The sequence below is a fragment of the Breznakiella homolactica genome (assembly GCF_016616095.2).
Taxonomy (GTDB): Bacteria; Spirochaetota; Spirochaetia; order Treponematales; family Breznakiellaceae; genus Breznakiella; species Breznakiella homolactica.
Map to the genome: position 1 here is coordinate 1,034,862 of NZ_CP067089.2, position 57,671 is coordinate 1,092,532.

Sequence of the window (57,671 nt, forward strand, 5' to 3'; positions counted from 1 at the left end):
AGATGACCGCCGGAATCCTGAATACCCCCCACTACTCCCGGGTACGGCCGCCCATCCAGGTTCCCGAGCGGGTAAAACTGATAAAACTGCTCGCACAGATGGGCTCCCGGGAAACCGTTCCGTTTCTGACGAACCTGTTTTACCGGGACGCAGAACCCTCAATCAAGGCTGCCTGCTGCGAAGCCATCGGCCGCATCGGGGTGGACCCCAACGGAGACGCCTACCGGGCGTATTCGGTGCTGCTGTCCCCGGATAACGCGAACCGGGACCCCATGACCCTGATGGCGGCTATCTCATCGATTGCCGCCCTGTGCCGGTTTTCCGGACCGCCCCTGGCCGATTCCGGGATACGTCTGCTCTACGCGTTTTCCCACATGGACTATCCGCCGGCGGTTAAACGGCAGGTCCAGAAGGAACTGGACGGCCTGCGCCGGGAAGGCCTGGACAAGCCCCTGCGGTAGCCGCCAGGATACCCGCATATAATTACTGTTCAACCCCGGAAGCATGATAAAACAGGTCCGGGGGTCCCGTCGAATGAAAGAAACTCCGCAGGGCGGAATTTCTTTTCATACGACACCCCGTGTTACCGTTTGTGTACCATGCTTCCGGGTTTATGCTCTCCATATCATGCGGGCCCCCTGTCTTTGAAGGGTGCTGTGTATGGAGACGCTTCCGGGAAATGCGGCTGCTCATCCGCGCGGCTTTTCTCCGGCGGCCGTTTTGTAGTAGGATACGGCCATGACTATCTGGCTTGCCACGGGAAACACCCACAAAAAACAGGAACTCCAGGCCATCCTCAAAGGCCATACCGTTAAGGTCCCGGCGGACGCCGGAATCTCTGATTTCGACCCCGAAGAAACGGGAAGCACCTTTCTGGACAATGCCTTTATCAAAGCCAGGGCCTTGTATGAACTCATAAAGGAACCGGTAATTTCCGATGATTCGGGGATCTGTGTCGACGCTCTCGGAGGCAGGCCCGGGATTTATTCCGCCCGGTACGGGAGTGAGGACGGCAGAAAATTGTCCTCCCCGGAACGGAACGCCCTGCTTATCCGTGAAGCCGGGGACAGCCCCCTGCGGACCGCGCGGTTTGTCTGCGCCATGGTGCTTTTTGTCACGGAGGACCGGTTCTTCGCTGTCCAGGAAACCCTGGAGGGGGAGCTGATCCGGGAAGAACGGGGTACCGGCGGGTTCGGCTACGACCCGATCCTGTACATTCCGGAAAGGGGCTGCACCGTGGCCGAGCTTCCGGAGGATGAAAAAAACAGCCTCAGCCACCGCGCCAAGGCCGGAAAGGCCATTGCCGCGATTCTCGAAAGGCTGTAGCATTCCATAAAAGAAAATAGTACAAAAAAGAGACATACCCATGCCGGATTTTTTTATGCAGACCCTTCGTGAATCCGCTGTTTACCTGGTCATCCTCATTTCTCTCTTCGGGATTGCGGTAGGCAGGATACCCCGGCTCAGAATGAACCGCGCGACCATCGCGTTCTCCGGGGCGGCGTTTCTCGTTGCCCTGGGGGCCCTGACCATGGAAGAGGCGGTCGCCGCGGTCGATCTGGGCACCCTCATACTCATCCTCTCCATGATGATTCTGACGGCCAACCTGAAGCTTTCCGGTTTTTTTGAACTCGCCGGAACCCGTATACTGAAAGCCGCCGGGACCCCCAGAAGGCTGCTGGCGCTCATAATGGCGTTTTCCGCGGTTCTGTCGGCGCTGTTCCTCAATGATACGATATGCATCATGCTGACGCCCCTGGCGGCGGTGCTGTGCGTCAGGGCGAAACGGAACCCGGTCCCCTACCTTATCGGCCTGGCGCTGTCCGCCAATATCGGTTCCGCGGCCACCATCATCGGCAATCCCCAGAACATGCTCATCGGCGCTTCCAGCGGCATCCCCTTCCTGCGGTTTCTGTCCCGGATGGCCGTGCCCTCAATACTGGGTACCGCCGCCGCCTACGGTATTGTGCTGATGAGTTTCCGGGGGGAATTTTCCGGGAAGGAAAAGATCGCGGTCCTGCCGGCCGCTGCCGCCGGTACCGGATACAGCCCGGGCATGGCTCCCTCAACGGCAAAACCCGCGGTGTACAAACCGCTGCTGTACAAATGCCTTTTTGCCATGGCGGCTATGACCGCCGCTTTTCTGCTGAACGCTCCGGTCGCCGCCGCGGCCATGGCGGGAGCGGCCATCGTGCTTACCACCCGCCGGATACACCCGGAAAAGGTATTCGCCGAACTCGACTGGTCCGTGATCGCCTTTTTCGGCGGACTTTTCATCATAACCGAAGGGGTTGCCCATACCCGGGTATTTTCATCCCTCATGGCCTGGGGGCTTCCCCTGATCGGCCAGAACATGGCCCGGTTTTCACTTTTTACCGTGGTACTGTCAAATTTAGTATCAAATGTGCCGGCGGTCATGCTCCTCAAACCGGCGGTGGATTGGTTTGCCGACAAGGAACAGGTCTGGCTCATCATGGCAATGGCAAGCACCTACGCGGGCAATCTGACGCTGCTTGGTTCCGTGGCGAACCTCATCGTCGCGGAAATCGCGAAAAAATACGGTATAGAAATACGGTTCCGGGACTATCTCAAAGCAGGCCTGCCCGTTACCGTTATTACCGTAATTATGGGAACCCTATGGCTGGTCCTGATTTGATTTTTCTGGTATAAATTGAATATGAATACCGTTACGGTTTTCCTGTGGACCGCGCTGCTGTCATTCCTGCCGATTTCGGAACTCCGGGGGGGTATCCCCTTTGCCATAGCCAACGGAATCCCCTGGTACTGGGCGTATCCCTTCGCGGCGGCGGTTAACGCCCTGGTGGCGCCCGCCTGCTGGATATTCCTGTCCACGTTCCATAAACTGTTCCTCCGCATGGGGTGGTATCAGCGGTTCTTCGACCGGTTTGTCGAACGGGCCAGAAACAAACTCCATAAGGGTGTCGAAAAATGGGGCTGGTTTGGGGTGGCCCTGTTCGTGGCGATCCCCCTGCCGGTGACCGGCGCCTGGACCGGAACCCTGGGGGCCTGGGTCCTGGGACTCCAGAAACGGAAAACCCTTCCGGCGGTGATTATCGGGGTAATTATTGCGGGGGCAATTGTCACTGCGGTGGTCACCCTGGGGGTACAGGCCTTCAACATTTTTATAAAACAGGTTTGAATCCGCGGCGCTTTACCGCGGCTGCCGGTTCCGGCGTTTATTAGGAAATACGCATGTCCAAACTCAAATTTGAAGCTGAATTAAACGACCGCCAGGTCCATGCCGTCAAAACAATCGAAGGCCCGGTGCTCATCATTGCCGGGGCCGGTTCCGGGAAAACCCGGGTAATAACCTACCGCATCGCCCATATGCTGGAAAAAGGCATTCCCCAGTCGGCCATCCTGGCCCTGACCTTTACCAACAAGGCCGCCCGGGAAATGGAAGAGCGGGTCAAGGAACTCACGGGCAAAAAACTTCAGAACCTTACGGTAAGTACCTTCCACGCCTTCGGAGTAAAGGTCCTCCGGGAGGAAATCGAACGCCTTGGGTACCGCAAAAACTTTTCAATCTATGACGAAACCGACCGGACCCAGCTCATCAAGGACTGTGTCCGGGAATGCCGGATGTCCACCGAGGGGGTCGACCTCTACGCGCTGGGCCAGCTTTTTTCAAATGTCAAAATCGGCCGCTTTGCCTGGGGAGACGGGGCCAACGACGCCTTCGAGCCGGTATACCGGGAATACCAGAGCAGCCTTAAAATATACAACGCCCTGGATTTCGACGACCTTCTGGTGCTTCCGATCAAGCTCTTTGAGGAAAACCCCGATGTGCTGGAACGGTACCGCAAACGGTACCGGTACATCATGGTGGATGAATTCCAGGATACGAGTTTTACCCAGTACCGGGTCATGCATCTCCTGTCGGACCGCAACGTCTGTGTGGTGGGCGACGACGACCAGTCCATCTATTCCTGGCGGGGGGCAAACTACGAAAACATCCTCATGTTCGAACGGGATTTTCCGGGAACCGAGGAGATCAAGCTGGAACAGAACTACCGTTCCACCACCACCATCCTGGAGGCCGCCAACGGGGTAATTTCCAACAACACCAACCGGAAGGACAAGAAACTGTGGTCCGGCAACGGCGGCGGCAAAGCCATTGAGATTTTTAATCCCCGGAACGAAAGCGAAGAGGCGGATTTTATCGCCTCCCAGATAAAAAAACTGCTGATGCAGGAAAAGATGAAGTACGACGATTTCGGTGTTCTCATCCGGGCCAATTCCATGACCCGGCATATTGAGGAAGCCTTCCTCGCGGAAAACATTCCCTACCGGGTTTCCGGGGGAACGAGTTTTTTCCAGCGCAAGGAAATCAAGGATGTGCTCAGTTACCTCCGGGTAATCGCCAACACCGACGACGACGTAAATCTCCTGCGGATCATCAACACCCCCCGGCGGGGAATCGGGAAAAACACCATCGCCCATATTACCGAGCTGGCGAAGAAAAACCATTCCTCCCTCTGGGATGCCATGTCCCGGATGCGGTACGCAAAGGATACGCTCTTCAAGGAAAAGGGAAAATCAGAAATTGACGAGTTCATGAACCTCATCGAATTCTTCAGGAATGAAATTCTGGGGAAAAAAGGACTCTCCCAGAAGGTCCGCTCTTTGGTTGACCATATCGACTACTGGGCATACCTGGTGACGGAATACAACAAAAACGAAAAAGCCGCCCGGTGGAAATTTCTCAACATCGAAAGCCTTATCCAGTCCATCGAGACCTGGGAAAAAAACCCTGACAACATGGACCCCACCCTGTATCCCTACCTGAACCGGATCAGCCTCATAACCCGTGACGACGGGGACGACGAGGCGGGGAAAGGCAAGGTCAATCTCATGACGATCCACGCCTCCAAGGGGCTCGAATTCCCCGTGGTTTTTATCGCCGGCGCCGAAGACGGAATCATTCCCCACGCGAAAAGCCTGGAGGAAGGGGATGGCAACATCGAAGAGGAACGGCGCCTCTTTTACGTGGCCATCACCCGGGCCCGGGAAAAGCTGTACATCACCAGCTGCATCCAGCGGCGGCGTATGCAGAATATTGTCGACTGCGTTCCTTCGCCGTTCCTCACGGAAATTCCCCAGCACCTGGTGGAATACCACGAAGGGGACAAAGCGGTGGAAACCGCCGCCGAAGCCGAAGATTACTTTGCCATGATAAAAAGCAAATTCGGCTGACCGCGGACCGGCGGAGGTTAGAGAAGAATCTCATTTCCGGCAATACTTATTTATTCTCAGGGTTTATGCTTTTGTTGCGGTAGACCAGGTCGGTCCGTTCGGAATAACCGCGGGCATCCCAGAACCGGTTGCCCAGATCATTGGATGCGAAGCATACCAGGGCAATCTTATGGATTCCCTCTTGCCCCATGGCCTCTTCCACCGCGGCGGCCAGCGCGCTCCCGATCCCGCGGTTTCTGAAAGCGTCATCCACCGCGGCATGGTAAATGTACCCCCGGCGGCCGTCGTGGCCGCCCATGATCACCCCGGCAAGGGCGGAACCTTCTTCGGCTACAAAACAGGTATTGGGATTCCTGGTAAGAAATTTCCGGATGCCCTCCTCGGAATCGTCGAGGCTCCGCATACCAACGCCGTCCAGAGATGTCCAGAGGGAAAAAACAGCGGGATAATCATGGGAGGTCATCGGTCTGATGGTCATGGTTTCGTTCCTTTTTCTTCGAGATATTTGAGGAGCCGGTCCCGCCGGAAGGACAGCTCCGACCGGAGCCGGCCGTTTAACCCTTCCAGGGCCAAAGCCCTATCCGTATAGGCCAGCGCCCGGGGACGGTCCTTCAAACGCCATTCCGCGTCCACCGCCAGGTCCCGCAGGGCCAGAGCCCTGACTCCCGGAGGGTGGCCGCTTTCCGCCAGGCTTTCAAGCATGTCCCGCCCTTCTCCGGAATCCCCGTTTTTCAGCGCCGTCCGTCCGAGAATATGCAGCGCCCGGGGACGGTTCCGCGCCGCGGCGCTTTCCAGGATCCGCGTTCCCAGGTCCGCCGCAGCCGGAGGCATCTGTCCTTTTGGAAATACCCTGGAAAGGGTCCGCCGCCAGTGGATGGCCAGGGATTCGGCATCGTACCGGAACCGCGGCTCCCGGTCCAGAGGGTTTTCGGCGATGCTTACCAGGGCCGCGAATATCGAAGCCAGCCCCCGGATGTCATGGATATTGTGGTCGCAGATCCCCGAGAGCGCCTGGGTCTCGCCGGTTCTGAGAAAATCAAACCAGATTTCCGGCGCCATGGCTCCGGGCATATCGTCCTTCCGCTCGATGCCAAGAACGAAGCGTTCTATTTCACCCTGGGAACAGCTGGCCAGAACCGGACGCCAAAGCCGGCGAACAGGGTGCAGCAGGTCCGCGTGGAGACACACCGGCTGCCGCATACCGTTCATGAGGCAGCGGGTCCTGAGGATCTGGGAATCAAAGGTTTTCCCGTTGTAGCTTACCATCAGGGGAAGTTCCGGAGAAGCGGTGAATTCCCCGAGGACAACCTCAAGAAAGTCGCATTCCCCGGGATAATCCAGAAGCAGGTACTGGTCGATCCTGAGCCGGTATTCCCCGGCGGAACTCCCCCGGCGGCTTGCCCGGGATTTCGGCCGTTCAAAACGGCCGAAGGCCGCGAGAAACGCCATGGTCCCCGCCCCGCCGGAAAGTCCGGTGGTTTCCAGATCGAAAAACAGCAGCGATTCCGGCGCTATGTCCGCGGCGGGACGCCCGGTCCCGAAAAAGTCAGGAACAAGGATCGGAAGATTATCCGGGAAGGGATGGATAAGCGCAATGGGAAGTTCCGCCGTTACGGTGCGCTTGAGGGTTTTGAAGCCCGCCGGCTCCCACCCCTCATCCCTGAGAGGCCCCGGTACCTCGGGGGACGAGTCCCCGGTACAGCGGGGTTCATCCGGCGGTTCTCCGCCGGGCGCCGGAGCGGCGGGCCGGGGTTTCCGGTCCTGTTCCCGGATACGCTGGAGCCGGGATCGCAGATTCTTCGCCATGGACCGTCACACCAGAGTCCGGAGGAACGCCGCGGTTCCCGTCTTGTTTCCCCCGGCGCCGACACAGGATGGGCAGCCCTCCGAACAGGGGCAGCCTTCGATGGTCCGCAGGATTGCCCGGAACAGCGGCTCCGCCTGCCGGGAAAGGGCTTCCGAAAGGCCCGTGCCGCCGGGGTATTTGTCGTAAATATACAGCGCCGGTACCCCGAAATGGGGATCCCTGACCCGCTCAGCCACTCCGAGGTCCCGGGGATCGCAGAGCAGGAACACCGGCGCCATGGTTCTGATCAGCGCACCGGCCCCGCCCAAAACCGAACCGATGTTCTCCTCGTCGAATTCCCCCAGGACCTTTCCGCCGGCGGTCTCCGGCCCGAAGACCAGCATCAGGGAACGGCTCTGCATTTCCTCCTCCGGCAGGTCTATGTCTCCGTACCCGATATTCTCATTGGTCCTGAACCGCAGTTTTTTGAATTTCGAAACCTGGGAACGGACCAGCACATCCCCGACCACACCCTCCGCGGCTGCCTCTGCCGGAACAGCCTCACCGTTTTCACCGGCGGTTACGGCGGATACTCCGTAGGTAATATTCTCGTCCTCGGTGAGAACCTTGATATCCGTCTTTACCAGGGCGTCGGTGTAGTAATTGACATCCGCTTCCCGGACGAGGCATTTCCGGTTTTCGATATCCAGGGATTCCACGATATACTGCCGTCCCCGGTGGATATAAACCGCGTTTTCGAAAATGAGTTCTTTTGCGCTGGGCCGGTCCATTTCACCGATAACCGTGTTCCGGCCTTTGGTGGTATCCACGATAACCACATTGTCCGCCGTGGCGGACCGGAGGCTTATGCCCTCCGCCGGGAAGGAACGGTCCGCCCAGTGCCACCGCGATCCCGTGTGCCGGAGGATGCCTTCCTCCTCAAGGAAGGCCAGAACTTCCTCCGAATCCTCACCGAAGGGTTCCTCCCCGGAAGCGATCTGCTCATCCCGGAAGGGGAGCTCGAAGGCGGCGCATTTTACGTGGTCGGTGAGGATATAGGGATTGTCCGGGTCCAGCCGGGCTTCCTCGGAACTTTTTCTGAAGAACCATTCGGGATCGTTCATGATGAATTGGTCCAGGGGCGCGGCGGAGGCGACAAATACCGAAACCGAGGAGCCGCCCCGGCGGCCGGCCCGGCCGGACTGCTGCCAGAATGAGTTAAAGGACCCCGGGAAACCCGCCACCACCGAAGCGTCCAGGCCGCCGATATCGATGCCCAGTTCCAGGGCGTTGGTGGAAACCACCCCCTGGATACTGCCGTCCCGGAGCCCCTTTTCAATTTCCCGCCGCTCGTTGGGAAGCAGGCCGCCCCGGTAGGCTTCCACCCGTATACGGCTGTTGTCGGTATAGATATTTTTAAGGTCCTCGTTCACATAGGACGCGGCGACTTCGGTTTTGACCCGGGAATGGGCAAAGAGAATGGTCTTGATCCCCGCCTTGAGAAACGCCAGCATCCAGCGGCGGCTTTCGGAAACCACGCTCCGCCGTATACCCTGGACAGCATCCACCAAGGGCGGATTGTACAGGATAACCTGCTTTTCCCCGCGGGGAGCGCCGTTCCGGTCAACCAGGGAAACCTCTTCCCCGATGAGGGCCTCCGCCAGTTCCTTGGGGTTGGCGATGGTGGCGGAACAGAGGATAAAGACCGGCTTGGACCCGTAAAAGGCGGCGATGCGTTTAAGCCGGCGGATCACATTGGCCACGTGGCTGCCGAAGACCCCCCGGTAGGCGTGGGCTTCGTCCACCACTATGTATTTAAGGTTTGAAAAGAACTTGATCCATTTGGGATGGTTGGGCAGCACCCCGGCGTGGAGCATGTCCGGGTTTGATATGACGATCCGGCCCGTGTCCCGGGCGGCGGCCCGGAGCGAATCCGGAGTATCCCCGTCGTAGGTGCAGACCTTCACGGGAAGGCTGTTGCCGGCGGAATCCACCAGCTCGTTCAGTTCCGACTGCTGATCCTGGGACAGGGCCTTGGTGGGAAACAGATACAGCGCCCGGGAAGAATCGTCCGACAGAAGCGCCTGCAGGGCCGGCAGGTTGTAGCACAGGGTTTTACCCGAAGCCGTGGGGGTTACCACCACGGTGTTCCGGCCTTCCTGGACACGGTCCCAGACTTCCCGCTGGTGGCTGTAGATTTTCTCGATCCCCCGGGCGCGGAGCGCCGCCGCAAGCCGCGGGTCGAGGTCTTCCGGAAACCCGGCGAATTCCCCGGGAAGCGCAGGAATAACCCGGTTTTCGGCAATATACGGGGAAAAAGAAGGGTCCGTCAGGATAGAATCCAGCAATTCACGATTGTTTTTCACTTTTTTATCATACCCTTAAGAAAGATTAAACGTAAAGTATCGACAGATTAAGCTTTCGATTCTATACTTTATTCATATAAAAAAGAAAAGGAGGGCTTCGAAAAATACCTGGCGGATTTGGGTGATTTTCTTCGGAGTCGTGGGAGTTCTGCTATGATACATCTGTGTGTTACAGGAATTAAGGAGGTGCACCGTGTCTGAAGTATTGTCCATAGTGCTTGGCGGCGGCAAAGGAACGCGTTTATTCCCCCTTACTCAGGCGAGGGCAAAACCGGCGGTGCCCTTCGGCGGCAAATACCGGCTGGTGGATATTCCCATCTCAAACTGTATCAATGCCGGCCTCAGGCGGATCTATATCCTTACCCAGTTCAATTCCGCGTCCCTGCACCTGCATCTGGCCCAAACCTATGTATTCGATACCTTTACCAAAGGGTTTGCTGAAATTCTGGCGGCGGAGCAGACCTTTGAACACTCCGGGTGGTATGAAGGCACCGCCGACGCGGTACGGAAGAATTTCCCCCATTTCAGGACCCAGAATCCTTCCCATTACCTGATTCTTTCCGGGGACCAGCTGTACCGGATGAACCTCAAGGACCTTCTGGAGCAGCACAACAAATCCGGCGCCGCCATAACCATTGCCTGTACCCCGGTGCTCCGGGAGGACGCCAGCCAGCTCGGCATCCTTAAGGCCAGCAAAAACAACGAAATTACCGAATTCATGGAAAAGCCCGGGCCCACCAAGGATATTTCCGACTTCAAAGTCCCGGCGGAACTCAAAAAGGACAAGAACCAGCGGGACGATATGTACCTGGCTTCCATGGGTATTTATGTTTTTAACGCCGCGGCCATGGAGGAATGCCTCTCCAATGAGTATACCGACTTCGGCAAGGAGATTATTCCCGCGGCGATCAGCCAGCTCAAGGTCAATTCCTATATCTTTAACGGATACTGGGAGGATATCGGGACCATCAAGAATTTCTACGAAGCCAACCTCAACCTGACGACCCTGACCCCCCATTTCGATTTCTATGACGAGGCCATGCCGATCTACACCCATATTCGCAACCTGCCGCCGTCAAAAATGAATTTCAGCAGCATGAACCAGTCCATTGCCTCCGAGGGCTGTATCATCACCAACGCGAATATCACCGATTCCATTGTCGGGGTCCGGACCATTATTGAAACCGGAGCCAGTCTCAACGGGGTAATCTGTATGGGCGCGGATTTTTACGAATCCGAGGAACAGAAAGCCCGGAACGCGGAGAACCGGCTCCCCAATATCGGGATCGGCAAGGGAGCCATCATCAAAGGGGCCATCATCGACAAGAACGCCTGCATCGGCGAAGGATGCCGCATCGGCATAGATGACCTCAACCGGAGCGACGGGAACTACGGCCATTATTATATCGTGGACGGTATAATTGTGATTCCGAAAAACGCGATCCTGTATCCCGGTACGGTAATCTGATCCTTTCAGGCTCCGGTTCTTCGGAACCGGAGTTTACCGGCGCTGCTCCGCGGCCACGGGATTGCGGAGAACGCCGATTCCTTCAATCTCTATTTCCACCACATCCCCGGGTTTGATGGGGCTTATGCCGCTGGGTGTCCCGGTGGCGATAATGTCTCCCGCTTCCAGGGTCACGTTTCTGGATATATAGGCGATGAGGAACGGTATAGAAAACATCATATCCGCCGTGGAGGCGGACTGCTTCAGTTCCCCGTTGATCCGGCTGGAGATGGCGAGATTCTGGGGATCGGGCATATTCTCCCGGAGCACCACCGCGGGCCCGATGGGACCGAAGGTATCGAAGGATTTCCCCCTGAACCAGCCGGAGACATCGCTTTTCTGGATATTCCGCTGGCTTACGTCGTTGAAACAGGTATACCCGAACACGTAGTCATAGGCGTCTTCTTCCCGGATATGGCGGCCCCGTTTTCCGATTATCACCGCCAGTTCCGCCTCGGGATCGGTCCGGGGTTCGGGAAAGGCGTAGGAATCAGCGATTTCCGGAAGAACGATGGGCTCCCCGGGGCCGATAAGTACGTTCGGGGTTTTCGAAAAAAGCACCGGTTCTTTGGGAATTCCCAGCTGGTTATGGTCAAAGGAAAGGCTTTCCTTGACATGCTCCCGGTAATTAAGCCCCACGGCGATTATTTTCGCCGGGGCCACGTCCATTGTACGCTGGGTGCCGGTGATGGGAAGTGTAATCATGGCTGGTCCTTATGCTATTTCGTGGTATGTACTTTTCCGGAAGCCGCGGCGCGGCTTTCCAGGGAATCACTGTCCGCTGTTCCCGGGCCGTTCTCCTCCTGCCTGGGATTCGGTGCGGCCGGGGTTTTCTCCGGCTTGGCCAGGGATTTTATCACAATCTTCCGGTTCCGGAGCTCCGCCGTAAAGGCGCTCCCCGGGGGATATGATCCTTCCAGCAGCATCATAGACAGGGGGTCTTCAAGTTCCTTCTGAATGGTCCTGCGCATGGGTCTGGCGCCGTATTTCGGGTCCCAGCCTTTTTCCGCCAGGACCCGGCGCACCGCCGGCTTGATGTCGAGGCTGTAGCCGTGTTCAGCCAGGCGGAAGGACAGCTCGCCGATCTGGAGGTCCAGGACCGCCGCGACCTGTTTTTCATCCAAGGCGTGGAAAATGATCACGTCGTCAACCCGGTTGATAAACTCGGGATTAAAAAGCCGCCGCAGCTCGGAAAGCGCCGCGGTCTGGATTTCTTCGATCCCCATAATGCCGGACTGATCATTAAAGCCGAGCCGGGCATCCCGGGAAATCTCCCGCACCCCGGCGTTGCTGGTCATGATGATCACGGTATTCCGGAAGCTCACCGTATGGCCGAGGTTGTCCTTGAGTTCCCCTTCCTCCAAGACTTGTAGAAGCAGGTTGAACACATCCTGGTGGGCCTTTTCAATCTCATCGAAGAGTACCACCCGGTAAGGATTCCGCCGGATCCGTTCGGTAAGAACCCCGCCTTCCTCATAGCCGACGTATCCCGGGGGAGCGCCCACCAGGCGGGAGGCGTTGTGTTTTTCCATGTAATCCGACATGTCTATGCGGACCAGGGATTCCTCGGTTCCAAAGAGATACTCCGCCAGCCGTTTTGCCAGGAGAGTTTTACCCACGCCCGTGGGCCCGAGAAAGATAAAGGATCCCATGGGCCGTTTCGGTGAGGATATGCCGGCCCGGCTCCGCCGTATGGCCGAGGCGATCTGCCTGACCGCGGCGTCCTGGCCGATCACGGAGGCATGGAGTTCATCTTCGATTTTAAGGAGGCGCCGTGACTCCTTCTCCTCCAGGCGCATCAGGGGAATGCCGGTGATCTCCGAGACGACCCTGCGGATATCGCCGTCATCCACGGGGATAAAATCATCCCGGGAAGCGTGGGCCCAGGCGTCCCGGACGGTTTCAACCTGCATCCTGAGGGAACGGACCCGGTCCCGGATTTCCGCCGCCCGTTCGTAATCCTGGGCGGATACAAGCTCACCCTTTTCCCGGGTAAGCAGCTCTATCTCGTATTCCAGCTCATGGATCTCCGGGGGCTGGGCGTTGTATTCCAGCTTGCGCATGGCCCCGGCCTCATCGATGATGTCGATGACCTTGTCCGGCATAAACCGGCCGGTTACGTAGCGCTGGGCAAGCCGGGCCGCGGAGAATATGGCGTCGTCGGAGTAATGCACCCGGTGATGGCTTTCGTACCGGGCCTGGATGCCCTTGAGGATTTCAATGGTTTCGTCAAACCCGGGTTCGTCCACGAGGATGGTCTGGAAACGCCGTTCCAGGGCGGCGTCCTTTTCAAAATGCTTGCGGTATTCCGCCAGGGTTGTGGCGCCGATACACTGGATATCCCCCCTGGACAGGGCGGGTTTAAGCATGTTCGACGCGTCTATGGTTCCTTCGGCGCCGCCGGCGCCGATTATTGTATGGATTTCGTCGATGAACAGGATTACGTTCCCGGCCTGGCTGATTTCCTTCATTATTTTTTTGAGCCGTTCCTCGAATTCCCCCCGGTATTTGGTGCCCGCCACCACGGATCCGATATCCAGGGAAAGTATCCGTTTACCCGCCAGCGCGTCGGGGACATCGTCCCCCGCGAGAAGAATCGCCAGTCCTTCCACAATGGCTGTTTTACCGACTCCGGGCTCGCCGATGAGAATCGGGTTGTTTTTTGTCCTCCGGGCCAGGATCCGGACCGCCCGCTGGATTTCCCGCTTCCGCCCGATAACGGGGTCCGTGCTGCCGGTCCTCGCCATGGCGGTCAAATCCCGGGAATATTCATCCAGGGTCGGCGTATTGGCCTGGTACTGAGTCCCCCGCGCCCGGCCGGAGGAGGAGCTTTTTTTGTCTTCCTCCCCGCCTTCCTGCCGGCTGAGGAAATGGGACTGGTATTCCTCAAACGAATAGTATTCGCTTTCGTTGGGGAACGACGAATGATGGTTGAAGGTGGTCTGGATAATAACCCGGAGCATGTCCGTATCAATGGCGCGCTGGTTCAGGTAGACCTGGACCGGCGAATCCTGCTCCCGGAGGGCCGCGAAAAGCAGGTGCTCCGTGCCGATATAGTCGTTTCCGATGGCCCGGGCCTCTTCCGCGGCGTTTTCCAGGAGGTTCCGGGTGCGTTTTGAGGGAGGCACATCCCCGAAAATAAGCGCCCCCGACATGCGGGGGATTTCCTTTTCGATGGTGTGGCGGAATTCCACCAGATCTATCCGGAGGAACATCAGGGCCTTGCAGGCGGTCCCCGCGCCTTCCTTAAGGAGCGAAATTATTATATGTTCAGGAAGGAGCTGGTCGGAATTGAATCTCCGGGCCTCTTCCTGGGCATCAACGGTCAAAATCCGCTGGGCCCGCTGTGTCAAGCCTTTAAACAAACTGGGGCCCTCCCGTCACGGCAGATACAGAAATCTTCTGGTTCATTAAACTTCCTGTATAAACGTAATGCGAAACACACGCCAATACAAGAATTATACCACAAAATTAGTATTTCCGCAGTAATTCCACCGGAGGAATTTTACCCGCCCGCCGGGCGGGAAGCCATGACGCGGCCACGGAACAGACCACCGTAAAGATCCCGATGGCCGTTATGGCCGACCAGTCCACAATAATGGGTATCTGCTCCAGGTAATAGCCGGGGTCGAGGATCTTAACATCGGTTCCGCTGAACAGCCGGGAAAAGAAGCTCAGCACCGACTCCAGGCCGTGGACTATGGGGTTTATGAACGATCCTATGACGAGGCCCAGGGAAAGACCGATCGCCGCGCCGATTATACCGGTTAAAAGGGCTCCCCAGATAAAAATCCTGGTGGTACCCCGGGGGCTGGCGCCGAAGGCCTTCAGCACCGCGATATCCCGGCGCCGTTCGATGGCGAGCATGGCGGTGGCGGAGGATACATTTACCGCCGCGATGACGACAATCAGGGCCATGATAAGCAGAAGGATCTGCCGGGTGGATTCATAGGAACTGTACTGGGAACGCTGGAGCTCCTTCCAGGTGTATACCGTATATCCCGGCCCCAGGGCCCTGAGGATACGGTGGGAAAAAAGATCCGCCGAATCGTAGGGGTCGTCTATTTTCACCATAAGGTAGGAATACGACAGTTCCTCCGCCAGAAGGCGTTTTCCCATGGCATAGGTCATGATACACCAGAGGGAATCCAGTTCCCGGTAGCCCGAAGAAACGACGCCCTTAACCGTAAAGGGGGTGAGCCGCGGTATGTTGCGGCCGTCGGCGCTGACACGGATGGTCATAAGCCGCACCGTATCCCCCACGGAGACCCCCAGCTGGGCCGCGAGATCCTCCCCCAGGAGCACTTCCCGGTCCGATTCAAGCTCCGCGCTGCCGGCGGGAACCGTCAGAAACCGTTCCCCGCCCCCCTCAAGCCAGAAGGAAGGTTCCACCGCCCGGATATTGGCGCCGGTTTTGCCGTTCGCGCCGACCAGCACCCCCAGCCCCTGGCGTTCCGCCCAGGCGCCGCGCACCCCCTCCATGGACACGATGGTATCGGCGGCGTTTTCGATTTCCAGGGGATTTCTGAAATTGTATACCTGCATGTGTCCGGTTCCCAGTTCGAGATACCGGTCCGTGATTCCCCGGATCATGCCGTCCGCCACAATGAGGGTTACCACAATCGGTATGAGGCTTACGGCGATTCCCGCTACGGCGCCCCTGAGGTACCGCCCGCCCTCATGGGCCCTCCCGAGAAGATACCGGAGGGCGATAAAAAAGCCCGCTCCCCTTTTCAAAGGGAATCCTCCGGCTGGGAACGGAACCGGCCGGCTTCAAGAACGTACCGGATCTCCGCCCGGGAAGCTACCGCCTCATCATGGGTAACCACCACAAGGGTTTTTCCCCATTTCTCGGTCAGGGAATACAGGAGTTCCGCCACCAGGCCGCTGTTCCCCGGATCGAGGTTCCCCGTGGGCTCATCCGCCAGAACGAGATCGGGATCGTTGATGATGGACCGGGCGACGGCGACCCGCTGGCGTTCCCCGCCGGAAAGCTGAGACGGGTAATGGTGGCTTCTGCTGTCCAGCCCCACATCATCCAGGAGCACCCGGGCTTTTTCCAGGGCCGCTTTTTTGGGAATTCCCGCGATGTACGCCGGAAGCATCACGTTCTCCAGGGCGGTAAAATCCTTCAGCAGATAATGGAACTGGAAAATAAACCCCACCTGCCGGCTCCGGTAGGACGTGAGGGCGGTTTCCGAAAGGCCGAACAGTTCGATAGCCGTTTCCTTGGAGCTGCCCCGGGCGGCCTTGGGGGACGATATCCGGACGGAGCCGGAATCGCAGGTATCCAGGCCGCCGAGTATGTTCAGGAGGGTGCTCTTGCCGCTCCCGCTCTGTCCGGTAACCGCCGCGGAACTTCCCCGGGATACGGTAAAACTGATTCCCTTTAGGATTTCCAGTATTTCCGTACCCGACGCATAAGTCTTTACCACATTTTCAGCCTGAATTATCGGATCAGGTCCAGTCTGCTCACTCATACCGAAGAACCTCCGCGGGCCTGATACGGGTGACCCTCCCGGATGCCAGCCAGGCGGCAACAGTGGCGGATAAAATTCCGAATGCACATATAATACACACCTCATAGGGAATAACCCGGCTGGGTATTTCTTTTATATAAAACACCGCCGGAGAAAAGATTGAAAAATCCTCTCCCCCGATTCCGAAACCTCCGGTAAAGGGAGCGGCAATAACGTTCAGGAGATGAATAATACTGTTTACGATGTTTTCCAGGAAGCTGAAAAAGGGACCGATGTTGAAGGCAACCAGCAGGCCCAGCGCCATTCCGGACAGAGCGCCCACGGTTCCGATGATCAGACCGTCGCAGGCAAAAACCATACGGACCGCCCGTTCGCTGGCACCCACCGCCCGGAGGAGTCCGATTTCCTCCCGGCGCTCCAGCACGGACCGCCGCTGGGACTGGTAAATGTTGAGCCCCACCACAATAAAGATGAGTCCCACCAGAACGAACATAAGCAGCTTCTCGGTCCTGAGGGCCCCGAAAAAAGCCCGGTTGTATTCCCGCCAGGAGCTGACTTTTGTCCCCTCCGGAAGGTTCAGGCGCTGCACCATTCCCAGGACCCGGTCGTCCTGCCAGCGGTTGTGGAGCTTGATCCCCAGGGAAAGGCCCGTCACGGTGCCCTGGAGCGCCGCGGCTTCGTCAATATTGATAAACCCCCAGCCCAGGTCGTATTCATAAAACCCGGACCTGAAAATGCCGGTAATTGTAAACAGGGAATTTCCCGCTTCGGCGTCTTCCGCGGTCAGCCCGGAAACCGACATGAGGTGGATCTCATCCCCCAGGCGGACTCCCAGGCGCCGGGCGAGTTCGGCGCCGATCAGCACGGAGTTTTCCTTGGTAAGGTCAAAGGAACCGGACTCAAAAATCAGTTTTTCAGCCATGCCCCGGTCCAGGTCCAGGGCGTCCGGAGGAAGTCCCCGGATCACCGACACCTGGGGGTTTCCCCGGTCGCCCCTGATCAGGCCCTGGATTTCCCGGAAAGGTACGGCGGAACGGACGGGACCCAAGCCGCGGATTTCCGCAAGCAGCGGGCCGCTGTCTCCGGTATCGGGAATGCCGTCGGCGCGCACATGGTAGGATGAGATTTCGAGAATACTCTCAATAAACCCCAGCTGAAATCCGTTCATCACCGCCAGGATTACGATCAGGGCCAGTACGCCGACACCGATACCCAGCACCGCCAGCACCGAGGACGGGGAGGTTTTATCCCGTCTTCTTCCGGATATGTACCGGGTCGCGGTAAATCCTATCCATGCCCGGTTTCCCATCAGTTTTCCCTCCCCGGCCGGATCTGCTCTTCGGAAATCTTTCTGCCCCCTTCCCACAGGGCACGGAGCACCACGGTACCGTTTATGTACAACTCTTCCACTTCCTGATCTCCCTGTTTTCTGACAGTCCGTTCCAGTACACCGTTCCGGTAATCCTGTTCCAGGATACGGTCTCCGCTGCTGTCATAGGTATACTCAACCCGCCGTTCTTCGGAACCGCCGGTCCAGACCACCGATTCCAGGCGGTCGCCGGACCAGGTGTTCTGGATTTCTCCGATGGTATTGCCGTCCTCATCTTCCCGGGTTTCCCGGAGAACCCGGCCCCGGTCATCGGTGGTATATAATACCCTATTTCCGGGATTTAATAAAACATCCCCCAGAAAATCCGAGCTTACCGGAGAAACAGGATCCACGAATACCCGCTCCCTGCCGCCGGCCGGAGCGAGGCTCGGAAATTCAATTACATCCGGCGGAACGGGGGGGTCCCCTGTCTCGTATATCCGTTCCACGGACCGCAGCGAAGCGGCGCGGGTGTACTGGTACCGGTCGGTCCACAGCTTTTCCTCGGGACCGAGCACCGCCGCGGCCGGCGGCGATTCCGGAACATCCGGGCCGGGTTCAGCCGGTTCTCCGCCGCCATCCGGTCCGGCCGGGACCGGATGGCGGCGGGATGTTTCCGCCTGGATAAGAACACCGTTCCGGTAGGAATACCGCGTAATAAGAACCGATTGGTCGGATCCGTACTGGTACTCTTCGGTAAGATTCCCGAAGTCGTTGTAAAGCTCAATGAAACCCGCGGTATTGTCATCGAAAGCCGCCGCCGCGAGGGTTGCGCCCCGGGGCGTTTTCAGAACCCAGCGCTGCCTCGCGGGATCGCCCTTCTCATACAGGGTATGGAGTTCCGCGAAAAAAGGGCCCTGAACGGCCGTCCGCAGGCGTTCGGGTATTTCCCCGGCGGAAACGGTTTTAACCGACAGGACGTAGTCTTCCCTGAGGCCAAGTCGGGAAAAAACCGGCTCCAATGCCATTCCCGCCGCGTTTGACCGGTACCAGTCCTCTCCAAAGGACCAGGAAGAAATCAGGAGTACCGCTGCCAGGCAGAGAAGTCCCCGGTTATTGTTCGGCACCCAGAAATTCCCTTACATACCGATGGGGATCAAAGGGAGCGATATTTTCGTACTGCTCACCGTCGCAGACAAAAAGCACCGGAAGCCGCAGATCCGCCGACAGGGAAAAGGCGATTCCCCCTCTGGCGCTGGAATCGTATTTTGTCAGAATCACCCCGTCCAGGGAAACCGCTTCATGGAATATTTCCGCCTGGGCGAGCGCGTTCCTGCCGGTGGTGGCATCCAGGACAAGCCATTTCAGATACCGGGAATTCCCGGACTTGGATTCAACGATCCGGTCTATTTTTTTGAGCTCCTCCACCAGGGCGCTTTTAGTATGCATCCGCCCGGCGGTGTCCGCGATGATAAGATCCCCGGCTCCGGATACTGCCGCTTCCAGGGCGTCGTACACCACCGCCGCGGGATCACCGCCGTGTTTGTGGGCCACCACCCTGACACCAAGGCGTTCGCCGTGGATTTTGAGCTGGTCAATCGCCGCGGCCCGGAAGGTATCCGCCGCAGCGAGCAGCGGACGGCGGCCCGCCGAGGAACGGTACAAATTCGCCAGTTTCGCGGCGGAAGTTGTCTTGCCCACTCCGTTGACGCCCAGCAGAAGGATAACGCCGAGTTCATTGGAGCCGAACACGGGAGGATCTTTTTTTATCAGCATTCCCTTCAGCAGATCCGCCAGAGCCTCCCGGATTTTATCACGGTCGGTTATTTTGTTTTTCCGGCAGATATCCTGCAGGGCATCCACGGTTTTAAAAGCCTCCGCGGCCCCAAAATCGCCTTCCACCAGAAGATCGGCAAGATCCTCAAAAAGCTCCTCCGACGCAGCGCTCTTTATTCCGAATAGGTTCCGTATTCTGTCCGCAAACCGCATAGTTCCCATAACTAAACCTCAAGTTATTTGCGGTGATTTCAAAATATCACATTTTGAAATCACTTCCCTGGATGTAGTGCAGAAAACGTATGTATCACGCTTTCTGCAAAAACAATTTCAAACCCAGCCGGGTGTTGAAATTAGTTCATTCGACAATTTCACTTATACCGGAATTCGCCGCCCTGGTATAAAAAAAGAAACGTACCAGCGCTTCCGTGAGGAAGGTGCCGGCCACGACCCAGCCCCCTATGCTGGTATAGTAATAAATATTGGCATCCCTGTACAAACTGTCCGTGGCGGTACCGTTGGCGGAAGCCTGGTTATACCCGTTTATGCGGGCCGATGCGATTCCGTTGAAGAGGATTGCCACGGGCAGCGCGATCCAGAAACGGGCAAAGGCTCCGTAGAATTTGCGGCGCAGGGTTTCCACGGATTTGTTCTCCGGGATATTCGGATCCATGGGATGAAGAACCGTTGAAGCGGTCTGGCCGCGGAAAACCACCGAGGTGGTTTTACCGTCCGGAGTTTCTACCATTACATACTCAAAGCGGTCACGGGGAACATCGAGCACCATGGGGGTGTCACCGATATACAGAGCTCCCCGGTACACCGACGCACGTTCCCCCTCGGCGATTTCAATGCCGAAGGCTTCCATCATAAGAGGAGTCAGTTTGAAGTGGAGCTCCACAATTTCTCCGGGGTCCATATTCACTTCAGCGAAGGCGCTTTCGTAATTTGGGGCAAAAGCCTGGACACTGGTTTCCCCGGGGAACTGGTCCATGGCGCCGGTGGAACCCCTTCCGGCAAAGGAATCGTTGATTACGATTACCGAGTTTTCCGGTTCCGCGAACACCCGGATGGAAGCCGGCACAGTTCCGGAAACCATGGCTGTCATTCTGCCTGATAAATCCATCAGCGCGGCATCCTGGTCCTCCGCGGAAAAAAGCGCGTAATCTTCATAAATATATTCCTGGGCGTAAAGGGCGTATATCCTCAGGGTAACGTAGATACGGCCGTGAAATTCGGAAACCTCCGCGGCAAGAAAGCCGTCGGCCTTCTGATCCCTGCAGAAGCCGTACTCTCTGCCGGGCTCCGGAGGCGCGGGGTAATTCCCGGACAGATTGCCTTCGGTCAGGACAAAAGAGGGAATTTTCTCAATCAGCGGAAAGGTATGTTCCGCCTCCAGAAGGGCTTCTTCGAGCTGGGTAATTTCCTGTTCCAGCTTTTTAAGATTCTGCCGGTACTGCCAGTTTTTTTCACCCATAAAAAGCAGATTGTCCCGTTCCTGCCGTTTTTTTACCAGGGCCTGGGCTGCTTCGGTATGGGCGGCATTCCAGGCATAGTCCTTATAGAAACCGTATTCATCGGCGGGTCTGACCCGATGGTCCAGGTCACGGAGGTCTTTTACCAGAGTGCGGCTCACGAGGTTCCCGATGATTCGCTGGGATGGGGAGAGCGCTTCGGTATTAATAGCGGTAATACACAGGACCCACTCACCGTTCAGGGCGGCGGTGCCTTCATCGTCCGCAGTGCCCCGGGGAAAAACACAGAGGGGAATGCAGAAGCACAGCATCAGGACCGCCGCCATTCGCGCGCAGCGGCCCCCCGGAAACGGCGTGATGGTTTCCGTCTCTGCGGAAAAAACAGCGGATCGCCGGAACGGCCTATTTACCGTTTTGTTTCCATGCAAAACGCAGATACTCCTCGATAAAAGGATCGATATCGCCGTCCATGACAGCCTGGATATTGCCGATTTCCGCCTTGGTCCGGTAATCCTTTACCAGGGTATAGGGCTGGAAAACGTAGGAACGGATCTGGTTGCCCCAGGATATGTCCTTTTTTTCCTGGGCAAACCGCTCGTTTTCCTTTTCCTTTTCCTGGCGGTAATGCTCGTACAGCCGGGCCTTGAGCATACTCATGGCGGTGGCCCGGTTTTTTATCTGGCTCCGTTCGTTCTGGCAGGCTACGACGATACCGGTGGGAAGGTGGGTCAGCCGGACCGCGCTGTCGGTTTTATTGACATGCTGCCCGCCGGCGCCGCCGGACCGGTAGGTATCCACCCGGAGATCCTCCGGGCGTATGTCCACCTCAACCGAATCGTCGATAACGGGAAATAAGTACACCGAAGCGAAGGACGTATGCCGCCGGGCGTTTGAGTCAAAGGGTGAAATCCGGACGAGCCGGTGGACACCGCTCTCGCCTTTGAGATAGCCGTAGGCATAATCCCCGTCTATGCGGGCGGTGGCGGATTTAATCCCCCCTTCCGCTTCCAGACGGTCGACCTCTTCTATGGAAAAGCCCTTCCGCTCAGCCCACCGGAGGTACATGCGGTACAGCATCTGGGCCCAGTCACAGGCCTCGGTTCCGCCGGCGCCGGAATGGATCGTCAGGAAGCATCCGTTGCGGTCAACTTCTCCGGGCATGAGTTCATAGATGTTCTGTTTTTCGTATTTTGCGTTGAGGTCCCTGAGGGTGCCTTCAATTTCCGCGGCCTGGGATTCGTCGCCGGCTTCGCTGGAAAGTTCATACAGAACTTCCAGATCCTCCGCTGCCTGGACAAGATCCTTCCATGGCTCATACCGGGCTTTCAGGCCCTTAAGCTGGCCCATGGTTTTTTCCGCCTGGGCGCTGTCATTCCAGAAACCCTCCGCGGCGGTCTGTTCTTCAAGTTCAGCTATCTTTTTCCCGAATGAAGCGTCCTCAAAGACGCCTCCAGGTATCGTGGATACGGGCCTTAAGTTCCTGAATAGGCCCGTTTAATTCTGCCAAAATCATCGCAACTCCTCTTACTTTCTTTTAACTATTCTGGTCGTCTGGACGGAGATCGTTTTTTCCTGCCCGCCCCTGGCCACCAGGCGCCGCCATTTTTTATCCTTCAGGGTGGAAAGAACCAGGGTTCCTTCCAGGGGAAACTGGTAGATCCGTATCCGGTCAAAAGCATCGGTTGCCCGGTCCAGGTCGCGTTTTACCCGGCTCAGGGTGGCGGGAGAAACGATTGCCGATTCCCAAAGGCCGCGCTGTATCTTCTCAAACCCGTACTGGGCCAGGAGATTTGAAAGTTCCCGGGCCCGTTCTTCCGATCCGGGGTCCAATGCAATGGATACAAACATAGTCTATAGCTTACGGAAAAGCCCCCGCTGTGTCAAACGGGGAGCACCGAGTCTGACAAGCCGGAAAACATCCGGTGTTACTGATGCCGCGGGGCCTGCCGGAGAAAAACGGTGTTGGCTCCGTGTCGGCCTGCGGCCTCGAAAGTCGCTCAACATCGTTTTTCTCCGGCACCCGGCGATACCAGTACGGCCCGGATGCTTTCCGGCTTAATCGACTCGGTGCTGCCCCGGTCAGGAGGGCTGTGTATGGGAGGATGATTCTGGCATACGTTTTTACCTAAAACCGGGTATGTATCCCTCACCCAGCACCCCGCCAAGGTAGGGCAGCCGCGGTATTCCTGGGAACAGGCACAGAAGCATGGTGCGGCAAAGCAGCGCCGGGTGTCCTATGAAAAGAAACACCGCCCTGCGGTTTTTTTTCATAGGACGGGCCCCGCGGAAGTGCTATCCCATGCTTCTGTGCTTAGTACTAAATATACCGCGGCTGTCCTGCCGGCTATAGACGAGACCCTTTTCCGCCGATTAGTATACTATTATGAGAGCAAAAAAGATTATCTTGTTTGCATGCCTCTGCGTCCTGTCAGCGGCCGCGGTTTTTTCACAGACATCGGATTCGGCGGTTTTTGCCCCCTTTATATCCCGGCTGACCGTGGAGGTACGCAATAATTTAATCCGCCTCAGCTGGCGTGATTCTCAGGACGTCAGGGGACCGGTATACGTTTACCGTTCGGAGCGGCCCTTTGAGAGCACCGGCCCGTCCGGCCTTGAGCGTCCCGTGGAGGTTCCCTACGGCGTTCAGTCGTATATTGATGAAGTAGTTTCGGCGGGGACCTTTTATTATTTCATCGCTGCCAGCGACGAACAGGGGCGCAGATACGAAATGGCCATTCCCCTGAACAATACCATCAGTGTTGCTATCCAGGATTTTTCCGAAGCCCCGGTTATAAGCGACGGAACCACTGAAAATCAGCTGCCGGCATCCGTACAAACCGGACTCGTTTCCCTGGAGGCGCTTCTCCAGGGGGACGCGGTCATAATCAGTTTCCGGGTCACGGGGGAAAACAAAACCGGGGTTCTTTACCGGAGTGTCCAGCCCATACGGAGAACTCAGGATCTGCTGAGCGCCGTTATAGTACAGTCCGGAGTGCAGTCGCCATTTGTCGATTACCCGGTACCGGGGATTCCCTATTATTACGCCGTTGTTTTTGAAGAAGACATCGCCCGGGGACAGGTCTCCGTGGTTCCCGGACAGAATTCCACCATTGCCGCCGTGGAGGTTCCCGAAGGAACCTACCGTGTCGGGCTGCCGGACCGCAGGACCGATCTGCGTTCCATGCCGCTGCCGCTGATTTCCGTCTATACCGCGGTTCCCGGCGGAACGGGTTACACAGAAGTCCCCATTCCCGGAGAACTGTCCCCCGAAGCGGCAAAAGCCGTGGGTGATCTTACCCGGAACAGTTCCGGGCAGAAACAGGCTATCCAGAAACAGCCCCGGGCGTTTTCCCAGGATCTGGAAGGAACTTCCGGCGGCGAGGAGTATACCCTCAAGGCAATCGTCCGCGGACCTTTTTCAAAACGCAGCTGGGATCAAGCCCGGGATGAGCTCATCCAGTTTCTGTCCCTGCCCAGGAGCAGCCAGGCGGAAGCCCGGGCGCGGTTTTATCTGGGCCAGACCTATTATTTCCTCGGACAGCCCCGGGAAGCCCTTTTCGAGTTCCTCCTGGTACAGTCCCATTATGAGGAAGAAGCCTCGGAATGGATCCAGGCAACCCTGGCGGATATGCTCGCCCTGGAGAGAACACCGTAAATATTTCTGCGGTCTGGTACTTTTTTGTATAATAATATCTGCTCGCCATAGGAACCGGAGAATATCTATACCTAACGGTATGTAATCAAAAAAGCAAATTACTATCAGGATGGGTATATTCAGAGGTAAAACCATCAAAAGCGATACCCAGGAACCCGAAGAGGGGGCAGCGTAAGACTTACCGCCTTTTGGCGCCAAGTCTTTTAGGAGTTTTGCGGAGCAAAACTTCACGCATTATGCGGTAAGACTGGAGCGAGGGGGAGCCGCCCTCTTAACCGGGGCAGCACCGAGCCGGTTAAGCAGGAAAGCACCCGGCCGTAATGGTAACGTCGGGTGCCGGGAAAAAACGGTGTTGAGCGACTTTCGAGGCCGAAGGCCGACGAGGAACCAACACCGTTTTTTCCCGGCAGGACCCGCGGCATCGTTATCCTCCGGGTGCTTTCCTGCTTGAAAGACCCGGCGCTCCCCCTCCTACCGGATACTCCTGAGCAGAGCCCGCAGTTCGGGATCCACAGGATTTTCCCCCGTTGATACACCGCTGCCGGATTCATCCTGAACTTTCAGGTACACCGTATCCCCCGGAGATATCAGGTCAAAGAAACCGCTCCGGCTCAGAGAACCCGAAGCAATTTCATCCCCGACATTTTCAATAACCAGGGTTCCCACGAGATCCTCCTGGGCGTAGGTAATGCCGATTCCCTCATTGCGGAGTTCGGACCGGCCTTTCTTGATAATCTCATAGACCCCGCTGGAATCAACCCCGTCGGCTTTCCCCTTATCGATCAGGCCCTGGTTGCCGCGGCGGCGGATCAGTTCCGCTTTAAAAGGCAGGGAAGACACCAGCTGATCCACGAGGCTGCGGGAGGCGTTCCGCAGCCGGTCGGCGCCGGTTCTGTAAGTCCGGAAAACCGCCGCCGGCGAACCGGTCCGGCCAACGAAGAGTTCCCCCGTAAGGGAAAGGTCCCGTTCGTTTTCGGAAACACTGACAATGAGGAAGTAATCGGCGCCGGCTTCCCGGGCGTTCCGGAAGGCCGAGGAGTAACTGGACTGGCGCAGCTCGAGGTCCATGGGACGGATATTCCGGTCGTGGATCAGTATGTCCCTGATATAGCCGGAGGCCACCGCCCCCGCGTCGGCATGGTGAATCGCCGACTGCGACGCGGCGGAGAATACGGCGACCTTCCAGTGGCGGTTTGCCAGCTCCACGGGATCCACATTCCATTGCCGGAAGATCGCGTCCGAAAGCAGGGAGTCATAGGCTTCCACCGCATCGTTTACCGTACGGTCGGCCAGGCCGATATCCTGCATAAACCGCAGTTCCTCAACGTACCGGGAGGGATAGCCCTGGACACGGAGCAGGTCCGCGTATTCCCGCCGGTCCGCGGCGTACGGATTGAGCCTGAGCCCCCGCCGGTATTCAAAAAGAGCCTGATCCATGAGGTTCCTGGATTTGAAATCCCGGGCCCGGGAGAAATGCCAGGAAGCCCAGCGGATCCGCTGGGGGTCCTCCAGGCTCGTGGTGGTGATAAGTACTTCCTCCAGGGCGGCCCGGACGAATTCGTCATCGGGATCGATGCTGGTCGCGATGGACAGCACCGAAAGCGCATCCGAGGGCCGGCCCATCCGGATGTAACTCATGGCCTTGAGGTACCACGCGGAAACATCCTCCCGGTTGGCGGCGATGGATTCATCCGCCAGCCGGGCCGCCTCCTGGTACTGGCCGGACCGGTACCGCAGGGAAGCCAGGAGGGAACGGGCCGGGGCAAATCCCGGCTTGAAATGCAGGGACCGTTCGGCGTAGCGTATGGCGCTGGCAAACTGTCCCGCCCCGGCGTCGAGGTACGCAGCATAATAATAAACCCGGTAGTCATCGGGATGCTGGTTCATGGCCCGGTTAATATAGGTGCGGGCATTGTCCCGGTCACCCAGGGAACCCAGCACAAGGGCAAGGGATATGAGCACCCGGCGGTCGTCGGGATACCGGCGCACCACCTCCTGGTAGCGCTGGACCGCCTCCCCCGCCCGCCCCCGGGCTATATCGAGTTCCGCGGCGGCAAAGAGGGCTTCTTTATTGTAAGGTTCCCGGGACAGCACCTCGGATATTACCGAAGAAGCGGCCTCAAGCCGCCCCAGGGCAATAAGGATAAAAGCTTCGAGGTTCGCCAGGGCCATATTTCCCCGCGCCAGGGATCGGGCCTTCCGGATCCAGCTCAGGGCCTGGTCGTATTCTCCCAGCTCATAGTAGGCCTCCGCCAAAGAGGCGCTAGCCTCGGCGTGGGCGGGATTGATCCGCAGGCATTCGAGGAACGCCTCCGCCGCGGCGTACCAGTCCTCCGCGGCCATGGAAACCTGCCCGGCTTCGTAATACGCGGAAGCGCCGGAATACGCCGACTGGGCCGCCGCGGGGACCGCCGGAAACACAGCTAAAAACAGCAGCGCCGCCGGGATGAGGCCGTTCCGCGCTGAGCGGAATATTTTTTCAGAAAAAAACTTTTTTACAATGCTCATGGAGTCTGCTCCCGGGACAGCACGATTTTGACGGTATTGATTTTATGGCCCTCCATATCCTGGATGATAAAATCGTGGCCGCCGAATACCGCCTTCTCATATTTTACCGGAATTTTACCGAAAAGGTCAAAAACAAATCCCCCCAGGGTATCAAACTCCTCCACGGGGAGGATTATCTCCAGTTCATCCGCCAGATCCTCCAGATTGACCCGGGCGTCGCAGAGATACACCCCGCTCCCCACTTCCAGAACATCTTCCTGTTCATTGTCAAATTCATCCTGAATATCACCGACAATTTCCTCGATGATATCCTCCATGCACACTATCCCCGAGACTCCGCCGTATTCATCCACCACCACGGCAATGTGCACCCGGCGGCGGCGGAGCTCCCGGAGGAGTTCGTCTATATGTTTCGATCCGGGCACGAAAAAGGGTTTCCGTATGAGCTCTTCCGTATGGAACTCTTCCCCGTGTACCAGGGAACGGAGAATATCCTTGACGTAGAGAATGCCGATAACATTGTCTATGGTATCTTTATACACAGGAAACCGGGAATGGCCGCTTTCGGAAATCCGTTCCAGAAGCTCCTCCCGTTCCGCATCGGCGGAAAGGAACACCGTATCGATCCGGGGAACCATCACTTCCTTTACCGTGGTTTCAGACAGTTCCACCACTCCCCGGATCATTTCCTGCTGGTCCGACTCCAGGGCGTCGTAGGTCTTTTCGTTCATTTTCCGGTCCTGCTTGGATTTCCAAACGCGTTTAAAGAAGGTGTCTGTATTCATGAAAGGATACGCTCCCCGGATAACTCCGATAGAATTTTTTCCTGTGTCCGCAGCATGGGCTGTTCCGGATCATTCGTGGCGTGGTCATCGCCGTTCAGGTGGAGAATACCGTGCACCACAAGCCGGCGCAGTTCCTCATCCTCCGGGACATTGAAATAAACGGCATTTTCGGAAAGGTTTTTAAGGGAAATGGCAATATCCCCGGGAAGGAAGCGCGTATCTTCCCCCTGGCCGGTATATTCCCCGAGTTCAAAGGACAGTACATCCGTGGATTCATCCTTTCCCCGGAAGCGGCGGTTGAGATCCCGGATGGTCTGTTCGTCACAGAGAAGAACAGAAAGGTCCCATTGGTCCAGGCCGAGGGCCTGCATGACCTTCAGGGCGTACCGCTCCAGGCGCTCCGACCACGGGGGTAAGGGAACCCCTTCGGCGGAAACAGCGACCCGGTTCATCCGCGGGGTCCTTGGGGAGCCGAGGTTTCATAATGGGAAGAGTTTTCCTTAAGGACCTTGGGATAATCGATCCGTGAATGGTAATGACCCGCCAGAACCCTGACAAAGGCTTTCTTAATGGTTTCCAGATCCCGGAAGGTCAGTTCCGATTCCGAAAGCTGGCCCTGCTCGAATTTCGACATAATCAGTTCCTGGATAAATTTCTCCAGCCGGGATGTGGACGGTTTTTTCAGGGTACGGACAGCGGCCTCGACCACATCGGCGAGCATGACCACCGCGGATTCCCTGGAACGGGGCGGCGAGCCGGGATAGGTAAAATCCTCTACGTTAACCTGGGATTCGCGCTTGAGGGCTTCGTTGTAGAACCAGCTTATCACCGAATTGCCGTGGTGCTGACCGATGATATCCACCACTTCCTTGGGCAGCCCCATGTTCCGGGCTTTTTCCACACCGATCTTAACGTGGCTCCTGATGACCGTAGCGGACAGCCGGGGGGCGATATCCTCGTGTTTGTTGTAGGCGGTCTGGTTTTCGATAAAATAGTCCGCCTGCTCCATCTTGCCGATATCGTGGTAATACGCGCCCACCCGGGCCAGGAGCGCGTTGGCGCCGATGTCCTGACAGGCCGACTCCGCGAGGTTGGCCACCATCACGGAATGGCTGTAGGTCCCCGGGGCCATGGTTAACAGGCGCTTCAGGATCGGGGAATTGAGATCCGACAGCTCGATAAGCCGGAAGGTTGTGGCGGTATTGAGGGCGTTTTCCAGCAGAGGCAGGAAACCCAGGACGATCATCCCGGAAATAATCCCGTTCAGGGCGGCCCACAGCAGCATAAAGGCGGTATCCTGGACGGACGCGTGCTGGATCAGAAGGATGGCAAACATGCCGATACAGTTTGTCCCCGCGATGATAAATCCGGCTTTGACAAGATCCATCCGGCGTTCCGCCCCCTGGAGCGTATAGGCTGCGGAAAACCCGGAAATAAGGGCAAAGGTAAAAGCCGCCCCGTCAAAGGAGCCTGATACAAACGCGGCCAGGGGCAGAACCGTGGCGGCCGCCACGGCGGCCCGGGTATTGATCAGAATTGCCGGAAGCATAACCATAAGCGCCGTGGGAAACAGCACCGATGGCATAAAATATTCCCGGTTAAAGGAAACTCCGTTTATAAAAACCGCCCCGATGACATAGGAAGCTCCCAGGATAGCCAGAAAATAAACTTCCTGGGCGGTGAGCTTCCGACCTATTATCCGGGAACTCATGAGGAAACAGAACAGGGCAAAAACAAAGGTCAGTACAATTATCCGGCCGATGATCCTTCCGGGATCAGCCTGTGCCAGGGACTGGTCCAATGCCCTGAGGCGGACCATATCATCCTTGGTGATAATAAAACCTTTCCGGATGACCTGCTCGCCCCGCTTTATCTCCTTTACCACGGGTTCCACCTGGGCCCGGGTCTCGGCCAGACGCTGTTCCGTATCTTCGGAAGAGAAAAACACGTTTTCGGTGATAAAAGGCTTCAGAAGCTCCGGCGCAATGGCCGCAAAGGAAGACGGGTATGAACCGGAAGAAATGATCCGCACAATCCGGGAATCGGCGGTGCCCCGGGTAATAACCTTATCGTAGGAGACCCGTTCCCGCTCGACCCTGGGACCGGTGGTATGCAGCAGTTCAACCGTATCGGGATTGTACTGTTCCAGACCGATCTGGGGTATGGCGAAAACACCCGATTCCAGGATAGATTCCAGGACATCGTACCCGAAATCCAGGAGGCGGCCCCGGGCGGGATCCCGGAAAAGGGCATCCAGGGTATCCGGCCGGAAGGCGCCGGGATAGGCGGACTGGACAGCCAGTTTGTAGGCTTCCGCCGAAACCCCTTCATCAAAAAGCCGCTGGGACAGCGCTGCGAACCGCCGGTATGAATCGGTAATTTCCTGGGTAATACCCATGGAATATTTAAAAACAGCAGGAACGAGCCGTTCCTGCGCTTCAAGACGGAGGCGGGTCGCGTCTTCATCCACATAGGCTATCATCTGTTCCGCGGTAACATCCCGTTCCGCCACTTTGCCGACTTCAAATTCCCGGAGGTCCGCATTGGCACGGGATGTATACCCCGTGCCGCCGCATACCACTATGACCGAGACGGCAAAGGCGGACAGGACCGCTGCGGTGGGCCACCGCCGCAGTTCAGCCGGCTTCAGAAGTCTGAGGAAGGGGCTCTTCCCCGCGGTTTCACGATTTTTTTTCGTTGTCATAGGCTTGGATAATCTTTTTTATTAAGGGGTTCCGTACAACATCGGCGGTGCTTAGATAGGCAAAATGAATGCCTTCCACCGAAGATAGAATTGAAACGGCATGCAGCAGGCCGGAATCGACACGTTTAGGCAAGTCGACCTGGGTCGTATCCCCGGTAATCACCGCCCTGGCGCCTTCTCCGATTCTGGTAAGAAACATTTTCATCTGTTCTTTGGTCGTATTCTGGGCCTCATCGAGGATAACCATACAGTCGTTGAGGCTTCTTCCCCGCATATACGCCAGCGGGGCTATTTCGATTGCCCGGGATTCCTCCATCCGCCGGATCACGTCATAGGGGACCAGGGCTTCCATGGCGTCGTAGAGAGGCCTGAGGTAGGGATTTATCTTCTGGGTCAGGTCTCCGGGAAGGAATCCGAGGCTTTCCCCGGCTTCGACCACCGGGCGGGTCAGAACGAGTTTGCGCATCTTCTTGGAAAGTACGAGCCTGAGGGCTTCCGCTATGGCGAGATAGGTTTTTCCCGTACCCGCGGGACCGACACAGAAGGTAATATCGTGGCTGCGCATTCCCCTGATATACGCCCCCTGGTTCAGGCTCCGGGGGAAAACCCGGCCGAATCCGTGGGGGATCTGAACCATGGCGTCCTTGAAGGGGTCCCCGGAATTTTCAGCTGATTCCTGCGACCCCGCCAATGCGCGGACGTAATCCGGGGAGGGGGTTTCTCCGTTCCGGGCCGAATCGATAAGCCGCTCCATCATGGTTTTAAACCGGCTGAGACCTGCTTCATCGAGTCCTTCCGCGCGGAGCTCGTTTCCCCTGGTGGCAATCTGTCCGCCGAGGAAATCCTCAAGAGCCCGGAGGTTTCCGTCATTGGCGCCGCATACGGCGGACAGAATATCCTGGTTATCGAGCACTATGGTTATACTTTCGTCCAAAAAAACCTCTACCGCCGAAGTTTATAACCCCTATTGGCCGAAGTCAATAGGTGGGGGAGCACCGGGTCTTTCAAACCGGAAAGCACCCTTGTTTAACAGGTCCGCGGGGCCTGTCATCACAGACGGGCGCTTTCCGGCTCAACCGGCCCGGTGCTGCCCTGGCAAGGCGGGCTGCTCCCCCTGACTCCAGCCCCGCTTCGCGAGTCTTCCGTCACCCCCACTCCGGGTTCCCGGGATAGGCTTGCTTCTACCGGATAAATCGCACCCCTGTGGTAACAGTACAACACCCCTTAAGCCGGAAGCATCCTAGCCGGGATATGGTAACACCGTTTCTCTGCGGCAGGACCCGTGGAACCGTACATCCGGATGCTTTCCGGGCACCACCTTCTGGTTCCCGGGAGAAGGCCTGCTTCTGTAGGCAAAGGTACAATCATTAAACAACCCATCGGCACACAGCCAGCCCACCCTTCATGACCGGGAAACTCCGGTACCCCGAAGAGCCGGCAAAGAAGCATGGGCGAAATGGTAACACGGGGTGTCGGAGCACTGAGGGTATGAGCGACTTTCGAGGCCGAAGGCCGCTGAGGAGCCATACCCTCAGTGCTCCGACAGGCCCCCTGGATCCGGTATCAACCATGCTTCTTTACCGGGACTCCGTATACCGGATGATTTCCGGGCACCACATCACAGGAATTCAAAAACATCCTTATCGTATTTTATCTCGGATTTAAACTCGCTGACCGGTATCCACTGTATCAGGAAGGATATCTCCGTATTAAACCGGTATTTGTAGGGAGTTGAGGACTGGTCCAGATACGGGGCCAGTTTAACCTCAAGCTTGGCGTTCCAGTCCCCCAGGTAATGAGTTGCCGCGAGGGATAAGTCCTTGAGCTTGAATCCCGAACCGCGCCGGAGGGATTCATCATCAAACCGGAAGGAATTAACCAGATCTTTTATTACGTTCCTCTCTCCGGGCAGGTCTACCGGAATGTCGAAAAATGGAAGGTCCTGCATATACCGGAAGATGACGGAGTTCATTGATGTGGCGGAGAACGAAAGATCCAGAAAATCCGTTATTCTCACCGTGGATCCCAGGGTGAATGTGAAGCTCGAATAGGTATACCGCTGCAGGTCCAGGGTGAGGCTTGAACCGACATCCAGGGAATAGCCGAACCGCTTGTTGAAAAGGGTATCATTTTTGAAGCTGTGGTTATAGGAGAGCCGTATATCCTTGGGATGCATCACCGTATCCCCCGACGGATCGGTCTGCCAGCCCGAAGTGTCATCATACACATAGGGTACGCCGTAGGCGGTTGAAAACGCAGCGGAAAACGCGCCGCCCCCTCTTCTGAAGTTCAGGCTTGTGGAGATACTGGTCAGTTCATCCTCTTCCGGGTCATAGACCATGGAATACCGGAGATCACTGCTGGGCCCGAGGTCGAGGGTTTCGGTAAAGGTTACGGGCTGGAATTCGGGATCGTTGGCGAGCTCCTTTACACTGGTGCTGACCGTGGTGGTGGTTCTCCATACCCGGAATGAGGCATTGCCGGTCAGCTGGGAATCCCGGGGAGGTATATCCGCGGTAAGGGTTACGTTCTGCTGTTTGTCCAGCACCAGGGCGTTAATATTGGCGGTAACTTTGTGGCTCTCAATGGCATCTTTGTTCCATTCAGAGAACAATATTTCCCAGGAAGGATCATCGGCGGTTCCGTCAAAAACGGATTTTGCCAGAAGATTCTTGATCGAGTAGGAAAAACTCGTATTGCTCCATATAGAATTAAAGAAAAACGGCCGCAGGGTGGTGGTAAATTCACTGTACGTATTGAAGTACGTGGCATTGTGATTTCTTACTTTAGAAGCATCCAGCTTTGCCTGGGTATCGAAATCCTCCGAATCCTCGTTGACGTAATTGTACCCCTGCCAGGCACCGGTACCGGTCAGGGCAAGGGACGCTGCGTACAGCCCGGTATTATCTTTGACGTTGACGGTGGCCGAACCGTTAAGCCTGGCGCTGGTCAGTATGGAAGAAATTTCATCCCAGGAAACATCCTGGGAGTCCGGCCAGTTTGCGTAGGACGACCGGAACTGCATTTCCGATGAAGCCGTGGGATTGAGCCGGTAATCAAAGGTTACCACCGGGCCGCTCAAAGCCGTGGGGATGGTGAAACTCTGGGATAAGGACGGCGGAACCAGGGAATCCACCGTTCCGGTGCTTTCCTCACCCGCGGAGGGATCGTGGGTTTCCCAGGGCGGCCGGGGTATACCGAATTGTCTCATCGGATCGTCCCGGTTTTCCGGGGTTTCCCCGGTACCGGGCGCGGAAGCGCTGTTTCCGTAGCTCAGGGGCTGGCCCGCGACGGACCCGCTCAAGGAATAGATGGTCCACTTATCGGGAAAGAAAAACGTACTGCTGGGGGTGTAAGAACTCTGGGAAGATGAGGAATTCCTCGTTTTGTACGACAGAAAGGTACTCAGATTTGACAGGGTAAGGCTTGTAATATAGGGATTGAGCGAAGGGAACGACGGGCTTGAGGTAGCGCTGACCCGCCATTCATAGGAACCCAGAATGTTGTCGCTGGTATCATCATCCGAAGAAGAACTATTCATCGCAAGATTGAACCAGTCCATTGCCTCCGAGCGGTCCATAAAATCCCTTTCCACAAAGGGGTCCGAATAAAAAGGCAGATCCCAGGAAAGCCTGCCCGCCTTGCCCGAAAGGGCGCCGGTGGTTTTCAGCCGGTACCGGAAAGGAACCTCCATGGAAAAAAGCCGGGACTTGTTCCAGGAGCTCTCTCCGTCAAAATCGGGATAATACGGGGAATAGGAACCATCGGAAAGCTGGTAAATATCCCTGGTAAACCCGATCCCGAAGGAAAGCGTCGTGGAATCGAGGATACCCAACTTGGGCAGTTCCAGCTCGGTCCCGATATAGGCGCCGAGGTTGGCGTAGGCGTCAAACAGCAGCGACAGCCGGGTATCATTGGGACTCCGGTCTTTTTTCCCGGTACTTCTCAAAAAAATGCCCTCCCGGACACGTTCCATATCCGTGGCGTTGCCCAGTATTTTCGTGATTGAATTTTCCGAGCTGGCATCGGCCTTGGGTCTGCCCAGGATGTATGTGGTGGTCTGCAAATAGCTCCCTTCCCGGGACCGGTATCCGATAACGGGATGGAATATGATTTCATCCGCGGGCAGGAAAAAAAACGGGATATAGAGGACGGGAATTTCCCCGACCTTGAGAACCGCGTTGAATATCGCCCAGTCGGATCCCGGCAGCAGCCATATCTTGGAAGCCTTTATGGACCAGTAGTTTTCTTCGTTTTTCGGATTCGAGATGGTGGCCTTTCGGAGAACCGTGACATCGTCTCCGGTACGGGAGATCACCTCTCCCTCAAAACGGTAGGTCGTCTCCTCCCCCGAAAGGGACCGTTCGGAAAGACCGTCCATGAACGTCCCCGCCCAGTCGTCGAGGTTAATGGTCAGGGATTCGCCCCGGAAGGTTTCTATGGTATCGCCGCCCTCTTTCCGGTATTCCACACCGCCCCAGGCCGAAAGGGTATTTCTGGTGCGGTTGTATAAAATTTCCCAGGCTGTGATTCTGTGGATATCGTCGCCCTCTTTCAGACTGATGGTAACATCACCGGTAAGACGGGCGTATTCTTCATCCACCACTTCCAGGGTAAAATACTCGGTCGTTCTGGCTGATTCTATGGTGATAATCCGGGCCGAAGGGTCGGAGCTGCCCCGCCCCTCGGTCAGGCCGAAATGGCTGCGGAGCCGCGCCGCGAGATCGTCCCGGGTTCCCCCTTCGCTTAAACCCAGGCTCCGGGCCCAATCGGCGAGTTCAGCCAGGGTACTGGTATTGATATCCATCAGGATGACCGACATTTCCGGCGAAAGGGCTTCTTCAGCTTCTACTATTTCTTCGGTTTCTCCGGCATCATCCGCCTCGGGTTCCGCCGCGCCGTCACTGTCCGTATCGGCAGCGGGAACGGCTTCCCCGGTTACGGATGCGTCCGGAACTCCGCCGTCCGGAGTCTGCTCCTGGGCAAACCCCGACAGGACATTGGCGGAAAAAAAAATCATGAGGAAAAAACGGGATACATTCCATTGTCCGGGAAAGCCCTTTTTCATTTCCTCCGGTCCAGCATCTCTTTTAAATAGAATCCTGTATACGATTGGGGTGATTCCGCCACTTCCTCGGGGGTTCCCCGGGCGACCAGATTGCCGCCGCGGTCGCCGCCTTCCGGACCGAGGTCGATGATATGGTCCGCCTGGAGAAGCACATCCAGGTTATGCTCGATCATAATCACGGTATTCCCCTGGTCAACCAGGCGCTGGATCACTTCCATGAGCTGCTTTACGTCGGCGAAATGGAGCCCTGTGGTGGGCTCGTCAAGGATGTACACGGTTTTGCCGGTGGACCGCTTGGAAAGTTCCAGGGCAAGCTTTACCCGCTGGGCCTCGCCGCCGGAAAGGGTCAGAGCCGACTGGCCGAGTTTTACGTATCCCAGCCCAACGGAGAGCAGGGTTTCCAGCTTCCGGGCAATATGGGGTATATAGGAGAAAAAATCCGCCGCTTCTTCTATGGTCATATCCAGCACGTCGGCGATATTTTTTCCTTTAAAACGGATATCCAGGGTTTCCTTATTAAACCGCTTTCCATGGCATACGTCGCAGGTTATATACACATCGGGGAGGAAGTTCATCTCGATTTTTATGGTCCCGTCCCCCTGGCAATTCTCGCAGCGGCCGCCCCGGACATTAAAGGAAAAACGGCCCGGTTTGTATCCCTTCATTTTGGAATCCGGCAGGCTGGCGAAAAGATCCCTGATGCCCGAAAACATTCCCACATAGGTGGCGGGGTTCGACCGGGGGGTCCTTCCGATGGGAGTCTGATCGATGTTGATCACCTTATCCACATACTCAAGCCCTTCCAGGGATTCATAGGCTCCTTCGGTATGGTTCGCCCGGTTAAGCCGGTTGGCCAGGGCGGGATAGAGCACATCCGAAAGCAGGGTCGATTTTCCCGAGCCTGACACTCCGGTGATGCAGGTGAAAATACCCAGGGGGATCTCCACGTTAATCTTCTTGAGATTGTGTTCGGTCACGCCGGTCAGCTTGAGGAAATTTCCATTACCCTTCCGCCGCTCCGCGGGGGGGTCCATGATCAGGGTCCCCGCGAGATATTGGCCGGTAAGGCTTTTTTCGGATTTCATGACCTCTTTTGGAGTTCCCTGGGCGACAATCTCGCCGCCGTGAACCCCGGCGCCCGGCCCCAGATCGACGATATAATCGGCGGTCCTCAGGGTCTGCTCATCGTGTTCCACCACGATTAAGGTGTTACCCAGGTCCCGGAGGTAAATCAGGGTATCAATGAGCCGCTGGTTGTCCCGCTGGTGCAGCCCGATGGACGGCTCATCCAGAATATACAGAACCCCCACCAGGCTCGCGCCGATCTGGGTCGCCAGACGGATACGCTGGGCTTCGCCGCCGGACAGCGTGGCGGAGGTCCGTTCCAGGGTAAGGTAATCGAGGCCCACGTTCTGCATAAATCCCAGCCGGGCGTTGATTTCCTTCAGGATCTGATGGGCAATCTGCTTGTCGGTTTTCTTAAGCCGTACGGTTTCGAAGAATTTAATGGAATCGGCGACGCTCAGGCTGGTGAGTTCCCAGATATTCCGGCCCCCCACGGTAACCGCCAGGGCCTCGGGTTTAAGCCGTTTTCCGCCGCATTCCTCACAGTGTTTCTGGCTCATAAACTTCTCGAGCCACTCCTTGATTCCCGGAGACTGGGTTTCAAAATACCGTTTTCTGAGATCCTCCAGGATGCCGGCGAATTTTGATTTGTATTCGAACCGTCCGGTCTTGTCCCGGTTTTCGTAGCTGACTTCAATTTCTTCCTTGGTTCCGTAGAGGATGGCGTCCATAACTTTTTTGGGCAGGTCCCCCAGGGGAGTATCCAGGCTGAATTTGAAGTGCCGGGCGAGACTTTGGAAGCGGCTCCGGTGCCAGGCGGAATCGGGGTTGTACGGTATCACGCCGCCTTCATTAAAGGAGCGTGAACGGTCGGGAATTACCAGGTTCGGATCAAATTCCAGTTTTGCCCCGAGCCCGGTACAGGCGGGGCAGGCTCCGAAGGGATTGTTGAATGAAAAGAGCCGGGGCTGAAGTTCCGGGATGGATATACCGCAGTCGGGACAGGCGTTCTTCTGGCTGAAAAAATGTTCTTCGTCCCCTTTCTGCCCGTGGCTCAGCACCAGCATGATCCCGTCCGCCGACTGGAGGGCCGTTTCCGCTGATTCTGCCAGCCGGGACCGCATATCGGCGCCGATGACCAGGCGGTCCACCACGATCTCTATCGTATGTTTCTTCTGTTTATCGAGCTTTATTTCCTCATCCAGGCTGACCAGCAGGCCGTCGATCCGGGCCCTGGCGAAACCGGCCTTGCGGGCATCGTCAAGGATCTTCTGGTGTTCGCCCTTTTTGCCGCGGATCACCGGCGCCAGGAGCTGGATTTTCGTTCCCTCTCCCATGGCCATGATGGTATCGATGATCTGGTCCACGGGCTGCTCCCGGATCTCCCGGCCGCAGTTGGGGCAGTGGGGAATACCGATCCGGGCGTACAGAAGACGGTAATAGTCGTATATTTCGGTTACCGTACCCACAATAGAACGGGGGTTCCGGTGGGTGGTCTTCTGCTCTATAGAAATCGCCGGAGAAAGGCCCTCGATATAGTCAAGGTCCGGCTTATCCATGCGGCCCAGAAACTGCCGCGCATAGGCTGATAGGCTTTCCACATACCGGCGCTGGCCTTCCGCGAAGATAGTGTCAAAGGCCAGGGAGCTTTTACCTGATCCGGAAAGACCGGAAATAACGATGAGTTTGTCCCGGGGAAGCTCAAGATCAATATTTTTTAAATTATGTTCCCGGGCACCCTTAATGATGAGCATGTCCATATATTCCAGCATACCCTGCCCCGATGGTTCCGAACAAGTCCCCGCCCCGGCCCTTGACGAGAAACCGCGGTCCATGGTAATTTCCTGGAACGGGTTGCCGCAAAGGAATCTCCCGGGCGCTTAGCTCAGCTGGTTAGAGCATCTCGTTTACACCGAGAGGGTCAGAGGTTCGAATCCTCTAGCGCCCAAGGAAATCTTTGTATAGTCCGGAACTGCTTTTACACCCAATAAATTGAGGATTCGAAGCGGAGCCTTCGCCGACCAACGGGAGGAAAAGGCGGCAGGATGCCGCCGCCAGAAGGCGGAGCCGGGGGTGAAGGAGCAAACAGGATGTTTGCGACCGAATCCCGAATCCTCTAGCGCCCAATAAAATCCCCTACGCCGCCAGAATAATCATAAGTTTTTTAGCGTTTACCGCGGCGTTCCCCTTGGCATGGTTATTGAAGTAAATCTGCACCAGTTTTGTCTTTGACACTATATCCCGCAGAACCGGTTCATAGGCGGTCAGCTCTTCGTCACTGTACCGGTAATCGTACCGGTCCGTCGCGTTGGTGCCGTACCAGTCCCTGCGGTTCCTGCCGTGGAACCGCATATACCCCACGCCTCCGGTCACCGCCGGCCGGAACTGCGGCAGCCGGCTGATTGCCGGCATATCGGTCATGCAGTACCCCACCCCGCGTTCGTTCAGCCCGTCATAGACCCGCGGCTTCTGCCATGAGTCATGCCGGAATTCCACCACCAGGGGAATACCCGAAAATTCGGTTATCAGATCCGCAAGGTAGACCCTGGTGTCTTCTTCGTAATGGAAACTCTGGGGAAACTGCAGAAGCACCGAAGCGAGAAGCGCGTCCCGCTGCATCGGGTAGAGGGCCTTCCGGAACTCCCGGACACTGTCCCGCCAGAGTCCGGCTTCAACCGCATGGGTGAACTGCTTATTTCCCTTTACACTGAACCGTACTTTCCCGCCGGAACGGCGGACCATGGCCCCAATCTGCTGTTCCCGGGGCAGACTGTAGTACGAAAAATTGAGCTCCAGGGCATTGAAGTGCTCCGCGTAATATTCCAGATATTCATCCCGTTTGAGGTTTTGGGGATAAAAAACATCCCGCCATTCCGGGTAATCGTATCCGCTGGTTCCGATCAGCAATGTTCCCATCAGTATACCCCCGGAATGTCCGGTCTTCGGGCAGTACAGCGCCCTTCACGGCTGTTGTTCATACTATTAACTATATGGAAGACCGCAGGTTCATGGAAGAATTAACCGCATTTATTAATTTATAAACCCATAATTGCATGGTATACTTACCGTCATGAGGAATCTCGCGGTTATTTTATTTATTTTTCTTTTGGCGCCGGTTCTTTTCTCCGCCGGTATGGAAGAATCGGTACCCGTCCCGGAACGGGATCTCGAGTTCAGGGGATTCAGATGGGGCGCGGCTCTTGAGGATGTGATTAAAAAAGAAGGGCTCCCGGAAATTGAGGAAGAACAGGACGGCAAGCTGCTGCTGGGATACGAAAACACGGATGTGTCCGGATACACTGCGAACATGGGTATATTGTTCGACGATGACGGGCTGGCAATGGGCCTGTACTTTTTGGAATTGGATAACCCGGAAAAGGCAAACGAATGTTTTAATGATCTGCTCTCGAAATTATATGTACTGTACGGAAACACGATTCTCACTGATTCATTCCTTGAAATACCGGAAAGCAGAGTATCGGTATGGTACTTTTCCGGGGGATGTATATTGCTCAACTATGATAAAGGCGGAACCGAGGTAGAATTGATGTATTCTTCTATTGCGGCTTTTCAGGATTTAATGAATTTGAGCGGCCTCTAAAGGGTATCGAAGGTTTTATTATAAAACCTTCGGCACATCCCCTATCCGGGTCGTATATTCCGGCGATAAATACTCCCGCTTCATCTCCCAAGGAGCAAACCCGTCCCCTGCATCCTTTTTTGCCAGTCCCTGGGTCCCGATATGCAGTACCCCCCGGCCGTACCGGGTGTTGACCGCGTCGAAGCAGTCCATGAGGTGCCCTTTCTTAATGTTGTCATCGATGGGTTCGAAGAGATCGGGCTGCGTGTGGCGGTCATCCGCCAGCCCGAAGAGGCTCACCATGACCTTCCGGTAGCGGTATCCCGGACGGAAGATGCGCCGGAGCAGCAGCGCGGCGGTGCCTAGAATATCCGGCAGATAAAAAGACGGCTGCGGCAGTTCCGCCGCCGCCTGATTGAAGTACTGTTCCCCCTCGCCCCAGGGGCTGGTCATAAGATACACGGAAACGTATCTGCAGGCCAGATGGTCGTCCCGGAGCCGTTTAACCGCCTCCTGGGTATAATCCGCCAGGGCGCCGTACAGTTCGTCCAGGTCAAATACCGCTCCGGAAAAACTTTTTGAGCAGATGATCCCCTGCCGCCGGTCCCGGACGACCTGATCCACGGCGGGAATTTCATTCAGTTCCTGAACGGTCCGCATCCCGGCAATGGTCATGTCTTTTTTTGCCTTATGCAGGGGGTAGTTTTTAAGCTGAAGCGCGTTTACTATCCCGCGGCTCCGGAGATGTTTGGCCTTGGACCACCCGATTCCCCAGATGTCCCCCGCGGGGCAGGCGGCCAGTTCCTTGTCCTTTTCCAGAGTATCCCACCGGCACACACCGCCGCGCTGCCGGGACAGTTTATTGCAGAGTTTCGCCAGGGTTTTAGTGGGCGCGATTCCCACGGCGACCGGTATTCCGGTCTCTTTTCGGACGGTTTCCCTGATCTGCTGGCCTATCTCCGAATAGTCCGCGTTCCGCCATTCCGGAAAGTACAGAAAGGATTCATCAATGGAATACCGTTCCACCTCCGGACATATACGGTTGAATATGAGGTTTATCCGGGCGCTGATATCCGAGTACAGGGTATAGTTTGAACTGAAAACATGAACGCCCTGGGTTTCAAGTTTTTTTCTGACCTGATAAAACACATCCCCCCGCTTAAACCCGAGATCCTTGCACTCCTGGGAAAGGGCTATCAGGATCCCGTCGTTGTTGGTCAGGACGGCAATGGGTTTTCCTTCCAGGTCCGGGCGGAACAGACGCTCACAGGACGCGTAGAAGCTGTTGGCGTCAATGTGGAAGATCATAGCCGCCGGATCACCGCCGAGACGGTCCCGAAGACCTCCGTATCCGGCTCCGGGACTATTTCATCCTCTCCGTTGGTGAACACCACCGACCGGTCCCTGAGCCGCATTTCCCGGCAGAGGAATTCCCCGCAGTGGCGGATGACGACCAGCGCCCCGGGCCGCGGCGGACGGGACCGGTCCACCAGGAGCAGGCTTTCGGGGAAGACCCCCTTCATGAGCATTTCCCGGGAGGCCATTTCCATAAAATACATGGCCGCGGGATTCTTGATTAAGAGTTCGTTCAGGTCGATTCCCTTCGCCTCGTATCCCTGGGCGGGGGACGGAAACCCGGTTTCTTTTTCCATGGCAAACCAGCACTAAATATATTTGAGATATTTTATATACTATACATTTGTATAGTATGCAATACGGGAATTAGCAATACAAGGGAAATTGTGACAATGAGCCGGTTATTATGACAATAATACTGATGGAATACCATAGAGCCGGGCGGTACGCAGTATTTTAAGGGGTTACATAAAAAAAGCCCCCTTTTGGGGGCTTCCTGTTTCTTTCCTGCCGGTTACGAAAGCTCTTTTACCGGCCCCTCCATGGGAGCTGCCAAAGCTTTTTCAATGATCTCATGGACCTGGTCGGAAAGATGGATTTTCCGCTGCTCCGGGGTTAAATCGGCCGTTTCTATGGGTTTCGAAAACACCACCCGGACCGGAACGGCCTGGGCGCGGCCGGTTTTTTCAAACACGTCGTAGCTTCCGGTGATGGCCACCGGGACAATGGGCGCCCGTGCCTGGGTCGCGAGCTTGAGGGATCCCGACCGGAACGGCAGAAGCCCCCGGCCTTTGCTCCGGGTTCCTTCGGGGAAAATAACCATGGCGCCGCCGTTTTTGATCCGCTCGATCCCCGCGTTGATGGTCCGCAGGGCCTTCCGGAGGTTTTTCCGGTCGATAAAGTATCCCCCCAGAAGCCAAACCCATATATTGAGGAAGGGAATAAACATGAGCTCCCGTTTCGCGATAAACCCGAAAGGCCTCCCGAAGGAAGCCAGGGAAAGCACAATATCGAAGTACCCTACATGGTTGCTCACGAAACAGATACCGGTTTTTTTAGGGATATTTTCCTGCCCGACAATGGTAAATTTACATCCGATCAGAACGATGATGCTTTTGGCCCATCCCTGGGCAATCCTGTACATGGCCAAGGACATGGGTTTCCGCAGACCCAGCAGACTCAATATAAAACATACCACCCCAAAGGGAACCAGGAAAATCATACTCAGACCCACATAGAAAAAAAGCAGACAGGTTCTTATCATCGCCATACCGTTATCCTCACAAATCTATACCCAATTTCTGTAATTCCCTCCGGGCGGATTCCGGATTCTTCCACAGGAAAGCCCGGATACCGGCGGCCTCCGCCCCTTTTACATTCACGTCCAAATCATCGAAAAAAACAAGGGATTCCGGGGGAGCGTCCATCTTTTCAATGAGAATTTCATATATCTTCCGGCCCGGTTTTACGGCGTCCACTTCACAGGAGAATACCGCTTCATCGGGCATGGACAGGACAGGCAGCTTTGACCGGGCCATATCCAGAAATTCCTGGGGCATGTTGGAAAGGATCCCCAGTTTCAGCCCCGCGCCGCGGATGTTTTCCATGAGTTTTACCGTTTCGGCGTTGATGCCGCACCAGCTTTCAGTATCGATCCGTATCATTTCCTCAATTTTTTCTTCCCCGAGGCTGACACCCGCGTTACTTAATATTTTCCGGTAGTACTGTTTTCCGGTGCTGGTCCCCTGGTCGTATTCATGCCGGAGTTCCCAGTACAGGCGTCCCATGGTTTCAGGATCCATCCCCGCAAGAGCGGCCAGGACCTCCATGGTATCCCCGGGCTGGGGAAGGCTGATCACATTTCCGAAGTCAAACACAACGCTGGTAATTTCCATAAATAATCCTTAATTATCGATCATACCATACATGCGGTATGGTTGTCTTTTCAACCCGCCAGGGCCGCCAGTTTTTCCCTGATAAATTCGCTCTTTTCCTTGAGACCGATGGCTCCGGTCTGCAGCACCAGGATGTTCGGCATCTTGGGGTCGAGCTTGACCTTCCCGCTGCTTTCCTGCATGAGCCGTATGAGCCGGTCCACCTTAACCTTGGAAACCTTGCCGAATTCGATCCGCACCATTCCGCCCCGTTCCTTGAGGGATGCCACCGCCAGTTCCCGGCATATAATGCGGATTTCCGCCAGGGCCAGCAGGGACGCGGCCTCATCCGGGAGCGGACCGAACCGGTCCAGCAGTTCCGCGTATACCCGTTCCAGTTCATCCTTGCTCTGGATGGAGGCGATTTTTTTGTATACCTCCATTTTTTCCTGGGCTGAATCAATGTAGGCGTCGGGAATATACCCGGAGTATTCCAGTTCCAGGAGGGTTTCGGTTTCCGACTCATAGTTTTCGTCTTCAAGCCTGCGGATAGCCTCGTCCAGGAGCCGGAGGTACAGGTCGAATCCCACGGAATAGATGTCCCCGGACTGTTCCCGGCCCAGGAGGTTCCCCGCGCCGCGGATTTCCATATCCTTCATGGCAATCTTGAACCCCGATCCCAGTTCGGTAAAGTCCGAAATAACCTGGAGCCGCTTCATGGCAATTTCCGAAAGGGCCCGGTCCTTGGGATAAAAGAGGTACGCGTAAGCTATCCGGTCGGAGCGCCCCACCCGTCCCCGGAGCTGGTACAGCTGGGATACGCCGTACATATCCGCCCGGTCGATGATTATGGTGTTCACATTGGGGATATCGATTCCGTTTTCAATTATGGTGGTGGATACAAGAACGTGGAACCCGCCATGGACAAACCGGTGCATCACATCCTCCAGGCTCCGGGCATCCATCTGGCCGTGGGCCGTATCGATGAGCATCTCCGGCAGAAGGTGTTCCAGTTTTACCCGGGTCTCGTTGAGACTTTCCACCCGGTTATGAAGGTAGAATATCTGCCCGCCCCGCTCAACTTCCCGGCGGATCGCCGCGGCGAGCCGGTCTTCGTTGAATTCCTCGATAACCGTTTCAATGGGATGGCGGTTGCTGGGAGGCGTCGCCAGGAGGCTCATATCCCGGATTTTAAGGAGGCTCATATGCAGGGTCCGGGGAATCGGCGTCGCGCTTAAGGTGAGGCAGTCCACATTGGTTTTAAGTTCCTTGAGCCGTTCCTTGTCCTTAACCCCGAAGCGCTGCTCCTCATCGATAACCATGAGGCCGAGATCCTTAAAGAACACATCCTTCTGGATAATCCGGTGGGTTCCTACCAGGATGTCGATTTCGCCGTTTTTTACCGCTTCCAGGGTTTTCCGCGCGGTGGCCTTGTCAACGAACCGGGACAGCATGCCCAGACGCACCGGAAACTGGGAAAACCGTTCCTGGAAGTTCTCGTAATGCTGTTCCGCCAGGATGGTGGTGGGAGCCAGGAAAGCCACCTGCTTGCCGCCCATCACCGCCTTAAAACACGCCCGGACGGCTACTTCGGTTTTGCCGTACCCCACATCCCCGCACACCAGCCGGTCCATGGGATAGGGGCTTTCCATGTCTTCTTTTATTTCCTCTACACAGCGGAGCTGGTCCTCGGTCTCATCAAAGGGAAACGCCGCTTCGAAGACGGTCTGCCATTCGGTATCCTTGGGGAACGCGAAGCCCTGGACAGCCTTGCGTTTTGAGTACAGGGCCAGAAGCTTTTCAGCAATATCCTCCACGGATTGTTTAACCCGGCCCTTCCGGTTTTCCCAGCTTTTCGACCCCAGCTTGTCGAGTCTCGGGGGAGCCCCTTCATTGCCGATGTACCGCTGGACCAGGTTTACCTGTTCAATGGGAACAAAAATGAATTCCTCGCCGGCGTATTCCAGTTTTACGTAGTCCCGTTCATGCCCCAGCGCTCTGATACGTTCAATTCCCTTAAAGAGCCCTATTCCGTAATTTACGTGGACCACGTAATCCCCGGGATTGAGTTCCACAAAGGTATCGATGGCGGAACTGCGGACCGATTTGAGGGAACGGGGGGACCGTTTGCGGCGGCCGAAGATTTCATTCTCCTGGACCACCATGAATTTGCGGTCCGGCAGGGCAAACCCGGATGACAGCGGAAGGGCGACCACATCCGCCGGCTCGTCCCGGAGCAGTTCCACAAGTCTGCCGGCCTGGGTATCCGATTCCGCGGCCACGATGATGCGCCACCCCTGTTTCGCGAGGCTGGCGAATTCTTCCTTCAGATAGGCGATGTTTCCGAAAAAGCTCCGGGGAGGATCGCAGGAAAGGACCAGCCGCGCCGCGCCGGGCTCTCCGCCGCCCTTGATGCCCATAAACGAAACGCGCCGGGAAACCCGGGACACGGTATCGGCAAAATCAAGCAGAACCCGTTCCGGCGCGGGAACTTCCCGCTCCCGGCGGGCCCGGCGGTACAGGTTTTCGTATTCCCGGCTCAGGGCATCCTGGGCGTTTTCCAGCCGTTCCCGGTCGATAAAAAAGACAGGCCCCCCGCCGATATAATCCAGGATAGTGGCGCTCGTTTCAAAAGCCAGGGGAAAAAGAAGTTCCTCTCCGGGAGCGCTTTTCCGGGTGATAAGGTCCTCCAGGATGGCTTTGCCGTTTTCCGGGAACTCCTCATACGCGGCGAGGTTCCGGCCCAGGGTCTCGATCCGGTCATCGGTCCAGAGAACTTCCTTGAGCGGCCGCAGGGTAAATTCCGCGACCCGCTCCTGCCCGCTCTGGTCCATGGGATCGAAGCGTTTGATCGACTCAATGCGGTCAAAATCGAAAAGAATCCGGTAGGCTTCGGAATCCCCGCCCATGAGAATATCGAGGACCTCCCCCCGGAGGGCGAATTCCCCATGGACCTGGACCTTCGGAACCCGGGTATAGCCGTACTCCACGAGACGCGCCGCCAACGCGGCGGTATCGATGCTGCCCCCTTCCCGCAGGGTGCGGAGGTGTTCCCGCAGATACTCCGGCGGCCCCAGGGGCGTCAGGAAGGCCCGTTCGGGAAGCACCAGCACCCCGGCGTCGCCCGCAAGCAGGCGGCTCAGGGCCAGGGTCCGTTCCCCGAAAACCGCGGACAGGGGCGCCATATCCCGGTACGGCATGGTACCCCACCAGGGAAACCGGAACACAGGAACTCCCAGGGTCTCCAGGTCCGAGGAAAGCTCCTCCGCCTCCCGTTCCGTGGGAACCACCGCGGTCAGGAGTTCCGGCCGGGTTTTATGGATGTCCGCCAGGATCATGGCGGTAAAGGAACCTTCGGCCCCTTCCAGTTCCAGGGGGTACGTACCCGCCGCATACGCAGCCCGTATCTGGCTGACCGCGGAAGATCCCTCTATTTCGTGCAATATCGAAGGAAAAGATAAGGTATTCATCTTAGTTTACCGATTACTATACTATAGTACCGTTTTTTTTTAAACAGATAAATGGAGTTTCGCTGTGAAACAATCTGGTAAATTTTTGCCGCTGATATTTTTTTTCATCCTGACCGCAGGCGGCGCGCCGCTTTTTGGCGCGGAATCGGATATCGACGTTTCCATACGGTATTTCGATAAACGGGTATATTACGTCAAAAATGACCCGATTCTGGTCCAGCTTACCATAGCCAACCGGGGAACCAGCACATACCGGTTCAAACTGGCGGATGAGCGGATTTTTTCCGTGGATTTCGATATACGGACCATGGCAAACCGAGCGGTAAATCCCACGGATATACTGGTGCGCAAGCGGACCCAGAACCAGCAGGTTTTTTTCAGGGAAGTTTCTGTCGAACCCGGGGAATCTTTTTCCTTTATTGAGGATCTCCGGGATTACGGGTCCCTGGATCAGGCCGGCTCGTTTATCATCCAGGCGAAACTATACCCCGAACTGCTGAAAGCGCCCAACGCGCCCCCAATTGAATCAAACCGCCTCAGCCTGAGCCTCAGGCCGGTCCCGGTATCCGGGCCCGGGGGAGTTCCCCTGGCCATGGATGTGGAAACCAATGCTATACTTGTCAGGGAAAAACTTTCCCCCGATCAGGTGGTGGACTACCTTATCAGCGCCCGGCAGAAGGAACAATGGGAAAAATTCTTCCTCTACCTGGACCTGGAATCCATGGTTATGCGGGACGGCGTCCGGCGGCGGCAGTGGCTCGCGGAATCCGAGGAAGGCCGCCAGCGGATGCTTGCCCGGTACCGCGCGGAACTTCAGAGCGCGGTGGTGGACGGCGATATCTCGACCATACCCATTGAGTACGCCATTGAACGGACCACCTACGGGGCCGAGGAAGGAACCGTAACGGTTCTTGAGAAATTCCGGGTTGGTACCTATACGGAACGGAAACGCTACACCTACTTCCTCCGCCGGAAGGACGATATCTGGACCGTGGTGGATTATACGGTTTTGAATTTGGGGACTGAATGAAACTTCTATTGATTTTCGGCTCGGATGAAACCTACAACCTCATAGCCATGTACGTAAAACCCCTGGGGTTTGAGCTGATCCGGTACCGTCACGTCCTCAAAGCCATGGACAATATTGAAGAGATCGACCCCACCGGAATTATTATCAGCGCCGAGGACTTTCCCCGGCACTGGAAAACCCTGGTTCAGTTTGTGCGCACCGACCGGCCCAAGGAAACGACACCGATTATTATCCTGCGGGGCGAGAATTTCCCCCTGGATGAAACCTCCAAGGCATTCTACCTCGGGGTAAGCGGCATTGTGTCCGATGATCTCAGCAACGCCATGGAAATAGACCGCCTCCAGAGCATCCTGAGCCGCTACATTCCGGTGGAGGAAAAACGCAAAGCCCGGCGCTTCCGGCCGGAAGAATGGAGCCGCCTGGACTTCCTGTTCACAAATCCCGGCAACCGGAAAATCATCACCGGATCTGTCCAGTCCATCTCCAGCACCGGACTGTCATTCAGGCCGGATCAGCCCGCGCTTACCGCCGGGCTCGCCCTCAACACGGAACTGGAGGAATGTTCCCTCAGGGCCGGGGACAGCATTCTCAGCCCCGTCTGCAGGGTAATCAGAACCGGACGCAACATTTCCATGGAATTCATATCCTTTCCCGGCCAGGAAAACGATGTTCTCGAAGCGTACCTGGAACAGCTCCCCTTGGCGGAGTACCGAAATTCCCAGAAACGCCGTGAAGAGGTTCCTGCCACAGGATAACAGTAAATCTCAGGAAATATTTTCCCGGTCTTTCCCGTCCTTCCGTCGGAAAAAATCGAGGATCCGGTCCTTAAATACCATACTCGCCAGCCCGAGAAGCCCACAGAACAGAAAAATCAGCAGAAACATAAGCCAGTTTCCCTGGAGAACGGAATCCCCCATGATGGTGGATGTCAGAATTGACGGAATACGGGCAAAGGTTGAAATCGCGAGAAACCGGGCAAATCCTATGGGCGTAAGCCCCGCCACGTAGGTGAGCATATCCTTTGGGGTGCCGGGAATAAGAAACAGGATGAAGGTAAGGACTTCAATTTTTTTCGCGTCATTGAGAAAGGTATATTTCTTGAGCCGGTCCTCTCCGAAAAGCCGGGTTACCAGAGGCATCCCGAAACGCCGGACCAGCAGAAAAACCAGGGAAGAGGCGGCGACACAGCCCGCGAGGCAGACAATAAGCCCCCCGAAAGCGCCGTAGGCGGCCCCGGCAATGAGCTCCACCGGTTCCCCGGGAATTACCGCCACCACAATCTGCAGCACCTGAATACCAAAGACAATAAACCACCCGCCGATCCCGAGTTTATCCACCCAATCGGTAAACCATTCCTGGAAAAGCGGATCATTCAGTTTTTTAATAAACGGAACCGAAAGAATACTTAATCCGACTAAAACAGCGGCGAACACAATAACAGGAATAAGATATTTTTTACTGTCCTTCTTCGTATGGGAACTATCCATAATGGCAACCCATATCAAATATACTGAATTTACGGGAATATCCGAAAAATAACGGCGGGACGGCCGGGGTTACGCCGTACCGAAAACGGTCCGGAAGTTGCGGTCCGTGAGCGCTTCCAGCTCGCCGGGGGTTATTCTGGCCCCTTCCCGCTGGTTCCGCAGTTCCGCGGCGGTCTCCAGGATTGTTCGGATGTCGGACCAGCGGGAAAAGGGTTTCCCCCGCAGGGGCTGGTAGGGACAGTCGGTTTCCGTAAGAAGCCGGTCCGCGGGCAGGGCCGAGCAGGCTTCCATGGCCTGCCGGTGGTTCAGGCAGATTGGGGTTCCGAAGGAAAAATAAGCGTTTACCCCGCGCTTAACCAGGTCCCGGCCTTCCCGGAGGGTTCCCGAGTATGAATGGAACACCACCGCCGGTACCTTTTTTAGTTCCCGGGAATAGGCGAATACCTTGTGCATGGCCTTTCTGACATGCAGCACCAGGGGAAGCCCCGAAGCGATAGCCAGGGCCAGATGCTCGGCGAACAGTGCTTCCTGTATTTTTTCGGTATCCCGGTATTCACGGTCAAAAAGATCGAAACCGGTCTCCCCCACCGCGCGGAGCCGCGACTCCGCGGCCAGGACATGGAGGAGCGCCAGGGATTCCCGGCATACCGGTTCGTCGAACCGGGGCAGCTGGGGATGAACCGCAAAACACAGGGCCACCGGAGCCGCGCCGTCAGCGGCGGCCTGCGCCGCCAGGGTTTCATGGAATTCAAACTGTTCCCTGTTCCAGGAACTGGCGGCGCAGGACACCCCCGCCTCCCGGCGTTCGGTTTCCGCTCCGGGGTATTGTTTTTTAAGATCATAGGGATGACAGTGAGCATCGGACGCCATAGGGTTAATTCTATACAAAGCGGAGCGGAGATACAAATTCCGGTGCCCGGGTTTTTTGCTAAAATACCCCCCCGATATACCGATAATAAAAACAGGAGGACTGTATGCGAAGATACTGCATTAAATCCGAACCGGACAGAATAGAGTTTATGGATATTCTTAAAGAAAACACCGACGGGTATATGACCAGAGTAACGAGAATACAGAACGGCTACGAAAAAAGCATCGATGAATTTATGACCAGGGAACTTTTTGAGCTGTGTCTTAAGACTGGTTTTATCAATGAAATAAAAAAATCAGCCAGTTCCGTGGCATAAACGGATAATTTTCTTGCTAACCCGAAGTTTCACTGCTATACTAATCCGGTAATTAGAAATAACCGCCGCTCAGATACAGCGCCCGGTCACTCAATTTTCTGAAACTATTTTTTGCTAGAGAGATTAAGAGTACAGCAAAATAGCCAGAGGTTATTTTGTCGTGCTCTTTTTTTGTCTCCCCGATATCAGCGGCCATGTACGGATGCGCCGCGGCGGCCGCGCTTTATGGTGTGATTATACCCTGGGTCAGGGTTAAAAATATTATCGGAGGTTTTTTATGGTACGTAGAAAAAAGTGTATGGTTTTGGGAATCGCGGCCCTCGTGGTATTTCTGCTGAGCGGATGCGGCAAGTCATCCTCCGGCGGAACGGCCGGCGGCCGGGCATCCACGGATCCGGCCTTCTATGAAGTAACGGAACCGATCACCATTGAATGGTGGCACGCGCTGGAAGATCAGTACTCCGCCACGGTAGAAAGTATCGTAGCCGGATTCAACAATTCCCAGAGCCTTATTACCGTGGTGCCCCGGTTTATCGGCAACTATACGGTTCTTAACGAAACCCTGGTGGCGGCCCACGCCGCCGGAACGGGACTGCCGGCCATAACCGCCGCCAACACGCCCTATGTCGCGGAATACGGCGCCGGCGGGCTTACCGAAAATCTCAGCCCCTATATTCAGGCGACTAATTTCGATATCGAAGACTTCGGAGAGGGAATGATCGCCGCCACCAACTTTGACGGCAAACAGGTGGCCATGCCTTTCCTTATCTCGACCCAGGTGGTGTATTACAACGCCGACATGGCGCGGCAGCTCAACGTACAGGTGCCGGAACGCCTGTCCGACATGGAATCCTTCCTCAAGGCGGCCTCCAAAATCGGCCCTGACAGAAAAACCCAGCAGTGGGCCTTTATCGTTCCCGGATGGGACCAGTGGTATTTTGAAACTTTCTACCTGAACAACGGCGTGAAGATCATCAACGACGACCAGATAAGCACCGACCTTAACAGCCCCGCGGCGGTAGCCATCGCCGAACAGTTCAAAAAATGGTGCGACGCGGGATACATGTACTGGGCTTCCGGCACCAGCGCGTCGTCGATCATGCGCCAGAACTTCTGGGAAGGCAAAGCCTTCTCGGTGGCCCATACCAGCTCCCTGTACAACACCTATGTGGACAACTGCCCCTTTGAAGTCGGCATGGCATGGCTCCCCGCGGGAGATACGAAGATCTCCGAAATCGGCGGAAGCGTCATCCTGATTCCCGCTAAAAACGACCAGAAGACCAAAAACGCCGCCTGGCAGTTCATGCAGTACATGATCAACAAGGATACGAACATGAAGTGGGCCCGGGAGACCGGCTATATGCCCACCAGGAAATCCGTCCTCTACACCGAGGAAGGCCAGAAATTCCTCCAGGAAAAACCCGCCTTTAAGGTTATCTTTGATAACCTTGACGAAATCAATCCCCGGATACAGCACGGCGCCTGGGGACAGCTGGCGAAAATCTGGATAGCCTATATGCAGGAAACAATCCTCGAAAACAAAAACGTTCCCAGCCAGATGGATAAGATGGCCCAGGAAATAAACGAAGTACTGGAAGATTACTGATGCTGGTACCCGCCGCCGGCCGACGCGCCGGCGGCGGTCTCCCCGGGATCCGGGGAGCATTTATTCATCCTTACTTTTGACTGAAAGGGCCTTCGTCATGAAAATCAAACCTCGAACAATCCAATCGGCAAAGGACTTTGCTCTGGTTATTCCGGCATTGCTGCTTTTGCTCATATTCACCTATTACCCGATTCTGGAACTGGTCCGGATCAGTTTTACCGACTGGAATCTGATCCGGGATAATTATAATTATGTGGGCCTCAAAAACTGGAAATGGCTGTTTAACGGATCCGGGACGAAATACCTGACCTACTCCCTTAAAATCACCGGCCTGTATTCCCTGGGTGAAATTGTCCTTACCCTGGGGATTGGTATGGTGCTGGCCATCCTTTTCAACAGGACCACCAAATCCTTTTCCATCATGCGGGCCATTGTGTTTGTCCCCCGGTATGTGGCCATGTCCTCCGCCGCGGTGGTTTTCCTGTGGATACTGAACACGGAAAACGGTATTTTAAACTTTTTCCTGGTCAACCTCGGGCTCCCCAGGGTTGACTGGATCGGGCAGCGGAACACCGCGCTTCTGTCCATGCTGATCCTGGCGGGATGGCGCGGGGTCGGATACGGCATGATGATCTATATCTCCGCCATGCGGGGGATTTCCAAGGACTATTACGAAGCCGCCGAACTGGACGGGGCCAGTGCCTTCCAGCGGTTCTGGCGCATAACCCTTCCCCTCCTTTCCCCGACGACAATCTTCCTGTTCGTGACAACCTTTATTGCTTCAATGAAGGTATTCCAGTCCGTGGATATTCTCACCAAGGGCGGCCCCTACCGGTCCACCGAGGTGATTGTGTACCAGATATACAAATACGCCATGGAAGACTTCAGGATGGACCGTGCTTCGGTAGTGGCGGTCGCCTTTTTCATCATCCTTCTGGCATTTACCGTCCTGACCATGAAGGTAAGCAACCGGAGCGTCCATTATGATTCGTAGCAGGGAGAAACCTATGACGGATATATCTGTTAACCAGGCAGCAGTTACAAGAAAAAATATCGGTACCGCAATTCAGTATTTACTGGCCATACTGGTCACCCTGGTGGCTTTGTTCCCCCTGTACTGGATGGTTATTTCCTCGTTTAAATCCCAGAGTGAAATCCTCCGGTCTGTTCCGACCTTCTGGCCCGAGGAATGGCATTTTGAAAATTACATCAACGTATTCAATAAGGCCAACTTCGGCAAATACTATTTTAATACCGTGGTGATGACCGTGGGGATACTGGCCATCCAGACCGTTACCGGAACTTTAGCGGCCTACGGTTTTTCTAAAGGGAACTTTAAGGGGAAAAACCTGCTTTTTATGGTTGTCCTGGGCGCCCTGATGATACCCATACAGGTGACCTTTATCCCGATCTACATTCTCTGCGCCCGGCTCAACATGACCAACACCTTCGCGGGGCTGATCCTGCCCACCGCGGTTTCGCCGTATTATATATTCATGGTCCGGCAGAGCTTTATGGGGGTCCATGACAGCTATGTGGACGCCGCCAAAGTAGACGGCATGGGAACCCTGGGCATCATCACCCGGATTATGGCGCCCATGTGCCAGTCCACCATCGCGACCATCACCCTGGTAACCCTTACCACCGGCTGGAACAGTTATTTCTGGCCCAAGATTGTCGCCAGCGGCGAAAAACGCCGGGTCCTGACCGTCGGGCTGGCGCACCTGCGCAACACCTTTGCCGGCATGGACACCATGAACAACCATGAAATCATGGCCGGGGCGGTAATGGCGATTATACCCATTGTGGTGCTGTTCTTTATCTTCCAGAAGTATATGCTTACAGGGTATTCCAAAGCATCAATGAAATAGGAGAATGAACAAATGAAAGTGATAGCCCACCGGGGGTATTCGGGTCTGTACCCGGAAAACACCATGCTTGCGTTTAAAAAGGCCGCTGAAGCGGGCTGCGACGGGATAGAGATGGATGTGCAGCTCAGCAAGGACGGACAGGTCGTTATCATCCATGATGAAACCGTGGACCGGGTCACCGGTTCCTCCGGCCTGGTCCGGGAGCTGACGGTGCATGAACTCCAGAAGCTCAACGCCTCGGGGAAGTTCGGGGAACAGTTCGGATTCAACACCATTCCAACCCTGGATGAATACTGCGGGTGGGTAAAAAACCTCGGGATATTCACCAACATTGAACTCAAGTGCAACCAGTTTTTTTATGAGGGCCTGGCGGAAGAAACGATTACGGTGGTGAAAAAACACGGCATCGAGGACCGGGTGCTGTTTTCTTCGTTCAACCATGTGTCCCTCCTGGACTGCAAAAAAATCGCCCCCGGAATACCCTGCGGCATTCTGGTCGCCGGAAACGGCATCGGCAACGCGGGGTACTACGCGGCGTCCCACGGTCTGGAATACTACCATCCGGACATTGAGACCCTCACCCGGGAAGCCGTGGAGGACTGCCGGAGCCGCGGGATAAAGCTTAATGTGTATACCGTCAACGACATGGAAGGGCTCATCACCCTCAAGACCCTGGGCTGCGACGGCATTATCACAAATTTTCCCGATGTATGCAAAAAATGGCTGGACTCGGTCTGACCATGGGAATGACGGGGTCGGGTTTTTATGAATAGGAAAGTTTCTTCTTCAGGTAAATTCCTGTTCCTGGCCGCTGCCCTGGCGGCGCTCATCCTGGGATGCGGCGCAACGTCCCGGGACGGCGGGGAACCGGCGGCCGGCCGGCCGGCGGAACAGGTTTCCGCTGACCGCTACAGCGAAATCATCGGCCGCCGGGATGAGGCGGGGAATCTCACGGTATATTTTCTCGACCTGTCCGTTGAAAACGAGGCGGAGGATAAATCCGGGGATTCCAGTCTTGTCATTTTTCCGGAAGGCTCGGTCATGCTGGTGGACACGGGTCACCCCGAAAGCGCGGGGGATATTCTGGCTTTCCTCCGGGATATGGGGATCACGAAGATAGACCGGGTGGTGCTTTCCCATCCCCATATCGACCATATCGGCGGGTTCTCCGAAATAGCCCGGGTCCATGAAATCGGCGAAGTATACCAGATCGAAATGGACTACCCCACCGATACCTACCGGCAGGCACAGGATACAATCCGGGCCATGGGGATTCCGGCGCGGTACCTCAAACGGGGGGACCGCGTTACTCTGGAAGATACGGTATCCATGGAAATCTTCAACCCCGAAGAAACCCTGGTGTACCCCCAGGATTTCCCCGACAACAGCACCCAGTTCGTAAACAACAGTTCCATAGTGATGAAATTCACCTACGGCGATTCCTCGGTTATTATGGCCGGGGATATTTATTCTCCCAGGGAACGGGATCTGACGGATCAGTTCGGGGAGCGGCTCCGGGCGGATGTCGCGAAAGCTACCCACCACGGGGCGGATACCTCCAACAGCAACCGCTGGATACGGACAGTCCGGCCGTTAATTGTTGTTTCCATGCATGACGTTATGGGAAGCATGGCGGTGTACAACAACTACCGGAAAAGCGGAACCGATTATTACCATACCCTGTACGACGGCATTGTCCGGGTCCGCATGGACAGCAAACAGAATTATACCGTCACCACCCGCTTTGACAGCTGGCTCCGGCAGGAAGAATAGACAGCCGGGGGCTGGAGAAGCCCCCACCCCCAAAACCCCTTCCGCGGCAGGGCACCATAATATATTGAGATGCCCTGAGGCCTATTTCGCGTCTACGTTCTTTAATTCCTTATTGGCCACCCTGACGCCGCCGGCCTTGAGGCCCTTCACCAGGAAGTCCTGGGCTTTGAAAGTCTCCTTGGAAACCTTCTGCCGGGGCTTCGGAATGTAGGTAACGGTAAAGCTGAATTTATTCCGGGTATCCACATGGAGCACCTGGGCGTCCGCGGGAACCAGGGCGTACTCCTTGTTCATAATCCACCCTTCAATTACGCAGCGCTTGATATAGGGGAACCCGGTCTTCTTGTCCTTGTAGATAATCGTAAAGACCGTCTTGGAAAGTTCTTCCTTGTCGGCGACGCCGACCCACCAGGCTTCGGCACCAACAAAGGCCTTATCTGGCAGGTCCGATACCTGGTAGGTCGCGTTTTTTCTGAGCACCAGGATGCGGTCAAAGGGCGACACCTCGGCAACCGCCTGTCCGCCGCTTACCTCGGTTCCGAGGTAGCCGGTTTTCCCGTCGTACCGGAGGACAACCAGGTCCTTCTTGATGATATCCTTGACATCAACCTTGTCGAAGGCGCCGACCTTGGTTTTCCGGGCGCCGCGGCCAACTTCCTCATTGGCCTTTATCTTGCCGATGATACCGTCCAGGAAGGATACGGCGTAGGCAACAATGTTTTTGAGATGCCCCTGGATTTCCTTGATCCGGGCCTTGATCTCCTGCATTTCGGAACGGGCTTTGTTGATGTCGTAGAGCGAAATCCGGCGGATGGGAATGCGGAGGAGCCGTTCCACATCCTCGCTGCTGACTCCCCGGGGACCGACCTCTTTCATAAAGGGTTTAAAGCCGTCGATAACCGACTTTTCCACCCCCTCGGCGGTCTTCATCTTCTCGATGGCTTTGTAAATCCGTTCCTCAATGAATATCCGTTCCAGGGTCCGCTGGTGGAGCTTGTCCATGAGCTCCCGTTTTTCGAGCTCCAATTCCTTGGTTAGAATTCCCACCAGCTGTTTGGCGTGGTGTTTAATCACCTCGGTGACGGTCATTATCCGGGGAAGGTTGTCTTTTATAACCAGAAGGTTTACGGAAATAGACTGCTCGCATTCGGTAAAGGCGAAGAGCGCATCTATGGTTTCCTGGGAATAGACACCCCGGGCGAGTTTGATTTCAATCTCGACATTTTCGGTGGTATAATCGCTGATGGACTGGATCTTGATCCGCCCCGCCTTGGCGGCGGTTTCCACGCTGTTGATAAGGCTTTCCGTGGTGGAGCCGAAGGGCAGTTCCCGGATAACAATCCGCTTGGGATCGGAAGTGTCGAGCTTGGCCCTGACCAGGACCTTGCCGTTTCCGTCCCGGTAATCCGAAACATCCACCAGCCCGCCGGTGGGAAAATCCGGGAACAGCTCGAATTTCTTCCCCCCCAGGGCGGCCTTCTCCGCCTCCAGGACCTCCAGGATATTGTGGGGCAGGACCTTGGTGGACATGCCTACGGCGATTCCTTCGGCGCCCATGACGAGCAGCACCGGTACTTTCGCGGGGAACAGCACCGGCTCTTTGTTCCGGCCGTCATAGGAATCCACCGAATTGGTGAGCTTCGGATTGTAGAATATATCCTTCGCCAGGGGCGTGGCCCGGCACTCAATGTACCGGACCGCCGAAGCCCCGTCGCCGGTATAGATGTTCCCGAAGT

General features: G+C 56.1%; 45 protein-coding genes and 1 tRNA gene (2 of these 46 cut by a window edge). 17 read left to right on the forward strand and 29 right to left on the reverse strand.

The window, feature by feature from the left end:
* From JFL75_RS04920 to JFL75_RS04940, 5 genes are all read left to right on the forward strand, one after another.
* Positions 1–461, forward strand: the end of a protein-coding gene (locus tag JFL75_RS04920) for an outer membrane protein assembly factor BamB family protein (RefSeq protein ID WP_215625576.1). The gene continues 1,342 nt to the left of window position 1, outside the view; the window shows 461 of its 1,803 coding nt (coding positions 1,343–1,803); its start codon lies beyond the left edge, outside the window; it ends in the stop codon at positions 459–461.
* A 277-nt stretch (positions 462–738) separates the two neighbouring features.
* The gene (gene rdgB / locus JFL75_RS04925; protein WP_215625577.1) at positions 739–1,326 is read left to right on the forward strand and encodes an RdgB/HAM1 family non-canonical purine NTP pyrophosphatase; all 588 of its coding nucleotides are present in this window, start codon (positions 739–741) and stop codon (positions 1,324–1,326) included.
* Positions 1,327–1,366: 40 nt separating this feature from the next.
* Positions 1,367–2,656, forward strand: a complete 1,290-nt coding sequence (locus JFL75_RS04930; protein WP_215625578.1) for an anion transporter — start codon at positions 1,367–1,369, stop codon at positions 2,654–2,656.
* A 21-nt stretch (positions 2,657–2,677) separates the two neighbouring features.
* The gene (locus JFL75_RS04935; RefSeq protein ID WP_215625579.1) at positions 2,678–3,160 is read left to right on the forward strand and encodes a COG2426 family protein; all 483 of its coding nucleotides are present in this window, start codon (positions 2,678–2,680) and stop codon (positions 3,158–3,160) included.
* Positions 3,161–3,213: 53 nt separating this feature from the next.
* The gene (locus JFL75_RS04940; RefSeq protein ID WP_215625580.1) at positions 3,214–5,217 is read left to right on the forward strand and encodes an ATP-dependent helicase; all 2,004 of its coding nucleotides are present in this window, start codon (positions 3,214–3,216) and stop codon (positions 5,215–5,217) included.
* Positions 5,218–5,263: 46 nt separating this feature from the next.
* On the opposite strand, the gene JFL75_RS04945 is transcribed toward JFL75_RS04940, so the two are convergent.
* From JFL75_RS04945 to JFL75_RS04955, 3 genes are read right to left on the reverse strand one after another with little or no spacing between them, the layout of a single operon-like run.
* On the reverse strand, positions 5,264–5,695 hold the full coding sequence (locus tag JFL75_RS04945; protein WP_215625581.1) for a GNAT family N-acetyltransferase: 432 nt from the start codon (positions 5,693–5,695) through the stop codon (positions 5,264–5,266).
* Positions 5,692–7,023 (reverse strand): ribonuclease H-like domain-containing protein, encoded by a 1,332-nt coding sequence (locus tag JFL75_RS04950; RefSeq protein WP_215625582.1) that lies wholly within the window; start codon positions 7,021–7,023, stop codon positions 5,692–5,694. The genes JFL75_RS04945 and JFL75_RS04950 overlap by 4 nt, the downstream gene beginning before the upstream one ends.
* Positions 7,024–7,029: 6 nt before the next feature.
* Positions 7,030–9,369 carry a DEAD/DEAH box helicase gene (locus JFL75_RS04955; RefSeq protein ID WP_215625583.1) on the reverse strand — a complete coding sequence of 780 codons (2,340 nt, stop codon included), beginning with the start codon at positions 9,367–9,369 and terminating at the stop codon, positions 7,030–7,032.
* Positions 9,370–9,562: 193 nt separating this feature from the next.
* On the opposite strand from JFL75_RS04955, the gene JFL75_RS04960 reads away from it, so the two are divergent.
* Positions 9,563–10,837, forward strand: a complete 1,275-nt coding sequence (locus tag JFL75_RS04960) for a glucose-1-phosphate adenylyltransferase (RefSeq protein WP_215625584.1) — start codon at positions 9,563–9,565, stop codon at positions 10,835–10,837.
* Between the two features lie 33 nt (positions 10,838–10,870).
* Here the strand turns inward: JFL75_RS04960 and JFL75_RS04965 are convergent, their stop codons facing one another.
* From JFL75_RS04965 to JFL75_RS05010, 10 genes are all read right to left on the reverse strand, one after another.
* The gene (locus JFL75_RS04965) at positions 10,871–11,581 is read right to left on the reverse strand and encodes a fumarylacetoacetate hydrolase family protein (RefSeq protein ID WP_215625585.1); all 711 of its coding nucleotides are present in this window, start codon (positions 11,579–11,581) and stop codon (positions 10,871–10,873) included.
* Positions 11,582–11,595: 14 nt separating this feature from the next.
* Positions 11,596–14,241 (reverse strand): ATP-dependent Clp protease ATP-binding subunit, encoded by a 2,646-nt coding sequence (locus JFL75_RS04970; protein ID WP_215625586.1) that lies wholly within the window; start codon positions 14,239–14,241, stop codon positions 11,596–11,598.
* Positions 14,242–14,347: 106 nt separating this feature from the next.
* Positions 14,348–15,613 carry an ABC transporter permease gene (locus tag JFL75_RS04975; RefSeq protein ID WP_215625587.1) on the reverse strand — a complete coding sequence of 422 codons (1,266 nt, stop codon included), beginning with the start codon at positions 15,611–15,613 and terminating at the stop codon, positions 14,348–14,350.
* Positions 15,610–16,356, reverse strand: coding sequence for an ABC transporter ATP-binding protein (locus JFL75_RS04980; RefSeq protein WP_215625588.1), 747 nt, complete (start codon positions 16,354–16,356; stop codon positions 15,610–15,612). The genes JFL75_RS04975 and JFL75_RS04980 overlap by 4 nt, the downstream gene beginning before the upstream one ends.
* On the reverse strand, positions 16,349–17,665 hold the full coding sequence (locus JFL75_RS04985; RefSeq protein ID WP_215625589.1) for an ABC transporter permease: 1,317 nt from the start codon (positions 17,663–17,665) through the stop codon (positions 16,349–16,351). The genes JFL75_RS04980 and JFL75_RS04985 overlap by 8 nt, the downstream gene beginning before the upstream one ends.
* On the reverse strand, positions 17,665–18,792 hold the full coding sequence (locus JFL75_RS04990) for a hypothetical protein (RefSeq protein WP_215625590.1): 1,128 nt from the start codon (positions 18,790–18,792) through the stop codon (positions 17,665–17,667). Before JFL75_RS04990 ends, JFL75_RS04985 begins: the two co-directional genes overlap by 1 nt.
* Positions 18,779–19,663 carry a signal recognition particle-docking protein FtsY gene (ftsY, locus tag JFL75_RS04995; protein ID WP_215625591.1) on the reverse strand — a complete coding sequence of 295 codons (885 nt, stop codon included), beginning with the start codon at positions 19,661–19,663 and terminating at the stop codon, positions 18,779–18,781. The genes JFL75_RS04990 and ftsY overlap by 14 nt, the downstream gene beginning before the upstream one ends.
* 136 nt (positions 19,664–19,799) lie before the next feature.
* Positions 19,800–21,242 carry a DUF8525 domain-containing protein gene (locus JFL75_RS05000; RefSeq protein WP_215625592.1) on the reverse strand — a complete coding sequence of 481 codons (1,443 nt, stop codon included), beginning with the start codon at positions 21,240–21,242 and terminating at the stop codon, positions 19,800–19,802.
* 76 nt (positions 21,243–21,318) lie between these two features.
* Positions 21,319–22,429 (reverse strand): peptide chain release factor 2 gene (gene prfB / locus JFL75_RS05005; protein ID WP_432756661.1). Its coding sequence is split into 2 segments (ribosomal slippage): positions 21,319–22,356 and positions 22,358–22,429, totalling 1,110 coding nucleotides; the frame shifts between segments, so codons are not numbered across the junction.
* An 11-nt stretch (positions 22,430–22,440) separates the two neighbouring features.
* Positions 22,441–22,764, reverse strand: coding sequence for a CRISPR-associated protein Cas2 (locus JFL75_RS05010; protein ID WP_215625593.1), 324 nt, complete (start codon positions 22,762–22,764; stop codon positions 22,441–22,443).
* Positions 22,765–23,299: 535 nt separating this feature from the next.
* Between JFL75_RS05010 and JFL75_RS05015 the strand changes: the two genes are divergently transcribed.
* Positions 23,300–24,571, forward strand: a complete 1,272-nt coding sequence (locus JFL75_RS05015) for a tol-pal system YbgF family protein (protein WP_215625594.1) — start codon at positions 23,300–23,302, stop codon at positions 24,569–24,571.
* A 471-nt stretch (positions 24,572–25,042) separates the two neighbouring features.
* Here JFL75_RS05015 and JFL75_RS05020 read toward each other — a convergent pair whose 3' ends face one another.
* From JFL75_RS05020 to uvrA, 7 genes are all read right to left on the reverse strand, one after another.
* Positions 25,043–27,079, reverse strand: a complete 2,037-nt coding sequence (locus JFL75_RS05020; RefSeq protein WP_215625595.1) for a tetratricopeptide repeat protein — start codon at positions 27,077–27,079, stop codon at positions 25,043–25,045.
* Positions 27,076–27,810: a hemolysin family protein gene (locus tag JFL75_RS05025; RefSeq protein WP_223292766.1), complete on the reverse strand. Its 735-nt coding sequence runs from the start codon at positions 27,808–27,810 to the stop codon at positions 27,076–27,078. Before JFL75_RS05025 ends, JFL75_RS05020 begins: the two co-directional genes overlap by 4 nt.
* 50 nt (positions 27,811–27,860) lie before the next feature.
* On the reverse strand, positions 27,861–28,316 hold the full coding sequence (gene ybeY, locus JFL75_RS05030) for an rRNA maturation RNase YbeY (RefSeq protein WP_215625597.1): 456 nt from the start codon (positions 28,314–28,316) through the stop codon (positions 27,861–27,863).
* Positions 28,313–30,568, reverse strand: coding sequence for an HD family phosphohydrolase (locus JFL75_RS05035; RefSeq protein ID WP_215625598.1), 2,256 nt, complete (start codon positions 30,566–30,568; stop codon positions 28,313–28,315). Before JFL75_RS05035 ends, ybeY begins: the two co-directional genes overlap by 4 nt.
* Positions 30,546–31,502: a PhoH family protein gene (locus tag JFL75_RS05040; RefSeq protein ID WP_215625599.1), complete on the reverse strand. Its 957-nt coding sequence runs from the start codon at positions 31,500–31,502 to the stop codon at positions 30,546–30,548. The genes JFL75_RS05035 and JFL75_RS05040 overlap by 23 nt, the downstream gene beginning before the upstream one ends.
* A gap of 684 nt (positions 31,503–32,186) precedes the next feature.
* A complete protein-coding gene (locus tag JFL75_RS05045; RefSeq protein WP_215625600.1) occupies positions 32,187–35,636 on the reverse strand; it encodes an LPS-assembly protein LptD in 3,450 nt (1,149 codons plus the stop codon).
* Positions 35,633–38,461, reverse strand: coding sequence for an excinuclease ABC subunit UvrA (gene uvrA, locus JFL75_RS05050; protein WP_215628720.1), 2,829 nt, complete (start codon positions 38,459–38,461; stop codon positions 35,633–35,635). Before uvrA ends, JFL75_RS05045 begins: the two co-directional genes overlap by 4 nt.
* A 114-nt stretch (positions 38,462–38,575) precedes the next feature.
* Between uvrA and JFL75_RS05055 the strand changes: the two genes are divergently transcribed.
* A tRNA-Val gene (locus tag JFL75_RS05055) sits at positions 38,576–38,649 on the forward strand.
* Between the two features lie 188 nt (positions 38,650–38,837).
* Here JFL75_RS05055 and JFL75_RS05060 read toward each other — a convergent pair.
* Positions 38,838–39,617, reverse strand: coding sequence for a DUF72 domain-containing protein (locus tag JFL75_RS05060; protein WP_215625601.1), 780 nt, complete (start codon positions 39,615–39,617; stop codon positions 38,838–38,840).
* Positions 39,618–39,771: 154 nt separating this feature from the next.
* On the opposite strand from JFL75_RS05060, the gene JFL75_RS05065 reads away from it, so the two are divergent.
* Positions 39,772–40,302 carry an RNA-binding protein gene (locus JFL75_RS05065; protein WP_215625602.1) on the forward strand — a complete coding sequence of 177 codons (531 nt, stop codon included), beginning with the start codon at positions 39,772–39,774 and terminating at the stop codon, positions 40,300–40,302.
* An 18-nt stretch (positions 40,303–40,320) separates the two neighbouring features.
* Here the strand turns inward: JFL75_RS05065 and JFL75_RS05070 are convergent, their stop codons facing one another.
* From JFL75_RS05070 to mfd, 5 genes are all read right to left on the reverse strand, one after another.
* Entirely contained in the window at positions 40,321–41,589 is a 1,269-nt protein-coding gene (locus tag JFL75_RS05070) for a Y-family DNA polymerase (RefSeq protein ID WP_215625603.1), read from the reverse strand.
* On the reverse strand, positions 41,586–41,933 hold the full coding sequence (locus JFL75_RS05075; protein ID WP_215625604.1) for a S24 family peptidase: 348 nt from the start codon (positions 41,931–41,933) through the stop codon (positions 41,586–41,588). The genes JFL75_RS05070 and JFL75_RS05075 overlap by 4 nt, the downstream gene beginning before the upstream one ends.
* A gap of 218 nt (positions 41,934–42,151) precedes the next feature.
* Entirely contained in the window at positions 42,152–42,907 is a 756-nt protein-coding gene (locus JFL75_RS05080; RefSeq protein WP_223292767.1) for a lysophospholipid acyltransferase family protein, read from the reverse strand.
* 10 nt (positions 42,908–42,917) lie between these two features.
* Entirely contained in the window at positions 42,918–43,532 is a 615-nt protein-coding gene (locus tag JFL75_RS05085; protein WP_215625605.1) for an HAD family hydrolase, read from the reverse strand.
* 50 nt (positions 43,533–43,582) lie between these two features.
* Positions 43,583–46,981: a transcription-repair coupling factor gene (gene mfd, locus JFL75_RS05090; RefSeq protein WP_215625606.1), complete on the reverse strand. Its 3,399-nt coding sequence runs from the start codon at positions 46,979–46,981 to the stop codon at positions 43,583–43,585.
* 64 nt (positions 46,982–47,045) lie between these two features.
* Between mfd and JFL75_RS05095 the strand changes: the two genes are divergently transcribed.
* Both JFL75_RS05095 and JFL75_RS05100 read left to right on the forward strand, forming a co-directional pair.
* A complete protein-coding gene (locus JFL75_RS05095) occupies positions 47,046–48,011 on the forward strand; it encodes a hypothetical protein (RefSeq protein ID WP_215625607.1) in 966 nt (321 codons plus the stop codon).
* The gene (locus JFL75_RS05100) at positions 48,008–48,766 is read left to right on the forward strand and encodes a PilZ domain-containing protein (protein ID WP_215625608.1); all 759 of its coding nucleotides are present in this window, start codon (positions 48,008–48,010) and stop codon (positions 48,764–48,766) included. The genes JFL75_RS05095 and JFL75_RS05100 overlap by 4 nt, the downstream gene beginning before the upstream one ends.
* Positions 48,767–48,775: 9 nt before the next feature.
* On the opposite strand, the gene JFL75_RS05105 is transcribed toward JFL75_RS05100, so the two are convergent.
* Together JFL75_RS05105 and JFL75_RS05110 are read right to left on the reverse strand one after the other, a co-directional pair.
* Complete coding sequence (locus JFL75_RS05105) at positions 48,776–49,498, reverse strand: TVP38/TMEM64 family protein (RefSeq protein ID WP_215625609.1); 723 nt, start codon at positions 49,496–49,498, stop codon at positions 48,776–48,778.
* 69 nt (positions 49,499–49,567) lie between these two features.
* Positions 49,568–50,368: a TatD family hydrolase gene (locus JFL75_RS05110; protein WP_215625610.1), complete on the reverse strand. Its 801-nt coding sequence runs from the start codon at positions 50,366–50,368 to the stop codon at positions 49,568–49,570.
* Positions 50,369–50,472: 104 nt separating this feature from the next.
* Here JFL75_RS05110 and JFL75_RS05115 point away from each other — a divergent pair, with 104 nt between their 5' ends.
* The 6 genes from JFL75_RS05115 to JFL75_RS05140 all read left to right on the forward strand — a co-directional run bounded on the left by JFL75_RS05115 (position 50,473) and on the right by JFL75_RS05140 (position 55,935).
* Positions 50,473–50,685: a hypothetical protein gene (locus JFL75_RS05115; RefSeq protein ID WP_215625611.1), complete on the forward strand. Its 213-nt coding sequence runs from the start codon at positions 50,473–50,475 to the stop codon at positions 50,683–50,685.
* Positions 50,686–50,962: 277 nt separating this feature from the next.
* On the forward strand, positions 50,963–52,291 hold the full coding sequence (locus JFL75_RS05120; RefSeq protein WP_215625612.1) for an extracellular solute-binding protein: 1,329 nt from the start codon (positions 50,963–50,965) through the stop codon (positions 52,289–52,291).
* 97 nt (positions 52,292–52,388) lie between these two features.
* The gene (locus tag JFL75_RS05125; protein ID WP_215625613.1) at positions 52,389–53,285 is read left to right on the forward strand and encodes a carbohydrate ABC transporter permease; all 897 of its coding nucleotides are present in this window, start codon (positions 52,389–52,391) and stop codon (positions 53,283–53,285) included.
* A 13-nt stretch (positions 53,286–53,298) separates the two neighbouring features.
* Positions 53,299–54,162 carry a carbohydrate ABC transporter permease gene (locus JFL75_RS05130; RefSeq protein WP_223292768.1) on the forward strand — a complete coding sequence of 288 codons (864 nt, stop codon included), beginning with the start codon at positions 53,299–53,301 and terminating at the stop codon, positions 54,160–54,162.
* A 12-nt stretch (positions 54,163–54,174) separates the two neighbouring features.
* Positions 54,175–54,900 carry a glycerophosphodiester phosphodiesterase gene (locus JFL75_RS05135; protein ID WP_215625615.1) on the forward strand — a complete coding sequence of 242 codons (726 nt, stop codon included), beginning with the start codon at positions 54,175–54,177 and terminating at the stop codon, positions 54,898–54,900.
* 27 nt (positions 54,901–54,927) lie between these two features.
* A complete protein-coding gene (locus JFL75_RS05140; RefSeq protein WP_215625616.1) occupies positions 54,928–55,935 on the forward strand; it encodes a ComEC/Rec2 family competence protein in 1,008 nt (335 codons plus the stop codon).
* An 81-nt stretch (positions 55,936–56,016) separates the two neighbouring features.
* Here JFL75_RS05140 and JFL75_RS05145 read toward each other — a convergent pair whose 3' ends face one another.
* Positions 56,017–57,671: the 3' portion of a DNA topoisomerase IV subunit A gene (locus tag JFL75_RS05145; protein WP_215625617.1), read on the reverse strand. The gene runs 271 nt beyond the window's last position; only the last 1,655 of its 1,926 coding nucleotides appear in the window; its start codon lies beyond the right edge, outside the window — the gene reads right to left on this strand; it ends in the stop codon at positions 56,017–56,019.

Excerpts from the sequence above, each read along its gene's own strand:
- rdgB (WP_215625577.1), top strand. The coding sequence starts at position 739 with ATGACTATCTGGCTTGCCACGGGAAACACCCACAAAAAACAGGAACTC.
- JFL75_RS04930 (WP_215625578.1), top strand. The coding sequence starts at position 1,367 with ATGCCGGATTTTTTTATGCAGACCCTTCGTGAATCCGCTGTTTACCTG.
- JFL75_RS04935 (WP_215625579.1), top strand. The coding sequence starts at position 2,678 with ATGAATACCGTTACGGTTTTCCTGTGGACCGCGCTGCTGTCATTCCTG.
- JFL75_RS04940 (WP_215625580.1), top strand. The coding sequence starts at position 3,214 with ATGTCCAAACTCAAATTTGAAGCTGAATTAAACGACCGCCAGGTCCAT.
- JFL75_RS04945 (WP_215625581.1), bottom strand. The coding sequence starts at position 5,695 with ATGACCATCAGACCGATGACCTCCCATGATTATCCCGCTGTTTTTTCC.
- JFL75_RS04950 (WP_215625582.1), bottom strand. The coding sequence starts at position 7,023 with ATGGCGAAGAATCTGCGATCCCGGCTCCAGCGTATCCGGGAACAGGAC.
- JFL75_RS04965 (WP_215625585.1), bottom strand. The coding sequence starts at position 11,581 with ATGATTACACTTCCCATCACCGGCACCCAGCGTACAATGGACGTGGCC.
- JFL75_RS04980 (WP_215625588.1), bottom strand. The coding sequence starts at position 16,356 with ATGAGTGAGCAGACTGGACCTGATCCGATAATTCAGGCTGAAAATGTG.
- JFL75_RS04985 (WP_215625589.1), bottom strand. The coding sequence starts at position 17,665 with ATGGGAAACCGGGCATGGATAGGATTTACCGCGACCCGGTACATATCC.
- ftsY (WP_215625591.1), bottom strand. The coding sequence starts at position 19,663 with ATGGGAACTATGCGGTTTGCGGACAGAATACGGAACCTATTCGGAATA.
- JFL75_RS05000 (WP_215625592.1), bottom strand. The coding sequence starts at position 21,242 with ATGGCGGCGGTCCTGATGCTGTGCTTCTGCATTCCCCTCTGTGTTTTT.
- JFL75_RS05010 (WP_215625593.1), bottom strand. The coding sequence starts at position 22,764 with ATGTTTGTATCCATTGCATTGGACCCCGGATCGGAAGAACGGGCCCGG.
- JFL75_RS05015 (WP_215625594.1), top strand. The coding sequence starts at position 23,300 with ATGAGAGCAAAAAAGATTATCTTGTTTGCATGCCTCTGCGTCCTGTCA.
- JFL75_RS05020 (WP_215625595.1), bottom strand. The coding sequence starts at position 27,079 with ATGAGCATTGTAAAAAAGTTTTTTTCTGAAAAAATATTCCGCTCAGCG.
- JFL75_RS05025 (WP_223292766.1), bottom strand. The coding sequence starts at position 27,810 with ATGAACGAAAAGACCTACGACGCCCTGGAGTCGGACCAGCAGGAAATG.
- ybeY (WP_215625597.1), bottom strand. The coding sequence starts at position 28,316 with ATGAACCGGGTCGCTGTTTCCGCCGAAGGGGTTCCCTTACCCCCGTGG.
- JFL75_RS05035 (WP_215625598.1), bottom strand. The coding sequence starts at position 30,568 with ATGACAACGAAAAAAAATCGTGAAACCGCGGGGAAGAGCCCCTTCCTC.
- JFL75_RS05045 (WP_215625600.1), bottom strand. The coding sequence starts at position 35,636 with ATGAAAAAGGGCTTTCCCGGACAATGGAATGTATCCCGTTTTTTCCTC.
- uvrA (WP_215628720.1), bottom strand. The coding sequence starts at position 38,461 with ATGGACATGCTCATCATTAAGGGTGCCCGGGAACATAATTTAAAAAAT.
- JFL75_RS05060 (WP_215625601.1), bottom strand. The coding sequence starts at position 39,617 with ATGGGAACATTGCTGATCGGAACCAGCGGATACGATTACCCGGAATGG.
- JFL75_RS05065 (WP_215625602.1), top strand. The coding sequence starts at position 39,772 with ATGAGGAATCTCGCGGTTATTTTATTTATTTTTCTTTTGGCGCCGGTT.
- JFL75_RS05070 (WP_215625603.1), bottom strand. The coding sequence starts at position 41,589 with ATGATCTTCCACATTGACGCCAACAGCTTCTACGCGTCCTGTGAGCGT.
- JFL75_RS05075 (WP_215625604.1), bottom strand. The coding sequence starts at position 41,933 with ATGGAAAAAGAAACCGGGTTTCCGTCCCCCGCCCAGGGATACGAGGCG.
- JFL75_RS05080 (WP_223292767.1), bottom strand. The coding sequence starts at position 42,907 with ATGGCGATGATAAGAACCTGTCTGCTTTTTTTCTATGTGGGTCTGAGT.
- JFL75_RS05085 (WP_215625605.1), bottom strand. The coding sequence starts at position 43,532 with ATGGAAATTACCAGCGTTGTGTTTGACTTCGGAAATGTGATCAGCCTT.
- mfd (WP_215625606.1), bottom strand. The coding sequence starts at position 46,981 with ATGAATACCTTATCTTTTCCTTCGATATTGCACGAAATAGAGGGATCT.
- JFL75_RS05100 (WP_215625608.1), top strand. The coding sequence starts at position 48,008 with ATGAAACTTCTATTGATTTTCGGCTCGGATGAAACCTACAACCTCATA.
- JFL75_RS05105 (WP_215625609.1), bottom strand. The coding sequence starts at position 49,498 with ATGGATAGTTCCCATACGAAGAAGGACAGTAAAAAATATCTTATTCCT.
- JFL75_RS05110 (WP_215625610.1), bottom strand. The coding sequence starts at position 50,368 with ATGGCGTCCGATGCTCACTGTCATCCCTATGATCTTAAAAAACAATAC.
- JFL75_RS05115 (WP_215625611.1), top strand. The coding sequence starts at position 50,473 with ATGCGAAGATACTGCATTAAATCCGAACCGGACAGAATAGAGTTTATG.
- JFL75_RS05120 (WP_215625612.1), top strand. The coding sequence starts at position 50,963 with ATGGTACGTAGAAAAAAGTGTATGGTTTTGGGAATCGCGGCCCTCGTG.
- JFL75_RS05125 (WP_215625613.1), top strand. The coding sequence starts at position 52,389 with ATGAAAATCAAACCTCGAACAATCCAATCGGCAAAGGACTTTGCTCTG.
- JFL75_RS05130 (WP_223292768.1), top strand. The coding sequence starts at position 53,299 with ATGACGGATATATCTGTTAACCAGGCAGCAGTTACAAGAAAAAATATC.
- JFL75_RS05135 (WP_215625615.1), top strand. The coding sequence starts at position 54,175 with ATGAAAGTGATAGCCCACCGGGGGTATTCGGGTCTGTACCCGGAAAAC.
- JFL75_RS05140 (WP_215625616.1), top strand. The coding sequence starts at position 54,928 with ATGAATAGGAAAGTTTCTTCTTCAGGTAAATTCCTGTTCCTGGCCGCT.